The following is a 57671-nucleotide window of genomic DNA, read 5'->3' on the forward strand; positions in this document are numbered from 1 at the left end:
GACCACGCCGGTGCCGTCGCGCAGCAGCCGGGTCACCAGGTCGGTCGGGGTGTCACCGACCCGTCGGGGCATGCCGGCGGCGGCCGCCGCCTGCTCCAGCCGCACCCAGCAGGCGATCACCGCGCGACGCGGGTCGGTGTCGGAGTCGGAGAGGTCGACCAGTCCGGCGTCGAGGGCGGCGACCACCGCCTCAGCGGTCTGCTCGGCCGAGGCCTGGGCGGCGGCCGGCATGTTCGCGCGCCGCCGTCGGGCCAGGTCCCGGAGCAGTCGCCGCGCCAGCACGACGAGCAGCGCCACCAGTGCGATTGCGGCCAGGCCGATCGCACCGTTGATCAGCCAGGCGGGCACCGTGAACGGGGCGGCCGGGGCCAGCTCCAGCGGGGGTTGCGTCGTCGGGGGTCGTGTGTCCGGGGCGACCTCCAGCGGCGGCGGGGTCCGCTCGGTCTGCTCCAACCGGTCGATCCGCAGCGATGACTGGGCGGTCGACAGCGCGGCGAGGGCGAGCAGCAGCGCCACCGCCGCGAGCGGCCACCATCTGCGCAGAGCGGAACTGGCCATCCCGCTTACCGCCCCCGAACTGTCGCCGATGTCTCAGTCCAACCCGGCCAGACCCTTGGCCCGGGTGAATATCTCGTCCAGCATCGCTGGTGTCAACCGTCCGGTGAAGGTGTTTTGCTGGCTGACGTGGTAGCAGCCGAGCAAGTCCGGAGCGGTTCCGTCGGACCAGTGTGCCCCATGCCCGAAGCGGGGACGAGGACTGGGCGGGCGGACGCCGTACACCTGGCTGAGCACCGGCCACCACGCGGCCCAGGCGAAGGCGCCCAGGGCGACCACGACGCGCAGCGTGGGTCTGATCAACTGCACCTCGCGGTGCAGCCAGGGCGCGCAGGTGTCCCGTTCGACCGGGGTGGGTTTGTTGTCCGGGGGTGCGCACCGGACCGCGGCGAAGATCCGGGTGTGCCGCAGGGTCAGCCCGTCGTCGGCCGCGACGCTGGTCGGCTGGTTGGCCAGCCCGGCCCGGTGCATCGCGGCGAAGAGCACGTCCCCGGACCGGTCCCCGGTGAAGACCCGACCGGTGCGGTTGCCGCCGTGTGCGGCCGGGGCGAGGCCGAGGATGGCGATCCGGGCGTCGGCGGGACCGAAGCCGGGCACCGGTCGGCCCCAGTACTCCTGGTCCCGGAACGCCGCCCGGCGGACCAGGGCCACCTCCTCCCGCCAGGCGACCAGGCGGGAGCAGGCAAAACAGTCGGCGACCGCGCCGTCGAGGTCGGGCAGGTCGCCCGCCCGCTGTGCGCGGGCGAGGACCTGTTCGGCGGTACGGGTCTCAGCCAAGCCGGCTCCGGAAAAATTCGAGCGTACGGGCCCAGGCGCTGGCTGCCGCCTGCCGGTCGAAGACCTCGGGCCGGTCGTCGTTGAAGAACGCGTGCCGGGTGCCGGGGTAGTCGTGCAGGGAGCACTCGCCACCGGCCGCCTTGATCGCCCGCTGGGCGGCCTGTACGCCTTCGTCGGCCGACGTGCCGTCCTCTTCGGAGCAGTGGATGACGGCTGCCTTGCCGGTGTAGTCGGACCATTCCGGGCGCATCCGCTCCCAGGGCAGCGCGGGGTAGAACCCGACGGTCGCGACGATCCGCGGGGAGAGCGTCGCGGACCACAGGGCGAGGCTGCCGCCCGCGCAGAAGCCGACCGCGCCCACCTGGCCGGTCGCCTCCGGCCGGTCGGCGAGGTAGTCGGCGGCCCCGGCGATGTCCCGGCCGGCCTGGTCCATCGCCAGGCCCATCAGCAACCGCTGGGCCTGGTCCGGCTCGCTGGTCGAGGCGCCGTGGTAAAGGTCGGGCGCGAGCGCGACGAAGCCGGCCTCGGCGAACCGGTCGGCAACGGCGGTGATGTGTGGGACCAGTCCCCACCACTCCTGGATCACGATGACAGCCGGCCCGGCCGCACCGCTGGTGGGTAGGGCCAGGTATCCCTCGCTGGTGCCACCGTTACTCCGGTAGCTCACCTTTTCGCCCATCAGCCGGCCTCCTGTCGGTCAGTCATCATTGGCTGGTCGCACAGTTATCGCTCAGTTGTGTGCGGGTAGCCTGCCATGCCCGACCGTCACCGGGGAAGACGGCGTGGCGTACGCCTCCCGTATTGGTAGGCGTACACCCCGCCGTCCGTCCGCTCAGGCCTTCTTCGGCTTGAGGCAGAGCACGTACCCGGTGCCACCGGTGGGGATGGCGTAGTAGATGGAGTACTCCTCGCCTTCGGCGGCGTACTGGTCGCACTCGGTGGTGTTCGCCGCCTGCTCCTGGGTCTGGTTCTCGACCCGGCCGACGACGTTGTAGGCGGCCTCGGTCGAGGTGCACTCGACCACCTTGGCGTTCGGGGCCTCCTTCTCCTCACCCTCGGCCACCTCGGGCAGCGAGGCGAGGCAGTCGCCGACCTTCGCCTCGGCCGCCTTGTCCTCGCCGCCGAGCACGGCGCCGGCACCGAACTTCACCGCGACCGCGATCACGATGACCGCCAGCACGCTGACGATCTTCTTGATCGGGCTCTTCTTCTTGACCGGCTCCGCGGGAACCGGCACGGGCGCACCCGGGTCGCCGGCCGCGGCCGGGAACGGCGCGGGTGCGCCGGGGTCGACCGGTGGCGGCACCGACGCTCCCGGCGGGGGCGATGCCGGGGATGCGGGCGGCGGGGGTGCCTGGTCCGTCACTGACTTTCCTTCCGAGATGGGGGTAACTCGATCCGCACTCAATGATCAAGTGCGGGGGACACGGTATACAGCGCCCCCGACGTCCCGCTGCCCGGTTCCCTCCACCTTTCAGCCCGATGTTGCCGACCGCCCGACCGGAAAAGGGTCCGGGCCCTGCCGACGCACCGTCGACAGGGCCCGGACCGGCGGATCCAGGTGCGCTCTGATCAGCCCGTCGTGGCGCTCGGGCCGATGGGCGGGGCAGTTCCGGTGGGTGTCGGTGTCGGCGTGCCCGTCGCGGTGGGGGACGGAGCCTCGGACGGTGTCGGCGTACCCGTGGGGGTGGGTGCCGGGGTGGTGGCGGACGGGACCGGTCCGGTCGAGAAACGGAACGGGGCACCCTCCGGGCAGTACGGGTACGGCTGGCGCAGCGGGTCGGGTACGGCCTCCCCCGGCTCGACGTAGGACTGCGCCAAGTCGCCGCACCACGGGTGTCCCAGTCGGATCGGTCGACCGTCCTGGTCGAACAGTCGTACGCCCTCGACCAGCCGCCCCTGCCGGTCGTAGACGTAGACGTCCTGCACCCCGGAGTACGGGTCCTCGTTGTAGGACGGTGCGTAGTAGTTGGTCTGCTGTCCGCGCTGGTCGACGTCGGCGAGACCGATCACACCGAACAGCACCAGGGCCACCGTGCCGAGGCTCATCAGGTGCCGCCGCCAGCCCCGCAGCGGGGCGGCACGGCGGCCGAACCAGATAGACCCGACCACGCAGAGGCCGAGCAGCAGTACGGCGGCGAGGGTATTGCCGCCGAGCCGGGGCAGCAGCCCGAAATCCTGGCCGTTGAGCATGACCGTGACGAGCATCGCCACCAGGTAGCCGCGGAGCACCCACCAGGCTGGACGGAGCAGCCGGAGGAACTCGCTGGCTTTGGCGTACCCGATCACGGGTCCGACCCGGCCGTCGAGAACCCGCAGCCGGCCACGGAGCTGCTGGACGGCGGTGGCGACCCGTCTGTCCAGGTCCGGTGACGGCTCCGGCGCCCGCAGCCCGGCCGCAGCACGCAACTCGGCCGCGTACGCCTCGGGCGTGCCGAGCCGGTCGACGAGCGCCCCGGTGCCGTCGGCGGCCACCTCGGCGAGGTGCTCGGGCAGGTCTTCGAGCAACTCGTCCCGGTCCTCGGGGGACAGGTCGGACAGGGCCCGCCGGACCCGTTCCACGTAGTCCGCGATCTCCCGCTCGGTCATGCCTTCCTCGCTTCGCTGGGTGGCGCCCTCCCCGTTGCGCGCGGTCATGCCGTACGCCCCCGTTCGTCGAGGAGCTGGTCCATGGTGGATGCGAAGGCCCGCCACACCTTGCCGGACCGGTCGAGCTGGTCGCGGCCGGCCGCGTTGAGGGCGTAGTACTTGCGATGGGGTCCCGACTCGCTGGGCACCACGTAGGTGGTCAGCAGTCCGGCCTGGAACAGCCGGCGCAGGGTGCCGTAGACCGACGCGTCCCCGATCTCGTCCAGACCGGCGGTACGCAGACGACGCATGATGTCGTAGCCGTAGCCGTCCTCTTCCTTCAGGACGGCCAGGACCGCGAGATCCAGCACGCCTTTGAGCAGCTGGGTAGTGTCCACGCGATGGAGAGTAGTGTGCATTGCGAGATACCGTCAAGAGCGTTGTAGTCCCGGTCCTCGGACCGCGCGAACGCGACCGCAGCCCTTACCCTGGCCTGGATGACCCGTACCCGAAAGGCCAATGCCGCGTAGGCGTCCCTCGGCGGTGCGCGCCGGCAACGTGCGCCATCTCCGCCACCTGACCACTACCGCACCCGTTCCCGGCCTCTCGCCGGCCGCGTTGGCACAGTTGGCCCACATCGAGCGGACAAAACTCCGGGGCCATTCGGTGGCCGGCGCCCTCTGGCTGTGTCAACAGTTCGTCAAGCAACCCAGTCGGGTGCTCTACCTACCCATGGACGAAGACTCTTGCGTGTGCCACGGCCTTCCCGTCGCCCGCGCACTGTTGGACGAGGCACTCGCCGCGCTGCCCGAATGGGCCGGACGCAAACTCCGGCAGGCGGTGGAACGGTTCGACCAGGAATTCCTCGACCGGACCCTGCCCGAACCAAACGCCGCCAGTCATCGGCCGCACTGGACCGAGCGGCGCTACGAGGACTGGAGCGCCCAGGAGTGGTGGTCTCCACCCTCCCGGTCGACACACGCCTCCGGTCGGCGCCGCCACAAGCAGTATCGGCAAAACCGCGTACATCGTCTTTGATGTGCGCACAAAGACGATGTACGCGGAAACGGCGTTCAGGCCGCCCGCAGCCAGGTGGCGTCCGCCCGACTCAACAAACCCGACAACACGGGTACGAGAGCACGCGACTGCGCGAGGTCGATCGGCCAGGCTCCAGATGGGCAAGGTGTGGCGGAAGACCGACGTCGAGGCATGGATCCGTAAGCATCGGCCGGAGCTGGTCGAAGGCTGAGACCGCTGTCTGGTCGTCAACTCGGGTCGGCGAGCGACCAGGCGATGCCGTCGAGGATGTCGTGCTCGCTGGCCACGACCGAGGGCATGCCGGCCCGCTCCATGATCACCCGCAGGACCAGCGCACCCGCGCCGATCACGTCCGCCCGGCCGGGGTGCATCACCGGGTACTCCATCCGCTGGGCCGACGACCGGGACAACAGGTCCGCGGTCACCTTCGCCACCTCGTCGTACGAGACGCGTGCGTGATGGATCCGCTCCGGCTGGTACGAGTCGAGCCCGAGCGCGATCGCCACCACCGTGGTCACCGAACCGGCCAGGCCGATCAGGGTGGCAGCCTCCCGACCCGGCACCACGGACAACGCCCGGTCCACCGCGGCGGCGATGTCCGCCTCGGCCGCGGCGATCTGCTCGGGCGTCGGCGGGTCGTCGTGCAGGTGCCGCTCGGTCATCCGGACACAGCCGATGTCGACCGAGATCGCCGCCCGGACCCGCTCCCCCGCATCCCGATCGCCGACCACGAACTCGGTGGAGCCGCCGCCGATGTCCACCACCAGGAACGGGGAACGGGCGTCGGCGGGAAGTCCGCGTACGGCGCCGGTGAACGAGAGCCGGGCCTCCTCGTCGCCGGTGACCACCTCCGGCGCCACGCCGAGAGTGTCGCGCACCATCGCCCGGAACTCGTCGGCGTTGCTGGCGTCGCGGGAGGCGGAGGTGGCGCACATCCGTACCCGGTTCGCGCCCAGGTCAGCGATTTCGGCCGCGTAGCCGGCCAGCGCCACCCGGGTACGTTCGATCGCCTCCGGGGCGAGCCGACCGGTTCGGTCCACGCCCTGACCCAACCGGACGATCTCCATCCGGCGGCTCACGTCCACCAGCGGCGCGGTCGGGTCGGCCGCCGGATCCGGCAGGTCGGCCACGAGCAGCCGAATGGAGTTGGTGCCGCAGTCGATCCCCGCCACTCTGGTCGTCACGGCAGTCACCCTACGTCAGAGGCGGAGCAGCATCCGTACGTTGCCCAGGGTGTTCGGTTTGACCCGCTCCAGCCCGAGGAACTCCGCCACACCCTCGTCGTACGAGCGCAGCAACTGCTCGTACACGGTCTGCGGGACCGGCGCGCCGTCGATCTCGACAAAGCCGAAGGAGCCGAAGAACCCGGTCTCGAAGGTCAGGCAGAACACCCGGGTGACGCCCAGTTCCCGTGCCGCCCCCAGCAGCTCCGCGACGATCTGGTGGCCGATCTTCCGTCCCCGGCAGTCGGGGTGGACCGCCACCGTACGGATCTCGGCCAGGTCCTCCCACATGACGTGCAGCGCCCCGCACCCGAGGACCGCACCGTCGGCGGGTCGGACCGCCACCCAGAACTCCTGGACGTGCTCGTACAGGGTGACCGTGGCCTTGCTGAGCAACCGCCCACCGGGGCTGTACGTGTCGATCAGCTCGCGGATGCCGCGTACGTCCGCGGTCCGCGCCCGCCGGACGACAAGATCCGTGCTCAAGGCAGGTCCACGCACGAACCCCCGAGCCACCAGGGCTCGATCAGTTCGAGCGTCTCGTCACCGAACGGGTTGACGCCGGGGCCGGTGGCCAGGGCGTGACCGAGGTGCACGTGCAGGCACTTCACCCGACCCGGCATGCCACCGGCGGAGATGCCGGCGATCTCCGGCACCTCGCCGATCGCGTCCCGGCGGCTCAGGTAGTCCTCGTGCGCGGCCAGGTACTGCGCGGCCAACTCCGGATCCTCGGCCAGCCGGTCGGCCATCTCCTTCATCACCCCGGCCGACTCCAGCCGGCTGCACGCGCCGACCGCGCGCGGGCAGGTCAGGTAGAACAGGGTCGGGAACGGGGTGCCGTCGGCGAGCCGTGGGGTCGTCTCCACCACGTCGGGGCGACCGCACGGGCAGCGGTGTGCGACCGCACGGGTGCCGCGCGGCGTACGGCCGAGTTGTGCGCCGACCGCGGCCAGATCTTCTTCGGTGGCCGGTTCGCGCGCAGGTGGGGGAACCAGACCGGCCGCCGGCCGCTCGGGGGGTACGACGGTCAACGTGCGGGACCTTCCTCGTTGGCGGCCTGGACACTGGACCAGAGCATGTCGTACCAGGGTTCAGCCGGTTTCTGTGCCGGCTGGGCGGTGGTGCCGGCGTCCCGGGCGGCGCCCTCGGGGTCGGTGAGGATCACCAACAGCTGCTCGCCGGGCCGGACCATGTAGAAGCGCTCCTTGGCCTTCGTGGTGATGAAGGCCGGGTCCTGCCAGAGTTTCGCCTCTTCCGACAGCTCACCGATGTGCTCCCGCTGGGCCTGCTGCTCCGCTTCCATCCGGGCGATGTCCGCCTGCTGCCCGAGGTAGACCCGGACCGGGTAGGTGTACGCGAGCGCGAGGGCGACGAACACCGCGAACAGCGCGGTCGCCCGGCCGGTGAAACGGCGGGGCTGCGGGGCGGAGGTGCGCTTGGTCGCCCCCGCGGCGGCGGCGCGTCGCGCCGCCGCCGGACGGGTGGCCGACCGTGGGGAGTCCGTCCCCCGAGGGGTACGGGTGGAGATTCCGCGCGACTCCAGCCGGGCCGTTGACTCCCGGCCCGTGCCACGGGTACCGCCGCCACGACCGGGTTGCCCCGGCCGTCGGGCGGGCCGCTGGCCGCTGGGTATGCGACGAGTCGTCACCCTGACGCACCCCCTCCCCGAGGCCGATTCGGAAACTAGGCAGAACGGTAACGCGGGAAAGCACCGGCGCCGGCGTAGCGCGCCGCGTCGCCCAGCTCCTCCTCGATCCGGAGGAGCTGGTTGTACTTGGCCACCCGGTCCGACCGGGCCGGCGCGCCGGTCTTGATCTGACCGCAGCCGGTGGCCACCGCCAGGTCGGCGATGGTGGTGTCCTCGGTCTCGCCGGAACGGTGGCTCATCATGCAGCGGAACCCGGCCCGGTGCGCGAGGTCGACCGCGTCCAGGGTCTCGGTCAGCGACCCGATCTGGTTCACCTTCACCAGTACGGCGTTGGCCGAGCTCTCGGTGATGCCACGGGCGATCCGCTGCGGGTTGGTGACGAACAGGTCGTCCCCGACGATCTGGACCCGGTCCCCGATCGCGGCGGTCAGGCTGGCCCAGCCGGACCAGTCGTCCTCGGCGAGCGGGTCCTCGATCGACACGATCGGGTACTCGTCGGCGAGCTTGGTGTAGTAGGCCGACATCTCGTCGGCGGTCTTGCTGGTCTGCTCGAAGGTGTAGATGCCGTCGGAGAAGAACTCGGTCGCGGCCACGTCCAGCGCGAACACGATGTCCCGGCCGAGCCGGTAACCGGCCTTCTCGACCGCCTCGGCGATCAGGTCCAGGGCGGCGGCGTTGGTCGGCAGGTCGGGGGCGAAGCCGCCCTCGTCGCCGAGGCCGGTGGACAGGCCCCGCTTCTTCAGTACGGACTTGAGCGCGTGGTAGACCTCGGCGCCCGAGCGCAGCGCCTCGCGGAAGGTCGGGGCGCCGATCGGGGCGATCATGAATTCCTGCACGTCGACGTTGGAGTCGGCGTGCGCGCCCCCGTTGAGGATGTTCATCATCGGCACCGGCAGCAGGTGCGCGTTCGGGCCGCCCAGGTAGCGGAACAGGCTCAGCTCGGAGCTGCTCGCCGCGGCCTTCGCCACCGCCAGCGACACGCCGAGGATCGCGTTCGCGCCGAGGCTGGACTTGTCGGCGGTGCCGTCGATGTCGAGCATCTTCTGGTCGATCAGCCGCTGCTCGCTGGCCTCGTAGCCGACGAGCTGGTCGACGATCCGGTCCTCGATGTTCGCGACCGCGGTCTCGACGCCCTTGCCCTGGTAGCGGTCGGCGTCGCCGTCGCGCAGCTCGATCGCCTCGAACGCGCCGGTGGACGCGCCGGACGGCACTGCCGCGCGGGCGGTCGTACCGTCGTCCAGCCCGATCTCGACCTCGACGGTCGGGTTGCCGCGCGAGTCGAGAATCTCTCGGGCGACGATTCCCTCGATGGTGGCCACTGTGTCGCTCCTCGTGATGAGTGTCAACTGGTGCTCTCGGGCCGCGACGGTGCGGCGGAAGCGTTCCGAAGGCAGCGTAACGGGCCGTGGTCGCCGGACGGGGATGGCCTCCACCAACCGGGCGCCGATCTGCCGGACATCAGCCGATTCTCCACCCCGTCATCCGGGTCGGGAATTGCGGGGGTTGCCCTGATCGACAAGGCTGACGGACATGTTCGCCGCCGACCGCGCCACCGCCGGACCGCCCGCCGCCACCGCGCGTTCCACCACCCCCGTCCGGTCCGTCGTGGCCGGGCGGACCAACCCCCGGGCGTACGCACAGTGAACGGCGACCCACCGGTGGCCCGGCCGGAGTTCGTCCCCGGTGCGGCTGCCGACGTACCGGCCGACCCGGCCGACCTGTGCCTGGTGGTGGCCGACGGCAAGCTGCTGGTCGATGCCGAGGGCGGCTTCCCCCGGTGCGCCGACCTGCCCACCGACGCCGCCCCGATCCCGCTCGGCACCCTCGACGGCGTACGCGTCTGGGTGACCGCCCGGGACACGGCCGACGGGTCGCTCGGCACCTGGCTCGGCTGGCGGGACCTGGCGGGCGGCCTGGCCGAGCCGCTCGCCGCCCTCGCCGGCCGCGCCCTGCAGGTGGTCACCTGGCGGCGTACCCACCGTTACTGCGGCGCCTGCACGGCGGAGTTGGCCGACGTGCCCGGCGAGACCGCCCGGCGCTGCCCCGCCTGCAAGCTGTACGTCCCGATGCAGCTCTCCCCGGCCGTTCTGGTCGCCATCCGCCGCCCCGGTCCGCCCGGCACCCCGGAGCAGCTCCTGCTGGTCCGGCACTCGTACGGGCCGACCGACACGTGGGCGCTGGTCGCCGGCTTTGTCGAGGCGGGCGAGACCCTGGAGCAGGCGGTGCACCGGGAGGTCGCCGAGGAGGTGGGGCTCCGGGTCGACCGGCTGACCTACTTCGGCAGCCAGCCGTGGGCGATGTCCGGTCCCGGTGTGGTTCTCACCGGCTACACCGCGTACGCGGCGGATCCGGCGGCCGAGCCGGTGGTCGACGGTCGCGAGCTGACCGAGGCGCGCTGGTTCCCGCTGGACGCGCTACCGGAGCCGCTGCCGCCGACGTACTCGATCTCCCGGTGGTTGATCGAGCATGTCCGCGTCCGACCCGTCCCGGCCTAGTACGCCGGTTCCACCCCGAGCAGGGTCCGCAGGTGGCGGGGCGGCGGTGAGCCGTGCGAGAGCATCGCGTCGTGCCACTGCCGTACCGACGGCCCGACGGGGCGGGCGGCGGCGATCTCGGCAACCTCGCTGTACCCGACGAAGTACGTGGAGAGCTGGGTCGAGGTGAGCAGGGCCCGGCGCCACTTCCCGGCCGCCTCGCCCTCCTCCTGGAAACCACGGCCGGTCATCAGCGCCATGCCCTCGGACTCGGGCAGTTCGTCGCAGTGCACCAACTGGTCCAGCAGGGCGTTGATGGTCATCCGGAGCTGCATCTTGAGCTGCTGCAACCGGATCGGGAGGCCGCCGAAGCCGAGACCGGCCATCATCTCCTCGGCGTACACCGCCCAGCCCTCCACGAACGGGCCGGAGTAGCCGAGCGCCCGTACCCGGGTGCTGCCCTGGTAGCGGCGCGAGTGGGCGAGCTGGAGGAAGTGACCGGGCATCGCCTCGTGCACGGTCAGGTTGCGGATCATGTGGTCGTTGTACTCGCGGTAGAACGACTCGACCCGGTCCGCCGACCAGTCCGAGGGCGTCGGCGCGATGCAGTAGAACGTCGGCACCTCGGCGGTCTCCAGCGGGCCGGGCGGGTCGCAGTAGGCGACCGCCACCCCACGGGCGAACTCCGGCATCTCCTGGATCACGCACGGGTCGTCGACCAGCGTCACCAGGTCGTGCGTACGGACGAAGTCGGTCGTCTCGGTGAACGTCACCCGGGCCAGGTCCACGATGGAGGTGTTGTCCGGGTGCTCGGCGCCGAGCTGGTCCAGCGCCCGGCGTACGGTCTCGTCGGTGGCCGGGCCACCGACCAGCTCGGCCGCCACGGCCCGGATCTCGTCGGTGACCCGCTCCAGGTTCGCCTCGGCGCGGGCGAAGACCTGGGCGGCGGACAGCTCGGTGTCCAGGGTGTGCCAGAGCCGCGCCTCGAAGCGGCGCCGGCCGAGCCGGGGGTCGCGTCCCGGGCCGGTGTCGTCGTGCAGACCCGCCCGGAGCCAGTCGGCGAACCCGGCCAGGGCCTCGACCGCCTCCCGGGCCACCGGCTCGACCGCGTTGCGCATTCCGGGCGCCTCGGCGAGCAGGGCGGGTAGTTCGTCGCGGACCAGCGCGGCAGTGCCGTCGAACTGCCCGGCGGCGGTCTCGGCGTGGATCCTGGGCATGTCGCGCAGGGTGGCGCGGGCGGTGGCGAGCGCGTCCGGTACGTCGCCGAGCCGGCCGACGAGGCTCGCCAGCCGGACCTCCGCCGGGGCGTACGGGCGGGCGATCAGCGCGTGCAGCAGCGGGCCCGGATTGTGCCGCAGCGGGTTCCACTCGTGCGTACGCAGCTCGGACAGCTCGAACTGCTCCCGGTCGACGAGGGCGGCGAGCAGGCTGTGGTCGACCTGCTCCGCCTGGTCGAGCGCGAGGTCGTCCACCTGGGAGAGGGCCCCGGCGGCGTCGCGGAGCATCTCCGAGCGGGCCTTGACCCCGCCGTCGGACAGGTCCGGCAACCGGTCGTCGAAGCGGTGGTCACCGGCCGAGGACGCCAGACCGGGACTGCTCTCCAGCAACGCGTCGACGATGCGTTCGGCGATGGGGACGAAAGACGACATGGGAAGAATCTAGCGAGTCCGGCCCGGATCGGGCAGCGGGGGAAGAAGGCTGGCCAGGGTTCGTACCGCCCGGGTCAGCTCGGCGGGCGGGTTCGCGGCGTACCCGAGGACCAGTCCGGGCGGCCCGCCGGGCGCCAGCCGGAGCCGGGACAGCGGCACCGGCATCAGCCCGGCCCGCTGCGCGGCGTCGGCCAACCCCTCGTCGTCGACCCCGTCGGGCAGCTCGACCACCAGGTGCAGTCCGGCCGCGATACCGGAGATCCGGGCCGCCGGCAGGTACCGGCGCAGGGCGGCGGTGAGCGCGTCCCGGCGCTGCCGGTGTGCCTGCCGGGAACGGCGCAGGTGGCGGTCGTACCCGCCGTCGGCCAGGAGTTCGGCGAAGGCTAGCTGTTCGAGCACCGGTCCGCCGATGTCGGCCGCCGTCTTGGCCGCGACGACCGCCGCCCGCCACCCCGGCGGTACGGCGAGCCAGCCGAGCCGCATCGCCGGGGCGAGTGCCTTGCTGGCCGACCCGATGTGGGCGACCAGGTCCGGGGCGAGACCCTGGAGGCAGCCGACCGGGTCCCGGTCGTACCGGAACTCGGCGTCGTAGTCGTCCTCGACCACCAGACCCCCGGTCGTACGCGCCCAGGCGAGCAGGGCGGCCCGGCGGCGCGGTGCGAGCACCACGCCGGTCGGGTACTGGTGTGCCGGTGTGGTCAGCACCGCCGGCAGCCCGGTGCGGGCCAGCGCCTCGACGTCCAGTCCCTCGTGGTCGACCGGCACCGGCACCGGACGCAGCCCCTGCGCCTCGAAGTGCACCCGGATGGCGACGCTGCCCGGATCCTCGATCCCGATCGTGGTCGCGCCCCGACTCCGGAGCACGGCGGCGACCAGGGAGAACGCCTGGGCCGCACCGGTGGTGATCACCAGGTCGGCCGGGTCGACCCTGGCCGCCCGGACCCGGCCGAGATAGTTCGAGAGTTCGGTACGCAGCCGGGGCGCGCCGGCCGGGTCGCCGTAGTCGAAATCGGCGTCGCGGGCCCGGCTCAGCGCCCGCTCGTACGCCCGCCGCCACTGGGCGCGGGGGAACATCGCCAGGTCCGGCACCCCCGACCGGAGCCCGTTCCCGCTCGGATTCACCTGAACAGCGGGACCGGCTGCGCTCGACCGTGCGTCAGGCGGGCCGGACCGGCGCTGCGTCGCTCCGGTGTCCGGCGCGACCACGGTCCCCGCTCCGGGGCGGGCGAGCAGCCGTCCCTCGGCCACCAACTGCTCGTACGCCTCGACCACGACGCCCCGGGACAGCCGCAGGTCGGCGGCGAGTCCCCGGCTGGACGGAAGCCGGGTGCCCGGTACGAGCCGCCCCTGCACGATCGCCTCCCGGAGGGCGACGGTGAGCTGTCCGGCGAGGCCGGGTCGGGCCCGGTCGAGTTCGACGAGCGCCTCCGGGGTGGTCAATTGGTCCTCCCTAACCCGTCCGCATTGGCCCTCAACACAGGACCATCTGCACCCTAGCGTCGTACGGGTGAAGATCTCCAACACCGGCGCCGTACTGCTCTGCGTCCTCGGCATGACGATCGTCGGCAGTTCCGTCTCGATCAGCCAACTGGTCCTCGACTACCCCACCCTGACCGGACAGGCCGCCCGGTACGCGCTCGCCGCCGCCGCACTGTTCGCCATCGCCCGGCGCTGGCCCGGAATCGGTGTCGACGGCCGGCCCGCGACGGGTCGGCCGACCGGACGCGAGTGGGTTGTCCTCACCGCACTGGCCGCCAGCGGGCTGGCCGCGTTCAACGCCTTCGTCCTGATCGCCCTGCCGCACGCCGACCCGGCCCTGGTCGGCACCTTCATCGGGGCGGCACCCCTGGGTTTGGCCCTGCTCGGGCCGCTGCTGCGCGGACGGCGGCCGACCGTACGGCTGCTCGGGGCGGCGGGCATCGTCGTCGCCGGTACGGCGCTGGTGCAGGGCACCGGTCGGGCGGACACGATCGGGGTACTCGCCTCGCTCGGTGCGCTCGGCGGGGAGATCGCCTTCTCGCTGCTCGCCGCCGCCGTCCTGCCCCGCCTCGGCCCGGTACGGGTGGCCGCGTACAGCTGCGCGCTGGCCGTACCGCTGCTGCTGGTCGGCGCGCTGGTGGCGGGGGAACCGGCCGAGTGGCGGCTGCCGACCGGGGTGGAGGCGGCCACGTACGCCTACCTGGCCGCGCTGATGACGGTGGTCGCGTTCGTCGCCTGGTTCACCGGGCTGCGCAAGCTGGGCGTCGAGCGGGCCGGGATCCTGGTCGGCCTGATGCCGGTGGCCACCCTGGTCACCGCCGCCGTCCAGGCCGGACGACTTCCCGCGCTCGGCTCGACCGCCGGGGTACTGGTGGTCGCGCTCGGCCTCGCGGTGGGTCTCGCCGGCCAGCGGAACCAACCCGCCGACGGTCAGCCTGCCGTGCTGCCCGAACCGGTGGTGGCTTCCACGGCGCGGACCGCGTCTGCGTAGGCGAGGGCGGCCCGGCGCAGTGCCGCCTCGGCGTCCAGCCCGTCGGCGCGGGCCTGGACCACCACGTCCAGCAGCCGGGCACCGAGCCGGGCCTCGTCGTCCAGGGTGGCCGGGACCGGTGGTGGGATGTCCAGCCCGGCCCGGCCGGCCCGTTGCAGGATCTTCGCCGCGAGCGAGAGGGCCGGCTGGGCCAGCGCGATCCCGTCCAGGACCGAGTCGCGGGCCTTCTCCGCCTTCTTGATCTGCTCCCAGTTGGTGACGATCTCGTCGATCGACCCGACCGGGGTGTCGGCGAAGACGTGCGGGTTGCGCCGGATCATCTTGTCGACCAGGCCACCGGCCACGTCGTCGATGTTCCACCGCTCGTCGTCGGGCAACTCCTCGGCCAGCCGGGCGTGCAGCACCACCTGGAGCAGCACGTCACCCAGCTCCTCGCGGAGCGCGTCCAGGTCACCGGCCACGATCGCGTCGTACGCCTCGTAGCACTCCTCCAGCAGGAACTGGGCGAGGGTGGCGTGGGTCTGTGCCCGCTTCCACGGGTCACCGCCGGGCGAGGCGAGCCGGTCCATCACGGCGACCGCGTCGAGCAGCCGGGCGCCGGGCGGGTCCCAGGAGCCGTACATCAGCTCCAGCTCGGCCAGACCGGGTTCGCGGGCCAGGCGCAGCCCCAGCTCGCGGGCCATCCGGTCGTCGCCGACCGGACCGGCCAACCAGACCACGGTCCCGTCGGTTCCGGCGGTGGCGAGCAGGTCCGGCACCGGAGTGTCGGTCAGGGTCACGGTGCCGCCGGCCACCCGTACGGCGGTGGTCAGCTCGCTCTCCGCGCCGGCCAGCACCGGGTGCTGGCGTACCACGTCCCAGGCCGCCGCGGTGAGCAGGCCGGCGGGCAGCCGGGGCGAGGTGACCAGGAGTACGACTCGGGCGGTCATCGGATCTGCCCGCTCAGCGCGGGTCGACCACCGTGCCCGTGTCGCCCTCGCCCAGGGGAACGCTGACCGCAGCCGGCCCGCCCTGGAAGGAGAGGATCGGGAACTCCAGCGGCCGGTAGCGCGGGTTGACCGTGACGTCGAAGCGGGTGACCGCGTCGGCGAGCACCTTGCGGTTGCCGAGCGCCGCCTGCAACTGCTCACCGTCGAGCTGCTGCCCGGCGGCCTCGTCCGTCACCGTCGCCTCGATCGCACCGGCGGCCTTGGCCACCTTGCCCAGGGCGAGCAGTTCGGCCGGGGTCGGCTTCACCGGCTCACCCGGCGGTACGGCCGACAGGCAGGTGAACAGCGCCGCGGCCTCCTTGGCGAACGCGGTCTCCGGCGCCACCGCGAACTGCTGGGCCACCTGGTCGACCGGGGCCGGCTCCTTGGCCTGGAGGTTCTCTGCCTTGGTGAACCGCTGGCAGACGTCGTTGAGGACCAGCACGCTGACCACGAAGGTGCGCGTCGGCGGCTTCGCCTCGGGGGCGCCCGCGGCGGCCGGCGGTGCGGGCTTCGCCCGCAGCTCGTCGATGAGGTCGGTCACCTGGTTCTCGGTGATCTGCCGGTCGCCGACGTAGGCGGCGGCACCGGGCTGGGCACGGCAACCGGTGAGGGCGATGATGCCGACCGCGGCAACCACGGCGATCGGCGCCAGACGGCGAGCACGCTGCATGGCCGACACTCTCTCACGCGCCGCCCGGCCCGACCGGTACGGGGTCACCGGGCGGGCCGTACCACCACTGTCCGTCACCGGGCGGCCAGTACGGGCTCGCCGATGACGTCCTTCAACAACTGCCCGCACCATTCCAGCAGGACCTGGTCGCGCAGCGGCTCGCCGCCGATCCGGCGGGTGCTCGGCCGGGGCACGCTGACCTGGTCGGTGACCTGCTTGTAGACCGCGTCCGGGTGGTAGCGCTTGAGCCGCATCTGCTTCGAGTCGGGCAGCGGCAGCGGGCCGAACCGGACGTACTTGCCCTGGACCGACACGTCGGTCAGGCCGTACGCGCGGGCCAGGAGGCGGAACCGGGCCACCGCGACGAGGTTCTGCACCGGCTCCGGCGGTGCACCGTACCGGTCGGTCATCTCGACCACCACCTCGTCGAGGCGGGCGGCGTCGCGGGCCTCGGCGAGCTTGCGGTACATCTCCAGGCGGAGCCGTTCCACGCTCACGTAGTCGTGCGGCAGGTGGGCGTCGATCGGAAGGTCGATCTTGACGTCGACCTCCTCCTCCGGCCGCTCGCCCTTGAACGTCTGCACCGCCTCGCCGACCATCCGGACGTAGAGGTCGAACCCGACGCCCTCGATGTGCCCGGACTGCTCGCCGCCGAGCAGGTTCCCGGCGCCCCGGATCTCCAGGTCCTTCATCGCCACGTACATGCCGGCGCCCAACTCGGTGTGCTGGGCGATGGTGGCCAGCCGCTCGTGGGCGTGCTCGGTCAGCGGCTTCTCCGGCGGATAGAGGAAGTACGCGTACGCCCGCTCCCGGCCACGGCCGACCCGGCCCCGGATCTGGTGCAACTGGGCCAGGCCGAGCAGGTCGGCCCGTTCCACGATCAGCGTGTTGGCGTTCGGGATGTCGATGCCGGACTCCACGATCGTGGTGCAGACCAGGACGTCGTACTCCTTCTCCCAGAAGCCGACCATGACCTTCTCCAGTGCTTCCTCGCCCATCTGGCCGTGCGCGACCGCGACCCGCGCCTCGGGCACCAGCTCACGGATCCGGCGGGCTGCCCGGTCGATCGACTCGACCCGGTTGTGCAGGTAGAAGACCTGCCCGTCACGGAGCAGCTCGCGGTGGATCGAGGCGGCGACCTGCCGGTCGTCGTACGCGCCGACGAAGGTGAGCACCGGGTGGCGCTCCTCCGGTGGGGTGGCGATGGTGGACATCTCCCGGATCCCGGTGATCGCCATCTCCAGGGTCCGCGGGATCGGCGTCGCCGACATCGTCAGTACGTCGACCGCGGTCCGCAGCGTCTTCAGGTGCTCCTTGTGCTCGACCCCGAACCGCTGCTCCTCGTCGACGATGACCATGCCGAGCGCCTTGAACCGGGTGGCGGCGGCGAGTAGCCGGTGGGTCCCGATGACGATGTCGGCGCTGCCGTCGGCGGCGGCTTCCAGGGTCTGTTCGGCTTCCTTCGGGGTCTGGAACCGGGAGAGCTGCCTGATCTGGACCGGGAACTGCCCCATCCGCTCGGCGAACGTGTTGTAGTGCTGCTGGGCGAGGAGTGTGGTCGGGACCAGGACCGCCACCTGCTTGCCGTCCTGGACGGCCTTGAACGCCGCCCGGACCGCGATCTCGGTCTTGCCGTACCCGACGTCACCGCAGATCAGCCGGTCCATCGGGGCGGACTGCTCCATGTCCCGCTTGACCTCCTCGATCGCCGACAACTGGTCCGGCGTCTCGGTGTACGGGAAGGCGTCCTCAAGCTCCCGCTGCCACGGGGTGTCCGGGGCGAAGGCGTGCCCCTTGGACGCCTTACGGGCGGCGTAGAGCTGGATGAGCTGGGCGGCGATCTCGCGTACCGCCTTGCGGGCGCGGGCCTTGGCCTTCTGCCACTCGCTGCCGCCCATCTTGTGCAGCGTCGGGGTCTCCCCGCCCACGTAACGGGAGAGCTGGTCGAGCTGGTCGGTGGGGACGAAGAGGCGGTCACCCGGCTGGCCCCGCTTGGTGGAGGCGTACTCCAGGACCAGGTACTCGCGCTCGGCGCCGTTGACCGTACGTTGCACCAGCTCGACGTAGCGGCCGATGCCGTGCTGCTCGTGCACCACGTAGTCGCCGGTCTTCAGCTCCAGCGGGTCGATGGTGTTGCGCCGCCGGCTCGGCATCTTGCGCATGTCGCGGGTGGAGGTGCCCCGTCCCCCGGTGATGTCGTTCCCGGTGAGTACGGCGAGCTTGGTGGCGCTGGCGCCGTCGAGCAGGAAGCCGTGGTTGAGCGAGCCGCAGGTGACGAGCAGTTCACCGGGGGCGGGTGCGGCGAGGATCGTCTCGACCGCCGTCGCGCCGAGCCCGCCGTCGCGGAGCACCTCGACCGCCCGCTGGGCCGGTCCGTGCCCCTCGAAGACCAGCGCCACCGCCCAGCCGTCGGCGGTCCACCGCTTGAGGTCGTCGACCACCCGGTTGGTCTCACCGTGGTAGAGCGCGGTCGGCTGCGCGGCGAGCGTGATCGACACCCCCTCGTCGGGGGTGACGTCGGTGCGTACCGGGTCCAGCCACGGCTGGTCGTCGGCCGCCGGGGTGTCTTCGACCAGCCCGAACGGGGAGATCGACCACCAGGGCTGGCCGAGGGCGGCGGCTGTTGCCCGTACCTCTCCCAGGGTCTTGAATGCGGCGGCGCCGACGTCGATCGGGGCCTGGCCGCCGACGGCGGCCGCGGCCCAGCTCGCCTGGAGGAACTCCTCCGAGGTACGGACCAGGTCATGCGCCCGGGTACGGATCCGCTCCGGGTCGAACAGCAGAACGTGCGCTGCCGCCGGCAGGCAGTCGAGCAGCGTCTCCATGCTGCCCGTGCCGTCCAGGAGTGCCGGGGCGAGCGACTCCATGCCCTCGACCGGGATCCCCTCGGCCAGCTTCTCCAGGATCTCGGCCAGCTCCGGATGGGCTTCGGCCAGGGCGGCGGCCCGTTCCCGGATCTCCGGGGTGAGCAAGAGTTCGCGGCACGGCGGCGCCCAGAGTTGGTCGACCTGCTCGATGGTCCGCTGGTCGGCGACGGCGAAGGTACGGATCTCCTCCACCTCGTCGCCCCAGAACTCGACCCGGGACGGGTGCTCGTCGGTGGGCGGGAAAACGTCCAGGATCCCGCCCCGGACGGCGAACTCACCGCGCTTGGTGACCAGGTCGACCCGCGAGTACGCCAGGTCGGCCAGCCGGTGCGCGACCACCTCCAGGTCCGCTTCGGCGTGGCTGGTCAGGCGTACGGGTTCGAGGTCACCGAGCCCCTTGAGCTGCGGTTGCAGCACCGAGCGGACCGGAGCGACGACTACCCGCAGGGGCCCGGCGCCGTCGGCACCGTCCGGGTGCGCCAGCCGTCGCAGCACGGCGAGCCGCCGGCCGACGGTGTCCGACCGGGGGGAGAGCCGCTCGTGCGGCAGGGTCTCCCAGGCGGGGAAGACGGCCACCTGCTCGGCCGGCAGGAGGCTACCCAGCGCGGCGGCGAGGTCGTCGGCCTCGCGGGTGGTGGCGGTGACCGCGAGTACGGGGCGGCCGGCGCCGCCCTGGTCCGGTTCGGCGGCCACGGCGGCCACCACGAACGGCCGCAGTGCCGCCGGTGCGGTCAGATCGAGCCCGTCGGCCTGCGCTGCACCGCCCCGGGCCAGATCACGGGTACGGGTGAGAGCCGGGTCGCCGAGGGCGGCAGCCAGCAGACCGGCGAGCATCGTCACGATCACTACCTCTGCGTCAACACGCGAAACTGCCCCCATCCGGCTTCCGGACGGGGGTCCACCTCCCCAAGTTTATCCCCCTCCCCGACCCCCACCCCCCACCCCAAACCCACCCACCCCACCCCATCCCACCCCGCCGCCACCCCGTTGATCATGAAGTTAGCGCAGAATCTAGCGATCAACTTTGCGCTAACTTCATGATCAACACGATTGCGATCAGTACCGGACGGTGATGCGGCGGGCGGTCGAGTCGACCCGGGCGAGACCGCCGTACGGGATGATCAGTTGCGGGTCGGTGTGGCCGACGTCGAGGCCGAAGACGGCGATCGCGTCGGGGTTGTACTCGGCGAGGACCCTGAGTACGGCGGCGCGCTGGGCCTCGGTGTGCTCCCGCTTCTGCTCGGCGTTGTTCGGCTGCTCGAAGTCCCACGCCTTCGGTCGGCCGACCAGCACCGCGGAAAACTCGGCGAGCAGCCCGCGCTCCCCCATGTTGCGCAGGATCCGGAACACCTCGACGTCGGACGGGATCTCCTCGGAGGTCTCCAGCAGCAGCACGTGACCGGCGTACGCCTCGTTCGGTCCGACCCGACCGGCCTGGAGCAGCCAGCCGAGGATCTCCAGGTTGCCGCCCCAGACCGGCCCCTCGACCCTGGTCTGCGGCCCGTGCCAGTGCCAGCCGTCGGACGGGAACATCACCGGTTCGGCAGCCAGGGTGGACGGGTCGCGCCAGTCGCTCGGCTCGTCGCTGTACCGCTTGGCCGGCGCTAGTTCGTACCAGTCGGTGGTGAAGAGTGCGGCCCGCAGTGAGGCGGCGGTCGCCGGGTGCATGCTGCCCGGCCGGCCGAGGTGCACCAGGACCGAGCCGCCGTGGTAGCCGACCAGCCCGAGTTCGAAGAGGTACGCCAGCACGTTGGTGTTGTCCGAGTAGCCGAAGTACGGCTTGGGGTTGGCGGCGATCACCTCCCCGTCCAGGTGCGGCACCACGGTGATCAGGTCGTCCCCGCCGACGGTGGCGAGCACGGCGGTGATCGTCGGGTCGGCGAAGGCGGCGGTCAGGTCACGGGCGCGTTCGCGCGGGTGGGCACCGCTGGCGCGGGTGGTCGGGTACTCCACCGGGATCAGGCCGAACTCGTCGCGCAACCGGCGCAGGCCCAACTCGTACACGTGGGGGAAGACGGCCGGCAGGCCGGCGGAGGGCGAGAGTACGGCGACCCGGTCCCCCGGTTGTGGTTTCGCGGGATACCGCTTGGGCTCGATGGAGCGGTTCACTGCGGGCATCAGCCCACCCTAGCGATCGATCATGACCAGGGGGTTCCCATTTCCCAGGCGAGGGGTATGGTGGGGTCACAGGAGGGTTATACCCCCTACCTAACCCCAGAGGGGAGCCAAGGATGCCGAAGATCAACGTGTATCTACCCGACGAGCTGGCCGAGGCGGTCAAGGAGTCCGGCGTGCCGGTCTCCGCGATCTGCCAGCGCGCCCTGGAACAGGCCGTACGCCGGGTCACCGCGATCCGGGAGACGACCCTCGGCGACACCGACCGGGACGACCCGACCGCCGCGCTGACCCAGTTCACCGCCCGCGCCCGGACCGCCATCACGCTCGGCCTCACCGAGTCCCGGGAACAGGGCGCCACCAGCGTCGGCACCTCCCACCTGCTCTCCGGCATGCTGGCCGAGGGCCACAACCTGGCCCTCGAGGTGCTCCAGGCAATGGAGATCGACCCCGAGGCGGTACGGCGCGAGCTGGACCGGCAGGCGCCGAGGGAAGCCCCCGCCGCGGCAACCGATCGGACCGGCGTACGGCGTTTCGGCCAGACCGCGGCCAACGCGCTGGAGCTGACGGTGACCGAGGCGACCAGCCTCGGCCACAACTACGTCGGCTGCGAACACCTGCTGCTCGGGCTGATCGCCGAACCGGACGGCACCGCCGGTCACGTGCTGCGGTCGCTCGGCGCGGACTACCGGCTCACCCGCCGGGCCGTGATCGCCGCGCTGGCCGGTTACGTCCACCTCCGGGCGCAGACCCAGACGGCCGGGCTGGCGATCGGCGGCACCGACCAGATCGCCGCGCTCCAGGCCGCCCTGGCGAAGCAGTTGCAGCCGATCATCGACCGGCTGGACCGGCTGGAACAGCGGGTCGACGCGGGCACCGACACCGGAGCGGGACGTTGACCCGACTGCTCCTGCTCGCCACCGGGGACACGATGGCGTTCCACCCGCGCCCCGGTCGGGGAGCGTTCGCGTCCGGGGCCGAGCTGTTGGCGGCACTGCCCGCAGGCTCGGTCCCGGCCGAGGTCACGGTCGAGGACCTGCTCGCCGTACCGAGCTGGGACCTGGACCCGGAGACCATGCTGCGACTGGCCCGCCGGGCCCGTACGGCCGTCCTCGACGACGGGTACGACGGGGTCGTGATCACCCACGGCACCGACACCCTGGAGGAGACCGCGTACCTGACCGACCTGCTCGCGGGCGCGGCCGTCGAGCGGGCCGGAATCGTGTACACCGGTGCGATGCGCCCGCCCACCGAACTCTCCGCCGACGGCCCCCGCAACCTGCGTTCCGCCCTGGTGGCGGCCGGTGACCCGGCCCTGCGCGGGGTGGGTGTGGTGGCCTGCCTCAACGACGAGCTGCACGCGGCACGCTGGGTCACCAAGATCGACGCTACCGGGGTGGCGGCGTTCTCGTCGGCCCCGTACCCGGTCCTCGGGCGGGTGGTGGACGCCGGGGTGGAGATGCTGGCACCGCCGCCGCCCCGGCCTCCGGCGCCGACCGGGGAGCCGGAGTCCGCGGTCGCGTTGATCAAGACGTACCCGGGGATCGACGGGGTGCTGCTCCACGCGGTGGTGGACGCGGGGGCGCGGGGTGTGGTGCTGGAGGGCACCGGACTGGCGAACGTACCGATCGGTCTGCTCACCGCGATCGACGAGCTGACCGGGTGGGACATCCCGGTGGTGGTCAGCTCCCGCGCCCGGTTCCGCGAGGTGTCACCGGAGGGGTCGTACGGCGGTGGCACGCTCGCCGCCAGGGTCGGCGCGATCGGTGCGCGCGGGCTGGCACCGGTCAAGGCACGGGCCGCGCTGATGGTCGCGCTCGGTGACGGCGGGGTCCGGACCGCCCGGGACTGGTTCGGTCGACTGGACGGCGGAGTGTGATTAAAACTCAGATATGGTGAGCCCCTCCTAAGAACCGCCCCCGCGCGGATACGATCAGCCTTGTCGGACAGCGCTGTCCTTAGCACACCACGTAAGGAGCGCACGGTGACCGACCAGCATGATCACGATGGCCCGGATGCCGCCCTCCGGGCAGACATCCGCCGGCTCGGCACCCTGCTCGGGCAGACCCTGGCCCGCCAGGAAGGCCCCCCGCTGCTCGACCTGGTCGAGGAGATCCGCGCCCTGGTCCGCTCCGACCCCGAAGCCGCCGCCCTGCGGCTCGGCGCGATGGACGTCACCACCGGGACCAAGCTGGCCCGCGCCTTCTCCACCTACTTCCACCTGGCCAACATCACCGAGCAGGTGCACCGGTCCCGCGACCTGCGCCGGCAGCGGGCCACCCAGGGCGGTTGGCTGGACCAGGCGGCAAAACTGATCGCCGAGCGCGGGGTGCCGGCCGAGGAGATCGCCGCCGCGGCCCGGCGGCTGGCCGTACGCCCGGTGTTCACCGCCCACCCGACCGAGGCGGCCCGCCGGTCGATCCTGACCAAGCTGCGCGCGGTCGCCGACGAGTTGGACGCCGAGACCGCCGCCGCCGTGCTCTACGGCGCCAGCGACGAGGCGCCGACCAACCGCCGGCTGGCCGAACTGCTCGACCTGATGTGGCAGACCGACGAGTTGCGACTCGACCGGCCCGACCCGACCGACGAGGCCCGCAACGCGATCTACTACCTGCGCGACCTGTACGCCGCCGCAGCGCCCCAGGTCCTCGACGACCTCGCCGACACGCTGCGCTCGCTCGGGGTGGAGACCTCGCCGACGTCGCGCCCGCTGACCTTCGGCACCTGGATCGGTGGTGACCGGGACGGGAACCCGTTCGTCACCCCGCACGTCACCCGCGAGGTGCTGGTCATCCAGTACCACCACGGCATCCAGGCGACCGAGGCGGCGATGGAGTCGCTGATCAACGAGATCTCGGTCTCCCGCCGGCTGCGCGGGGTCTCCCTCGACCTCTCCGCCAGCCTGGCCACCGACCTCGACGCGCTGCCCGAGGTGGCGGCCCGGTTCCGCCGGGTCAACGCCGAGGAGCCGTACCGGCTCAAGGCGCGTTGCATCAAGGCGAAGCTGGCCAACACCCGGCTGCGGCTGACCCGGGGCACCGCCCACGTACCCGGCCGGGACTATCGCGGCTCGGCCGAACTCCTCTCCGACCTGGAGCTGATGCGCGCCTCGCTGGCCCGTAACTCCGGTCAGCTCACCGCCGTCGGCCGACTCGCGTCGGCGATCCGTACGGTCGCCTCGTTCGGGCTGCACCTGGCGACCCTGGACGTACGCGAGCACGCCGAGGCCCACCACGCGGTGCTGCGCCAGCTCTACGAGCAGGTCGGCGAGGTCACCGACTACGCGTCGCTGAGCCGGGTCGAGCGGACCAAGCTGCTCAGTGAGGAACTGACCGGCCGCCGACCTCTGTCCAACATGGACAGTCCGCTGACCGAGGCGACCCGCAAGACGTTCGACGTGTTCGGCACCATCCGGGAGGCCCAGGAGCGGTTCGGGACCGAGGTCATCGAGTCGTACATCATCTCGATGACGATGGGCGTCGACGACGTACTCGCCGCGGTGGTGCTGGCCCGGGAGGCCGGTCTGGTCGACGTGCACAGTGGACGGGCCCGGATCGGCTTCGTGCCGCTGCTGGAGACCCCGGACGAGCTGAACGCGGGCGGCGAACTCCTCGACGAACTGCTCTCCCTGCCGGCGTACCGGGCGATCGTCACCGCCCGTGGAGACGTGCAGGAGGTGATGCTCGGTTACTCCGACTCGAACAAGGAGGCGGGCATCACCACCTCCCAGTGGTCGATCCACCGGGCCCAGCGCTCCCTGCGCGACGTGGCCGCCCGGCACGGCGTACGCCTACGGTTGTTCCACGGTCGCGGCGGCACCGTCGGCCGGGGTGGCGGTCCGACGCACGAGGCGATCCTGGCCCAGCCGTACGGCACCCTCGACGGCGCGATCAAGGTGACCGAGCAGGGTGAGGTCATCTCCGACAAGTACACGCTGCCGTCGCTGGCCCGGGAGAACCTGGAACTGACCCTGGCCGCGGTGTTGCAGAGCGCACTGCTGCACACCTACCCCCGGCAGCCCGCCGAGATGCTGGAACGCTGGGACGACACGATGGAGCTGGTCTCCGACTCGGCGTTCCGGTCGTACCGGTCGCTGGTGGAGAACCCGGACCTGCCGGCGTACTTCTGGGCGTCGACGCCGACCGAGCTGCTCGGTGCGCTCAACATCGGTTCCCGGCCGGCGAAGCGCCCGAACACCGGTGCCGGGCTGAGCGGCCTGCGGGCGATCCCGTGGGTGTTCGGCTGGACCCAGACCCGGCAGATCGTGCCGGGCTGGTTCGGGGTCGGTTCCGGGCTGGCGGCGGCCCGGGAGAGCGGTCGGGCGGAGATCCTCGCCGAGATGTACCGCAACTGGCACTTCTTCCGGACGTTCCTGTCCAACGTGGAGATGATGCTCTCCAAGACGGATCTGAACATCGCCCGCCGGTACGTCGAGACCCTGGTCCCGGAGCCGTTGCAGCCGATCTTCGACGTGATCCGCGAGGAGTACGAGCTGACCAAGCGCGAGGTGTTGGCGATCACCAACTCCCCCGCCCTGCTGGAGAACTCGCCGGTGCTCCAGCGCACACTCGCGGTCCGGGACACCTACCTGGAGCCGCTGCACCACCTCCAGGTCGCCCTGCTGCGCCAGTACCGCGACTCCGGTGCGGCCGGTCGCGCGGTCGCCACCGCCCCCGGCGCCCGCCGCGCCCCAGGCGACGGCACCGCCCTCGAACGAGCCCTCCTCACCACGGTGAACGGCATCGCCGCCGGCATGCGCAACACCGGCTGACCGCCCTCCCCCACTCCAAGATCCGCGCACTTTCACTGTTTGAGTGCTTATCCGCACCGGAATAGCCACTCAAACAGTGAAAGTGCTTCAAGGGGAAACTCGCTTTCATAGGCTGGGTGGATGGGGGATGCGGGGGGCGCGGGGAGTGGGGTGGTGGGGCATCGGGCCGAGCCGGTGGGGCGGGAGTCGTGGCGGCGGTCGCTGATCCGTAGCGCGGTGCTGCTGTTCGGCACGCTGGTGCTCGCCACCGCCTTCATCGCCGCGTACGCGGGCGCCCTGCACGATCCGACTCCCAGGGACGTACCCGTCGGGGTGGTCCGCAGCGACCAGCCGGCGCGTACGCTCCTCGCCGCCGTACGGCAACAGGACAAGGCACTCAGAGCCGTCGAGTACGACAGCCGAGCCGCAGCCGACAAGGCGCTCAACGGACGCGACGTGTACGCCGTACTCGCCTCGACCACCGGCGGCGGCACTCCGGCGCTGACCCTGGTCACGGCGAGCGCCGCCGCGCCGATCGCCGCCCAGGTGATCACCCAGATCGTCCAGACGGCGGCGCAGCGCGGTCAGGTTCCGCTCGCGGTCAGCGACGCGGTGCCGATCGCCGCCAACGACCAGCGGGGCCTGGTGCCGTTCTACCTGGCCGTCGGGCTGGTCCTCGGCGGTTACCTGGGTGCCACCGTGCTCGGCATCACCCTGGGCACCACACCCCGTACGCTGTCCCGCGCCGGCGCCCGGATCGGCGGCCTGGCCGTCTACTCCGCCCTGCTCGGGCTGGCCGGGGCGCTGGTCACCGGCCCCGGCCTGGACGTGTGGCACACCCACTTCGCCGGCCTGGTCGGAGCCGGGGCGCTGGCGGCGTTCGCCGCCGCGATGGCCGCCGCGGCGGTGCAGGGCTGGCTCGGGCTGCTCGGCACCGGCCTGGTCATCCTGCTGCTGGTGGTGCTCGGGAACCCCGGCTCCGGCGGCATCTACGCGCCCGAGTTCCTGCCCGACTTCTTCCGGGACATGCACCTGTGGAACATTCCCGGGCTCGCCACCGACCTGGTCAGAGCGGTGGTCTACTTCAGCTCCGACGCCGCCGCCTGGCCCGCCGCCACCCTGGCGATCTGGGCCGTGGCCGGCCTCCTCCTCCTACTGGCCGCCACCGCCATCCGAGGCGAGGGCCTCCACTCCTGGACCCGCCGCCCGCGCCCGCACCCCCGTCCCCAAGATCCGCACTGATGTAGAGAAAGAGTGGCAATCCCCGAGGAAATTGCCACTCTTTCTCTACATCTGCGCACCGACGACGAGGGGTGCGGGGTGGGTCAGCTGGTTTCGCCGGCTACGGAGAAGGAGCGGAGGCGGTCGATGGCGAGGATGGTGAAGCCGATTGTGAGGATGGCGGCCATGATGATCGAGACGGGGAGGCTGACCTGGCTGGTGAGCAGTTCGGTGGGGGCGATCTTGTCGGCGATCGTGATCACGTACTGCTGGATCGACAGGTTGCGGGTCCCGCCGACGAAGTTGCCCAGCAGTCCCTCCCAGATCAGCACGTAGACCAGGCCGAGCAGCACCGGCCGCCGGGTGAGCAGGCTCAGGGCCAGGAAAACCGCGGAGTACGCCAGCGCACCGATCGCGCTCGCCACCACCAGGGCCAACCCCAGGCGTACGGAGTCCGCGAGCACCCCGACCACGTAGAGCGGGACGGCCACGGTCACCGCGCTCACCCCGGCCGACACGGCCAGCTTCGGCAGGATGATCTGCCAGCGGGGCAGCGGCTTGGTGAGGATGTGCACGATCGTGCCGTCGTCGATCTCGGCACCGAGCACCCCGGTACCGACGATCAGCGAGATGACCGGCAGGACGACGGCCAACCCGAGCCCGACCAGCACCACCGGCGCCCACTCGCGTACGTCGGCGCCCGCCGCGCGGGGCAGGGCGGCCAGCGTCACCAGCAGCAGCGGGAGCGGGACCAGCAGCAGGAACCTGCGGCGGCCGAAGAGCCCCCGCGTGGTGATCCAGGAGATAGTCGACATGTCAGGCCTCCACCAGGTAGGAGAAGACGCTCTCCAGGGATTCGTCCGAGGGCAGCAGGCGGCGTACCCGGATGCCCGACCCGAGCGCGATCTTGGGCAGTACGCGGGTGAAGCTGCCGTAGTCACCCGCGCGTACGGTCAGCCCCTCCTTGTCCAGCTCGACCCCGCTGACCGAGGGCTCCCCGATCAGCGCGACCGCGAGCCGCCGGTCGTCGCTGGACTGGACGGTGAAGACGTGCGGGCGGTGGGTCATCAGCCGCCGGATCGAACGGAAGTCACCGGAGGCGGCCAACCGGCCGGAGACGATCACCTGGACGGTGCCGGAGACCTCCTCGACCTCCTCCAGGATGTGCGAGCTGAACAGGATGGTGTGCCCGGCCTCGCCGAGGGAGTGCAGGAGCTGCATCATGTGCAGCCGCTGACGCGGGTCCATCCCGTTGAACGGCTCGTCGAGCAGCAGCACCTCCGGCGAGTGCACCAGCGCCGCCGCGACCCGCGTACGTTGCCGCATGCCCTTGGAGTAGGTGTCGATCCGCCGGTCCTGCGCGTCGGTCATCTCGACCAGTTCGATCGCCCGGCGGGCCGCCGACTCCGCGTCCGGCAGCCTGTGCAGGCGCGCACTGGCCAGCACGAACTCGTACGCGGTGAGGAAGCCGTGCACCGCCTCGCGCTCGCTGACCAGGCCCAGTCGCCGGTAGACACCGGGATTGCGCCAGGTCGGCTCGCCGCCGAGGGTGACCGCACCACGCGACGGGGCGAGGAAGCCGGCCATCATGTGCAGCAGGGTCGTCTTGCCGGCGCCGTTCGGGCCGAGCAGGCCGGTCACCCCGGCACCGAGGGTCATGGTCACGTCGTTGACGGCGACGACGTTGCCGTACCAGCGGGACACCCCGTTCAGTTCCACGTCGGTCATGAGCGGGCAACCTTCCGGTAGCGGGCGAAGAGCAGGAGGACGCAGGCCGCGACCAGGGCGACGGTGACCACGCCGTAGAGCGGGCCCCACCCGCCGATGCCCATGTCACCGGTCGTCTCGAACAGCCAGTCGCCGACGCCGCTGACCAGGCTGGCCGGGTTGACCAGGCCGGAGAGTTCCCTGCTGGTCTCGTACGGCAGGACCACCAGGACCCCGACGATCGGGGTGGTGACCAGGAAGGCCGCCACCACCGCGGCGGCGGCGACCGCCCGGCGCTTCACCAGCGCCGCGACCAGCACCGCGACCGAGGAGAAGACCACCGCGTGCAGCGCCGCGTAGGCGACACCGGGCAGGTAGTCGCCGAATTCGCGCCAGACCGCGCCGAGGTTGTCGGCGGAGAAGGCGGCCCCGGCGAACATCACCGTCAGGGGTACGGCCAGCAGCAGGAACGTCGCGGTGATCAGTGCGGCCAGCTTCGCGATCGCGTAGTCGGCGCGCTCCAGCGGCCGGGCGAAGTAGAGCGGCAGCACCCCGGTCTGGAGGTCACGGCTGACCAGTTCCGGCGCGACCGCCGCGCAGAAGAAGATGATCAGGATGCTGAGGACCTCGGGGAAGTCGTTGTAACCCAGTGCCGCCACGCCGGTCTGCACCTGGATCGCGGTGAGCACCACCGCGACCACCCCGACCACGCTCATGATCAGCCACGGGAAGATCTTCGCCTTGGCGCTGCGACCGAGCCCGAAGGCGGTACGCAGACTGTGCAGGTACAGCGCGCCGAGGATGTGCCGCCGGCCCAGCCTGGGCCCGTCGTACCGCTGGTAGCCGATGTCGTGGATGACCCCGCTGGGGGCAGTCCTCGGTTCAGGCGTGGGCATTGGTCGTCTCCCGGGTGGCGAAGAGCTCGGCGACGCGGTGCCGGCGCTGGTCGAGCCGGTGCAGCGGCAGGTCCAGTTCGGCGACGGCGGTCAGGATCAGGTCGTAGGTGCGGTCGTCGTCGAGCCGGACCAGCAGCATCCGGTCCTCGCGGTGGACCGGGAGGTCGAGCGCGGCGAGCCGGGCGGCGAGTTCCTCGGTGCCCTCGCTCACCTCGACCGCGAGTACGTCGATCGCGGTGGTCATCGCGGTGATGTTGTCCGAGCGGAGCAGCCGTCCGCCGTCGATCGCGACCAGGGTGTCGCAGATCCGCTCGACCTCGCCCAGCAGGTGCGAACAGACCAGCACCGAGATGCCGAACTCGGTGCCGATCCGGTGGATCAGGCCGAGCATGGCGTCCCGCCCGGCCGGGTCGAGACCGTTGGTGGGCTCGTCGAGCAGCAGCAGGTCGGGGTCGTGCACCAGTGCCTGGGCCAGCTTCACCCGCTGCTTCATGCCGGTGGAGTAGCCGCCGATCTGCCGGTAGCGCTCCTCGTAGAGGCCGACGTGCCGCAGCGCCTCCGAGGCCCGCTCGCGGGCGACCGTACGGGGCAGGCCACTGATCCGGCCCAGGTGGGTGACGAACTCGGCGGCGGACAGGTCCGGCGGCAGCGAGTCGTGTTCCGGCATGTAGCCGACCCGGGCCCGGACCGCCTGGCTCTCCGTGGTCGGATCGAGGCCCAGGACCCGTACCTGACCGGAGGTCGGGGCGAGCAGACCCAGCATGATCTTGATGAAGGTGGACTTTCCGGCGCCGTTGGCACCGACCAGCCCGATGACGCCCGGCTCGACCGCGACCGTGAGATCGGCGAGCGCGGTCACCCGGTTGCCGTACGTTTTGGTGAGCGACTGGGTCGCGATCAGTGTCACGCGGCCAGCGTAGGCCCGATCGGCCAGCTCGGGGTTCCCGCACCACCCTGGCCCTTCCCTGGAATGGGACCGGCCGGGCCACTAGGGGTTGACGATCATCTGCCCGGAGTGGAGTGGGGTGGCACTCTCGACCGATGGGCGGCTGGCTGAGAAACTGTGTGCCGGTCGGGTGGGTGGGGGGTTCGATGAGCAACGGGTGGGTGCTACCCGATGAGGTGCTGCGGGACGCGCCGGCGTACACGCCGCGTCCGCACGAGCTGGCCGATCTGGAGCTGCTGCTCAGTGGGGCGTACGCGCCGCTGGGCGGGTTCCTGGGGCGGGCCGACCTGGCCGCACTGGGCCGGCGCGGTCGGCTGGCCGACGGCACCCCGTGGCCGGTGCCGGTGACGCTTCAGGTGCCGTCGGGGGTGGCCGAGGGACTGGACCTCGCCAATCCGCTGCGGCGGGCCCTGGTGCTGACCGACCTGGAGGACGCCCCGGTGGCCCTGCTGGAGGTCACCGACCTCTGGCCGACCCGGGACGGCTCGTACGGCGTCGGTGGCGCGGTGCGTGCCCTCGGCGACGGCGGACACGGCCCGTTCCAGCGGCTGCGCCGATCCCCGAGCGAGGTACGCGACCTGCTGCCGCCCGGCCGGGTGCTCGGTGTGATCACCGACCGGCCGCTGCACCGCCCCCAGCTCGCGCAGATCGCACACGCCGCCAAAACGCTCGCCGCGCACCTGCTGGTGCTGATCCCGGTCACCGACACCAACCCGGACGGGCTGCCGCCGGAGGTGCTGGTCCGCAGCGTCTTCGCCGCCCGCGACCGGATGCCCCCGGCGACGCTGGTCGCCATCCCGATGGCGGGACGGGGCGACGAGATCCGCGACGCCCTGCTCCGGGCCCGGGTCGCCGCCGCGTACGGGGTGACCCACCTGCTCTCCACCGGCGAGATGCTCGCCGGCCCCGGCCTGCGGGTCCTGGTCCCCCGCGAGCTGGCCTACGACAACCGGGACGGGCAGTGGCGGTGGCGCGACGACATCCCGCCCCGCAACCGGCGGCTGGCCCTGCGCCCGGACGAGATCGACGACCTCCTGGACCGGGGCTTCCCGCTGCCGGAGTGGCACACTCCCCCGGCGGTGGCCCGTGAGCTGGCCCGGGCCCGGCCGCCGCGCCGGCACCGGGGGCTGGTCGTCTTCTTCACCGGGCTGTCCGGCTCGGGCAAGTCGACCGTCGCGCGCGGCCTCACCGACGCGCTGCGGGAGAGCGGCGACCGGACCGTCACCCTGCTCGACGGTGACGTGGTACGCCGGGAGCTGTCCGCCGGGCTCAGTTTCAGCAAGGCCGACCGGGATCTGAACGTACGCCGGATCGGTTGGGTGGCCGCGGAGGTTGCCCGGCACCGCGGCCTGGCGATCTGCTGCCCGATCGCGCCCTACGCCGCCGCACGGGCGACCGCCCGGCAGATGGCCCACGCGGCCGGGGCGGGTTTCCTGCTGGTCCACGTCGCCACCCCGCTGGAGGTGTGCGAGCAACGCGACCGCAAGGGCCTGTACGCCCGCGCCCGAGCAGGTCTGATCAAGGGGATGACCGGCATCGACGACCCGTACGAGGAGCCGACCGACGCCGCCCTGGTGCTGGACACCAGCCAGGGGACGATCGACGAGGCGGTCGCGGCGGTGCTGGTGCACCTGACCGAAACCGGCTGGGTCGAGCCCCGCCTCCAACCGGCCTGAGCCTGAGTCGGCAACGCCCCCGCGCCGTCAGTCGCGACGGTACGGGGGCGTGACGTGGGTGGGAGTCAGTGACGCTTTGCGAGCTGCACGAAGGCGTGCCAGGCGTCCGGACCGAAGCTGAGAGTGCCGCCGTCGCGGTCCTTGGTGTCCCGGACCAGCACCCGGCCGGGCAGGTTGTCGGCGACCTCCACGCAGTTGCCGCCGTTCGAGCTGCTGCGCGTGCTGGTGCGCCAGTGCGGGCTGATCATCACTTCATCCATGGCCTGGCCTTCATCAACTCGATCGATTGGTCGCGGGGCAGCGTGTGCCCGCGAACAGCATCCCAGACCCGTACCAGCACGGCCAGTTCGTTCGGTTCGGTCGCGAGCTGACCCGCCAACTGGTTGTCCAGGTACGAAACATCGCGGGAGCCTTCGACGCTGCCGATGACGAATGATCCGGCCTGCCCCGGATAGAGTCCGGCGCTGAACGGGATGACGTGCACAAACAGGTTCGGCCGGCTGGCCATCTCGACCAAGTGGTCGAGCTGCTCGTTCATCAAACCGGGATCACCTCGTCGCAGTGCCGCCTCGTCCACGACAAAAACAGCGAGTGGCGGCCGGGGCCGGTCGAACACCGCCTTCTGCCGCTCCATCCGTACCTTGACGAACCGCTCGACGTCCTCGGCGGCGATCGGGCCGCTGGCCAGCACCGCGCGGGCGTACGCCTCGGTTTGCAGCAGTCCCGGAATGACGCTCGCCTCGAAGCTCCGGAGTGCGAGTGACTGCGCTTCCGCCTCGCGCCACGGCCGGAACCACGGGACGTCCCGCCGCCGCCGACCCTCATCGGGCCAGAGGTCGAGGATCTCCCGCCGGAGGACCTTGGCCGCCACGATCCGGTGCCGGCCGTGCGGGATCCGCCCCGGCGACAGCCAGCGTCCCACCGTCTTCGGATCGACACCGACCTTCTCGGCCAGCACCTCGCAGCTCAGCCCCTGCTCCGCCATCGCCACCCGCAGCGCTTCGTTCACGACCAGACCTCCGTTCGAGACGTGCTGACGCCTACCGACCATAGGGAGCAGGACCGTCTATGTCTGCCCCTTACCGACCAGGCCTTTCAGCGGCTTTTTCCGGTGTCCAGTCGCCATCCCCCAGGACGTCTTGAATGGTCGGGACGTCCCGAGGAACGCCCGGGAAGTCCACAAGATTCACTCCACCGGGAGCCCGCCGAGGCACCCACCTCCACGCGCGGTAATGTTCGTATCTGTTGGATTACGTGTGACTGCGGGAGGGACCGGCTGATGCTCGCCCAACAGCGGCAGGCGGCGATCGTGGACCGGGTACGGGTGGCCGGCGGGGTACGGGTCAGCGACCTGGCCGGCGAGTTCGGGGTGTCGGACATGACCATCCGCCGCGACCTGGACCTGCTCGCCGAGCGGGGCCTGCTGGCGAAGGTGCACGGCGGCGCTACCTCCGCCGACTCCGGCTCGACCGACGAACCCGGCTTCGTGGCCAAGTCGGCCCGCCAGCTCTCCGAGAAGGCGGCGATCGCCGCACAGGCCGCGCACCTGGTGCAGCCCGGAATGGCGGTGGCGCTGTCGGCCGGCACCACCACCGCCGCCCTGGCCCACCGGCTGGTCGACACCGCAGGGCTGACCGTGGTGACGAACTCGATCCCGGTCGCGGAGATCTTCCACCGGGCCGGTCGACCGGACCAGACGGTGGTGCTCACCGGTGGCGTACGCACCCCGTCGGACGCGCTGGTCGGGCCGGTGGCGGTGGGCGCGATCCGTACTTTGCACCTGGATTTGGTCTTCCTCGGCGTGCACGGGATGAGCGTCCGGGCCGGTTACACCACCCCGAACCTGATGGAGGCGGAAACCAACCGGGCCCTGGTCGCCGCGTCGGAGCGGCTGGTGGTCCTCGCGGACCACACGAAGTGGGGCACGGTCGGCATCTCCTCGATGGCGGACCTGGCCGCCGCGCACACCGTCGTCACCGACGACGGCCTGCCCGAACCGGCCCGGCTCACGCTCCTGGAACACGTCATGGAACTGGTGGTAGTGGAATGAGACGGACCGAGATCAAACTGGCCGACGGGCGTGAGCTGATCTACTTCGACGAGCACGAGGGTGCGGATCGGAGCGAGCCGGACCGGCGGGATCTGCCCCCGCCGCCGCCCGCCTCGCAGCTACGTTATGACCCGCTGGTGGACGAGTGGGTGGCGGTGGCGGCACACCGGCAGACCCGGATCTTCCTGCCGAGCACCGCCGAGTGCCCGCTCTGCCCGTCCACCCCGACCCACTCCACCGAGATCCCCGCGTACGACTACGACGTGGCCGTGTTCGAGAACCGGTTCCCGTCGCTGAGCGACCGGGAGGGCGAGCCGGCGGGCGAGTTGACCCCGTTCACGCCCACCCGACCGGGGCTCGGGCGGTGCGAGGTGGTCTGCTTCACCTCCGACCACAACGCCTCCTTCGCCACCCTGTCGCCGGAGCGGGTCCGTACGGTGCTCGACGCGCTCGCCGACCGGACCACCGCACTGTCCCGGATCCCCGGTGTCGAGCAGGTCTTCCCGTTCGAGAACCGGGGGGTGGAGATCGGGGTGACGCTCCAGCACCCGCACGGCCAGATCTACGCGTACCCGTTCCTGCCGCCCCGGACCAGGGCGCTGCTCGGCGCCGCCCGCCGGCACGCCGAGCGGACCGGTGGGCGCAACCTGTACGCCGACGTCCTGACCGCCGAGCGGGCCGCCGGGGACCGGGTGGTGGTCTCGAACGAGCACTGGACCGCGTACGTCCCGGCCGCCGCACGCTGGCCGTTCGAGGTGCACGTGGCCCCGCACCGGGCGGTACCGGACATCCCGGCACTGGACGAGGCGGAACGGGCCGCCTTCGGTCCCCTCTACCTGGACGTGCTGAACCGCTTCGACCGCCTCTTCGACCTGCCGATGCCGTACATCTCGGCCTGGCAGCAGGCGCCGGTGCACGAGGGCCGGGACGTGAGTCACCTGCACCTTCAGGTGTTCAGCATCCGGCGGGCGGTGGACAAGCTGAAGTACCTGGCCGGCTCGGAGTCGGCCATGGGCGCGTTCATCAACGACATCCGGCCGGAGCAGGCGGCGGAGCGGTTGCGCCAGGCCGGGCGCTAGCGTCGCGGTGGGGCGGGAGGAGGAGGACCCGCCCTACCGTCCGCTCTCCCGTCGAAGGTGCGTACCAGGCTCCAGTAGCCGACGCTCGGGGTCATGCCGAGTGCCCGGTTCGCCCGCAGGATCGGCTCGTTCGTGTCGTCGTTGTGCGTGGTCACGGCGACGGCACCGGCCTCGTACGCGTGCCGCAGGGCAGCGGTCTTCAGGGCACTGGCCACACCCCTGCCCCGGTGGGCGACATCCACACCGGTGTAGACGGTGTACCAGTCAGCGGCCTGGGTGCTGACGATGGTGAGCCCCAGTGCCGGTGAGCCCTCCGGCTCGCACGGTTCGGCCAGCAGCACGATCGCCCCGTCCGGGATCACGCTCCGGGCGTACGCCAGGTCGACGGCCTGGTCCTCGCCGCCGGGCACCGGCAGCCCGGCCAGGGTGCGGCCGACGCATTCCAGGATGACCGCCTCGTCCGCGTCGATGTCGACCACCCGGACCCGGACCACGGCCCGGTCGGCGGTCGACGCCGCGAGCGCGGCCAGTTCATCGCCCCGGCCGGCCAGGTCGAACCGCCAGCCGACGCTGTGGTTGGTCAGCACCAGGCCGTGGCGTTCCGCGAACCGCCGACCCCGGTCGAGGTCGTCGCGCAGGGCGGTGGTCACCACCGTCCCCGGCGCGAGGGTCTTCGCCGCCAGGTCGGCGAGTTCTGCCGCGAGGGCGCTGCCCACACCCTGTCCTCGGTGTGACTCGGCGACCGCGACGAGGGCGGAGACCGTACCGGGATAGGCGGGTTCGGTGGTCAGCTTGGCGGCGCCCACCACCACACCGGCGCGCTCGGCGACGAGGGCGTGGTGGATCTGACCCGGCTCGGCGGCGGTCAACCGGTCGGTCAGCCGGTACCGCTTGTCATCACCGGCGGCGAGCACCAGCAGGTCGACGGCCGCGTCCAGGTCCGCCGGGCGGAAGGGACGGATCTTGACGTCGGTCGAGGTCAGGGGCGTACTCACGTGATCAACCCTAGGGGCGGTGAGGCCAGATGACCGATATGAGCTGGGCCACGCCGTGACCCGTCCGCGTCCGCCCGACGCTCATCCGTACAGAAGGGTGCGGGGGGCCCGGGACAGGGCCCCCCGCAGGGAAGGGACGGCTGGCTGTGCGCAACAGCCGGGAGGACTGCCCGACCGGCGCCGTTTCCGGCGACATCGAGTGGCTGGTCCTCCTGGACGCGACTGGCATCACGTCCACCCTGGTCAACGAGCGCGGGCCGATGCCGGTAACGGGCCACAAAATCGATCATGACGTACGTCGATGAAGCGCCGCCGCCGTCCCACGACCGCCACCCCCGGGGTACGCGGAAGCCCGCCGGCGACTGCCGGCGGGCTTCCGGTGAACGTGCTCGAAAATCAGGCGCCGAGCTTCTTCGCCAGGTTCTCGTCGAGCGCGGCCATGAACTCGTCAGTGCTCAGCCACGGGGCGTCCCGCGAGATGAGCAGGGCGAGGTCCTTGGTCATCTGACCGCCCTCGACGGTCTCGATGCAGACCTGCTCCAGCTTCTCGGCGAACTCGGAGACCGCCGGGGTGCCGTCGAGCTTGCCCCGGTGGGCGAGGCCACGGGTCCAGGCGAAGATCGACGCGATCGGGTTGGTCGACGTCTTCTCGCCCTTCTGCCACTGCCGGTAGTGCCGGGTGACCGTGCCGTGCGCCGCCTCGGCCTCGACCGTACGGCCGTCCGGGGTCATCAGCACGGAGGTCATCAGGCCCAGCGAGCCGAAGCCCTGCGCGACGGTGTCCGACTGCACGTCACCGTCGTAGTTCTTGGCGGCCCAGACGAAGCCGCCCTCCCACTTGAGCGCGGCGGCGACCATGTCGTCGATCAGCCGGTGCTCGTAGGTGATCCCGGCGGCATCGAAGTCGGCCTTGAACTCCGCCTCGAAGACCTCGGCGAAGATGTCCTTGAACCGGCCGTCGTACGCCTTCAGGATCGTGTTCTTGGTCGACAGGTAGACCGGGTAGTTGCGGTCCAGGCCGTAGCGCAGGGAGGCGCGGGCGAAGTCGCGGATCGACTCGTCGAAGTTGTACATGCCCATCGCGATGCCGCCGCCGGGGAACTTGGCGACCTCCATCTCGACCGGCGCGCTGCCGTCGGCCGGGGTGTAGGTGATGGTCACCGTGCCCGGTCCGGGGACCACGAAGTCGGTCGCCTTGTACTGGTCGCCGTGCGCGTGCCGGCCGATGATGATCGGCTTGGTCCAGCCGGGCACCAGGCGCGGCACGTTGGACATGATGATCGGCTCACGGAAGACAACGCCGCCGAGGATGTTCCGGATGGTGCCGTTCGGCGAGCGCCACATCTTCTTGAGGCCGAACTCCTCGACCCGGGCCTCGTCCGGGGTGATGGTCGCGCACTTCACGCCGACGCCGTGGGTCTTGATGGCGTTGGCCGCGTCAACGGTGACCTGGTCGTCGGTCTCGTCGCGGTACTGGATCGACAGGTCGTAGTAGTGCAGGTCGACGTCGAGGTAGGGCAGGATCAGCTGCTCCCGGATCTGCTTCCAGATGATCCGGGTCATCTCGTCGCCGTCGAGCTCTACGACCGGGTTGGTTACCTTGATCTTCGCCATCGGCCGGGCGCTCCTCTCGGGGGACACATGCTCAAGCAGTACGAGCGTACTGGCTCTGCCTGATGGCGCACGCCCGGCCTGCCCTGCCCGCCGGCATTTCCCCTGATACCCGGAAAGAGTGGCTGTCCGGGGTCGGACGGCCACTCTTTCCGGTGCTGCCTGTCGCCCCTGACGGGGCGGATTCGATCAGAGGTTCGCGATGTCGCCCTGCTTGGCCCGGACCGCCTCGGCGGCGGCCTTGAGGCTGGCCAGCTCGTCGGCGTCCAGGTCGGTGGTGACGATCCGACGGACACCCTCACGGCCCAGCTCGGCCTCGACACCGAGGTAGACCCCGGAGATGCCGTAGTCGCCGTCGACCCAGGCGCAGACCGGCATGACCTCGCCGGAGTCGGTCGCCACGGCCTTCGCCATCTTGGCCGCGGCGGCGGACGGGGCGTAGTACGCCGAACCGGTCTTGAGCAGCGCGACCACCTCGGCGCCACCGTTACGGGTACGGACCACCAGCTCCTCGATCTTGGCGTCCGGGAGCACCTCGCGCAGCGGCTTGCCGTTCACCGTGCTGCGCGACGGGACCGGCACCATGGTGTCGCCGTGCGAGCCGAGCGTGAGGGTCTTCACCGAGGCCACCGGTACGCCCAGTTCCTCGGCGACGAAGGTGGTGAACCGGGCGGTGTCCAGCATGCCGGCCTGGCCGAGCACCCGCTGCTTGGGGAACTGGGTGGCGAGCTGGGCCATCGCGGTCATCTCGTCCAGCGGGTTCGAGACGACGATGACCACCGCGTTCGGGGCGAACTTGGCCACGCTCTCGGACACCACACGTACGATCTTGGCGTTGGTGGCGAGCAGGTCCATCCGGCTCATTCCCGGCTTGCGGGGCAGGCCCGCGGTGATGACCACCACGTCCGAGCCCTCGATGACCTCGTAACCCTCGCCGTTCGGTCCGGTGGTCTGGCCGACCACCTTGGTCTCGAAGCCCTCGATCGGCCGCGACTGGTTGATGTCCAGCGCCAGCCCCTCGGGCTTACCTTCGATGATGTCGGTGATCACGACCGTGTCGAAGACGTCGTATTCCGCCAGTCGCTGCGCGGTCGTCGAGCCGTAGAAACCGGCGCCGACGACGGTGACCTTTTTGCCCATGGTCGTCCCACTCTCTGTTACCGACGGGTTCTTTTCCGGACCGTATCAGCCAACGGACCACCGGTCCGGCCAGGGGCTGATTTGCCTGATCGTCCCCGGCTGACCGATCCGGCCGGGCCGACCCGACCGCTCCGGCCGCGTCCACGGCGGCCCGTTCACCGGGTACCCCGACCAGCCGGCTTCAGCCCGTGACCGCTCGGCTCGGTCAGCCGCGTTCGGCCCGCTCAGCCGCTGTTCGGCCCGGTCAGCCGCGTTCGGCCCGCTCGACCACGTTGGTCAGCAGCATGGCCCGGGTCATCGGGCCGACTCCGCCCGGCATCGGCACCATCGCCCCGGCGACCTCGGCCACCTCGGCCGCGATGTCGCCGGTGTAGCGACCCTTGCCGTCCGGGCCGATCACGCGGGTGATCCCGACGTCGACCACGGTGGCGCCGGGCCGGACCATGTCGGCGGTGAGCAGCCCGGGTACGCCGGCCGCGACGATCACGATGTCCGCGTTGCGGGTGTGCTTGGCGAGGTCGAGGGTGCCGGTGTGGCAGAGCGTCACGGTGGCGTTCTCGCTGCGCCGGGTCAGCAGCAGGCCGAGCGGACGGCCGACGGTGTTGCCGCGTCCGACCACCGCCACCTCGGCACCCCGCAGCGGTACGTCGTGCCGGCGGAGCAGCTCCACGATGCCGCGCGGGGTGCAGGGCAGCGGGCCGTCGTAGCCCAGCACCAGCCGGCCCAGGTTCACCGGGTGCAGACCGTCGGCGTCCTTCTCCGGGTCGATCAGCTCCAGCACCCGCTGGGTGTCGAGGTGACGCGGCAGCGGGAGCTGGACGATGTAGCCGTGGCAGGCGGGGTCCGCGTTGAGTTCGGCGATGACCTCGTCGACCTGCTCCTGGGTGGCGTCGGCGGGCAGTTCGCGGCGGATCGAGGCGATGCCCACCTCGGCACAGTCGCGGTGTTTGCCGTTGACGTACGCCTGCGAGCCGGGGTCCGCACCGACGAGTACGGTGCCGAGCCCGGGGACCAGGCCCCGCTCGGCGAGGGCCTTCACCCGCACCCGTAGCTCGTCCTTGATCTCCGCCGCGGTCGCTTTGCCGTCCAGAAGGGTCGCCGTCACGCCCCTGATCGTCTCACGGCGGGCCGTCCGGCTTCGGGGACACCCGGTTGTCCGGTTCACGGGCCGGTTGGCGGTCGGCACGACGGAATCAATGATGATGTAACTTTCCGTAACCGTGTTGTTCGTCACTCGGGGTAGCCGGCTGTGGAGTTGTCCACAGTATGAGCGTGCAGCCAGGCACAAGCCGGACAAACCCCAGGTGGCGTAGGCCACGCGGAGATCACCGCCGATTGCGGGGTTTGGCCCAGCAAATGCCGAAATAAGGCTATAGATTGCGCGGTTCGTACCGAACCTTCTTTACCAGAGCTCAACCCGCACCGCAAGCAGACTCTCAGGCGACCGTTATTCAGTCGTAATCCGCTGGTTTGGACTAGGGTCCCGCGACGACCTACCTTTGCCGAGCGTTGCGCAGAGTGACCCGTACCCGGGACCTGGCTGCCCAGCGTGAGGAGATGAGGAGGCTCAATGCAGGTCCGTAGGCTCGCAGCCTGGGCCGCCGTACCGCTCGTCGCAACCCTGGGCCTCGCGGCCTGTGGCAGCGGCGACGACGGCGGTTCCGGGGAAAGCAACCCCAACGCTACGGTGTCGATCCAGATCGGTGAACCGCAGCACCTGATCCCGACCAACACCACCGAGACGAGCGGGAACCAGGTCCTCAGCGCCCTGTTCACCCCGCTGGTGGACTACGACGCACAGAACAAGCCTTACGAGGTTCAGGCGGAGTCGATCCAGAGCACCGACAACACCACCTGGACGATCAAGCTCAAGGACGGCTACACCTTCCACAACGGCGAGAAGGTCACCTCCGACAGCTACATCAACGCCTGGAACTACGGCGCTTATGCCCCGAACGGCCAGGGCGCCAGCTACTTCTTCGAGAAGATCGCCGGGTACGACGACCTCCAGTCGACCGACCCGGACGGCGAAGAGGGCCCGCAGAAGGCCCCCGAGCCGAAGGCGAAGACGATGAGCGGGCTGAAGAAGGTCGACGACTCGACCTTCACCGTCACCCTCTCCGCGCCGTACTCCGAGTTCAAGACGATGCTCGGGTACAACGCCTTCTACCCGCTGCCGAACGCCGCCTTCTCCGCCCCCGGCGTGATCAAGGACGGCTTCGAGGACGCCATCATCGGCGATGGCCCCTTCAAGATGAAGGGCACCTGGCAGCACGACGCCAAGGTCGAGGTCGAGAAGTACGACGCCTTCCCCGGCGAGAAGCCGAAGGTGGCCGGCGTCGAGTTCCGGATCTACCAGCAGCTCACCGCCGCGTACGCGGACGTGATCTCGGACAACCTGGACGTCGTCCCGACGATCCCGACCGAGAACCTGACCAGCGCGGCGAGCGACCTCGGCGACCGGTACCAGCAGAGCCCGGCGTCGTCGTTCCAGTTCCTGGCGTTCCCGACGTTCGACCCGAGCTTCAGCAAGCCCGAGGTTCGTAAGGCGATCTCCGAGGCGATCGACCGCGACGAGATCATCAAGTCGGTCTTCAAGGACTCGCAGCAGTCGGCCCGCTCGTTCGTCTCGCCGGTTGTCGCCGGATACCGGGACAACACCTGCGGCACCGCGTGTGTGTTCGACCCGGCCAAGGCCAAGTCGGAGTACACCGCCGCGGGCGGCCCGGCGAAGATCCAGATCTCGTACAACGGCGATGGTGGCCACAAGGACTGGGTCGACGCGACCTGCAACCAGCTCAAGACCAACCTGGGCGTGGACTGCGTCGGCACTGCCGAGCCGAAGTTCGCCGACCTGCTGGACAAGGTCGAGGCGAAGAAGCCGGTCGGCATGTTCCGGCTCGGCTGGATCATGGACTACCCGTCCATGGAGAACTACCTCGGCCCGCTCTACACCACGAACGGTTCGTCGAACTACTACGGGTACAGCAACCCGCAGTTCGACGCGCTGGTGAAGGAAGGCGTCTCGGCCGCCACCCCGGACGAGGCGATCAAGAAGTACCAGGCCGCTGAGGACATCCTGGCGAACGACCTGCCGGTGATTCCGCTGCGCTTCGGTCAGAACAACTTCGGCTACTCGAGCAAGGTCAAGAACGTTGAGATCGACCTGTTCCAGCGGGTCAATCTGACCAAGATCGAGGCCGTCAGCTGAGCTGACCCCCCGAATCTGGTTCGGTCCATCCGGTAATCCCCGGTGGCTCGGGCCATGGATGGAGCAGTCCGGCGTCGCCCAAGAACGCCGACGCCGGACTGTTCCGCCGGGCACATCGCGAGGTGTTTCCCCGCCGAAAATCCGGGCCTTGAGTGCCCGGATACTTTCGTACGCCGAAACGATCGTTCGTACGACTTTCATCCATATTCGGAGAGAAAGCTAAGGTATGTTCCGCTACATTGTGCGGCGCCTGCTGCAGATGGTCCTCGCATTCTTCGGGACCACTCTGATCGTCTACGCGCTGATGTTCGCCGGCCAGGGCGACCCCATCCAGGCACTCGCCGGCGAGCGGCCGGTTACCCCCGCCCAGCGGGCATACCTGACCGAGACGTTCCATCTCGACAAGACCGGGGTCGGCGGCTTCTTCTACCGCTACTTCGACTACATCGGCAACCTGCTCAAGGGTGACCTGGGCATGTCGCTGACCCAGCGCAAGATCAGCGACATGATCTCCACCGCCTGGCCGGTCACCCTGAAGCTCGCCCTGATCGGCATCGCCGTCGCGATCATCTTCGGCGTCAGCGCCGGGGTCATCGCCGGTATCCGCCGGGGCGGTTTCTTCGACAACGCGACGCTGCTGCTGACCCTGCTGGTGCTCGGCATCCCGACCATCGTGCTGGCCCCGCTCGCGCAGTACTTCCTCGGCGTCAAGCTCGGCTGGTTCCCGCCCACCGCGGGCGCGCAGCCCAGCTTCTACGCCCTCCTGTTGCCCGGCATCGTGCTCGGCTCGCTCTCCCTGGCCACAGCGCTGCGACTGACCCGTACGTCGGTCGCCGAGAACATGCGGTCCGACTACGTACGGACGGCGAAGTCCAAGGGTCTGCCCCAACGCCGCATCGTCGGTGTGCACGTCCTGCGGAACTCGCTGATCCCGGTGGTCACGTTCCTCGGCGTCGAGCTGGGCAACCTGATGAGCGGCGCGATCATCACCGAGGGCGTGTTCAACATCCCCGGCATCGGGTTCAACCTCTTCCGCGGTATCCGTACCGAGGACGGCCCGCTGGTGGTCGGAATCGTCAGCATCCTGGTCGTGGTCTACCTGATCTGCAACCTGGTGGTCGACGTCCTCTACGCCGTACTCGACCCGAGGATCCGCTATGTCTGAGCGGCCACGGACAACCGAGTACCGGTTCGAGCAGCGCGGTGAGCGCGATCAGTACGAGCGCAGCGAGGTGCAGGCATGAGTGACTACGGAACGGTCGCCGCGAGCGAGAACCCGAGCGCGCGGCGCGGGCCCACCGGGGAACCGGGCGCGCCCGGCAAGGTGGAGGTGCTGCACAAGCCGCGCAGCCTCGCCGGTGACGCATGGCGCGACCTGCGCCGCAATCCGATCTTCTGGGTCTCGCTCAGCCTGGTCGTGATCGTCACCCTGATGGCGGCGTTCCCCAGCCTGCTCACCTCGAACGACCCGACCGACTGCACGCTCTCCCGGCAGCACCAGGGTCCGACCGGCGGCGCCATCTTCGGCTACAACTTCCAGGGCTGCGACATCTACGCCCGCTCGGTGTACGGCGCCCGCGCGTCGCTCCTGGTCGGCGCCCTCTCCGCACTGCTCACCGGCATCATCGCCGTGGTGGTCGGGATGCTGGCCGGCTACTTCGGCGGCTGGGTCGACGCGGTGCTGTCCCGGGTCATCGACATCGTCCTGGGCCTCCCGCTGCTGCTCGCCGCGATCGTGCTGCTCAAGCGGATCAGCAGCGACAACCAGTGGGCCCGGATCGCCGCTCTGATCTTCGTACTCGCGATCCTCGGCTGGACCACCGCGGCCCGGGTCATCCGGTCCTCGGTGATCAGCGCGAAGCAGCAGGACTACGTGGCGGCGGCCCGGATGCTCGGCGCCGGCAACGGCCGGATCATGTGGCGTCACATCCTGCCGAACTCGCTCGCCCCGGTGGTCGTGGTGCTCACCATCGCCCTCGGCGCGTTCATCGCCGCCGAGGCCACCCTGTCGTTCCTCGGGATCGGCCTCAAGGAACCGACGATCTCGTGGGGTATGGACATCGACGCCGGCCGGGTGCACATGCGGGAGTCGGCCACCCCGCTGATCGTCCCGTCCACGTTCCTCGCCCTGACGGTGCTCGCGTTCATCATGCTCGGCGACGCCATCCGCGACGCCTTCGACCCGAAGCTGCGGTGATCAAATCATGAGCTACCTTTCGGCCCAGCCCATCGCGGCGCCGTCCGCCCGCGGTGGTGACCACCCGCACCTGCTCGAGGTACGGGACCTGCACGTCCAGTTCAACACCCGCGACGGCGTGGCAAAGGTGATCAACGGCGTCTCGTACCACCTGGACGCCGGGGAGACCCTGGCCGTGCTCGGCGAGTCCGGCTCCGGCAAGTCGGTCACCGCGCAGGCGATCATGGGCATCCTGGACATGCCGCCGGCCGTCATCCCGTCCGGCCAGATCCTGTACGACGGCAGCGACCTGCTCAAGATGCCCGAGGAGCAGCGCCGGCAGGTCCGGGGCAAAGAGATCGCGATGATCTTCCAGGACGCGCTCTCCGCGCTGAACCCGGTCTTCCCGGTCGGCTGGCAGATCGGCGAGACCCTGCGCCAGCGCGAGGGCCTGTCCCGCGCCGACGCCCGCAAGCGCGCCATCGAGCTGATGGAACTGGTCAAGATCCCGGCCGCGAAGCAGCGGGTGGGTGACTACCCGCACCAGTTCTCCGGCGGCATGCGCCAGCGCGTCATGATCGCGATGGCGCTGGCGCTGAACCCTCGGGTGCTGATCGCCGACGAGCCCACCACGGCGCTCGACGTCACCGTGCAGGCCCAGATCATGGACCTCCTCGGTGACCTGCGCCGGGAACTGAACATGGCGATGATCCTGATCACCCACGACCTCGGTGTGGTCGCCGACGTCGCGGACCGGATCGCCGTCATGTACGCCGGCCGGATCGTCGAACACGCCGACGTACATTCGCTGTACTCGCGGCCCGGCCACCCGTACACGAAGGGTCTGCTGGAGTCGATCCCCCGGCTGGACCAGCGGGGCCAGGAGCTCTCCACCATCAAGGGCCTGCCACCGAACCTGATGCGCATCCCCTCGGGCTGCCCCTTCCACCCGCGCTGCCCGTACGCCCAGCAGGTCTGCGTCGATGTCGTGCCCGAGAACCGGAACCTCGGCAACGGCCGGACCAGCGCATGTCACTTTGCCCAGGAGGTCCTCGATGGCCGGCTCTAGCGCAACCAAGGTGCGTGGCGAAACGATCCTGCAGGTCGACAACGTCGTCAAGCACTTCCCGATCACCCAGGGAATCGTCTTCAAGAAGCAGATCGGCGCCGTCAAGGCGGTCGACGGGGTGAGCTTCGAACTGCGCCGTGGTGAGACCCTCGGCGTGGTCGGCGAGTCCGGCTGCGGGAAGTCGACCCTCGCCCGGCTGCTCATGCGGCTGGAGACGCCGACCGGTGGCAGGGCGATCCTGGAGGGGCAGGACATCTTCAAGATGTCCGGCTCCGGCCTTCGGCGGCTGCGTCGCAACGTGCAGATGGTCATGCAGGACCCGTACACGTCGCTGAACCCCCGGATGACGGTCGGCGACATCATCGGCGAGCCGTACGAGATCCACCCCGAGGTGGCCCCGCGCGGTGACCGGAGCCGGCGGGTACGGGAGCTGCTCGACATCGTCGGGCTCAACCCCGAGCACATCAACCGGTACCCGCACCAGTTCTCCGGTGGGCAGCGGCAGCGGATCGGGATCGCCCGGGCGCTGGCCCTGAACCCCGAGGTGATCGTCTGTGACGAGCCGGTGTCGGCGCTGGACGTGTCGATCCAGGCTCAGGTGATCAACCTGCTGGAGAAGCTCCAGGACGAGCTGGGCCTGTCGTACGTGTTCATCGCGCACGACCTGTCCGTGGTCCGGCACATCGCCGACCGGGTCGCCGTGATGTACCTCGGCAAGATCGTGGAGATCGGTACGAACGAGGAGATCTACGAGCGGCCGACCCACCCGTACACCCAGGCACTGCTCTCCGCCGTGCCGGTGCCGGACCCGTCGGCCCGCGCCCACCGGGAGATCATCCGGCTGACCGGGGACGTGCCGTCGCCGGCCGACCCGCCGTCGGGTTGCCGGTTCCGTACCCGGTGCTGGAAGGCCCAGGACATCTGCGCCACCCAGGACCCGCAACTGGTGCTGCGTGCGGTCGACCCGCACCCGTCCGCCTGCCACTTCGCGGAGCTCAAGCAGGTCGTCGCCTGACGTACGGCGGGGCGTGGACGGGGCCTGGGAAGGCCCGTCCACGCCCCGTTTGCACGATCAGTGGAAGAAGTGCCGGGTACCGGTGAAGTACATGGTCAGACCGGCCTGCTGGGCGGCGGCGATGACCTCTTCGTCGCGTACGGAGCCGCCGGGCTGGACCACACCGCGCACCCCGGCGTCGAGCAGGACCTGCAAGCCGTCCGCGAACGGGAAGAAGGCGTCCGAGGCGGCAGCGGCGCCACGGGCCCGGTCGGCACCCGCACGGGAGACCGCCAGCCTGGCCGAGTCCACCCGGTTGACCTGCCCCATGCCCACCCCGACGGTGGCGCCGTCGGCGGCGAGCAGGATCGCGTTGCTCTTCACCGACCGGATCGCCCGCCAGGCGAAGACCAGGTCCCGCAGGAGTTCCGGCGCCGCATTGTCACCGGCGACCAGGCGCCAGTTGGCCGAGTCGTCACCGGGGGCGTCGATCCGGTCCGGCGACTGGGCCAGCACCCCGCCGGTGACCGGCCGCCACTCGACCGACGCCGGCTGCCAGGCCGGCACCCGGAGCAGCCGGATGTTCTTCTTGCCGGCCAGCACCTCGACCGCGCCCTCGGCGAAGTCCGGGGCGACCACCACCTCGGTGAAGATGTCGGCGATCTGCTTGGCCAGCTCGACCGAGACCGGCTGGTTGACCGCGATCACCCCGCCGAACGCCGACACCGGGTCGCACGCGTGCGCCTTGCGGTGCGCGTCGGCCACGTCGACCCCGGTGGCGATGCCGCACGGGTTGGCGTGCTTGATGATCGCGACGACCGGGAGGTCCGGGCCGAAGTCGTTCGCCGCCCGCCAGGCCGCGTCCGCGTCGACGTAGTTGTTGTAGGACATCTCCTTGCCGTGCAACTGCCGTGCCTGCGCCAGCCCGGCCGGGGCCGCCGGGTCCAGGTAGACCGCGGCCCGCTGGTGCGGGTTCTCGCCGTACCGCAGGGTGGCACCGCGGCGCAGGGCGAGCCCGGAGAAGTCCGGCCACTCCCGCTCCGAGGCCAGGTCCCGGGCGAACCACTGCGCCACGGCCACGTCGTACTCGGCGATGTCGGCGAAGGCCCGCGCCGCGAGCGCGCGTCGCTCGCCGAGGGTGAAACCGCCGCCGGCCAGGGCGTCCAGCACCGACGGGTACGCCTGCACCGACGTCACCACCGCCACCGACGCGTGGTTCTTGGCCGCGGCCCGGACCATCGCCGGACCGCCGATGTCGATCTGCTCCACGCAGGCGTCGAAGTCCGCGCCGGAGGCGACCGTCTCGGTGAACGGGTAGAGGTTCGACACCAGTAGGTCGAACGGGGCGATGCCCAGCTCGTCGAGCTGGGCGGTGTGGGTGTCCAGCCGCAGGTCGGCGAGGAGACCGGCGTGCACCTTCGGGTGCAGGGTCTTGACCCGCCCGTCCAGGGTCTCGGGGAAGCCGGTCAGCTCCTCCACCTGGGTAACCGGGATGCCGGCACCGGCGATGGTGGCGGCGGTGCTGCCCGTCGACACGATCTCAACCCCGGCGGCGTGCAGCGCCTGGGCCAACTCGGTCAGCCCGGTCTTGTCGTACACGCTGACCAGCGCGCGGCGTAGCGCCCGCCGGCCATCGGAGGTGGTGCTCATGGGATCGTGACCTTTCTTCCGGTGATGGTCCAGCCCTCGCGGACCAGCCGGCCGACCTGCTCGACGAGCTGGGCGCGCTCGGCAACCTTGATGCGTTCGGTGAGGGTTTCCTCGTTGTCGTCGTCGAGCACCGGCACCGTCACCTGGGCGACGATCGGTCCGGTGTCGACACCGGCGTCGACGAAGAAGAGCGTGGCGCCGGCGACCTTCACCCCGTAGGCGAGCGCGTCGCGCGGGCCGTGGATGCCGGGGAAGGCGGGCAGCAGCGCGTTGTGCGTGTTCAGGTAGCGGTCGCCGAAGGCGGCGAGGAAGTGCGGGCCGACGAGCTTGAGGAAGCCGGCCGAGACCACCAGGTCGGGTTTGTGTTCGGCGACGTGCGCGGCGAGCGCCCGGTCCCACTCGTCCCGGTCGGCGTACGCCTTGAGCGGGTCGACGAAGACCGGCACCCCTGCGGCGGTGGCCCGGTCGAGTCCGGCGATGCCGTCCCGGTCCGCGCCGACGGCGACCACCTGGGCGCCGTACGCCGGATCGGTGGCCGCGTCGAGCAACGCCTGCAGGTTGCTACCGGACCCGGAAATGAGGACGACGACACGGGCGGCCGACACGGGCTCAGTCACCCGAGCACCCTATCGGGCAGCTCAGCCCGGCTCTGCGGCGGCTCACGGTAATCCCCCGCCCGTGGCGCGGGCCGGTGTCGAAGGCGGGTGACGCGGGCGCGGGGCGCGCTCAGGGGCGGGCGAAGGCGCGGGTGACGGCGGCACCGACCACCGCACCGACCGCCAACACCACGGTGGCGATCACCGACACCTGCCAGCTCACCGGACCGACCTCGGCCATCCGGCCGCCGCCGAGCGACCCGCCGGAGGCCCATGCGGCCAGGCCGAGCAACGCGCCGGCCACCGGGCCCCCGATCGCCGCGGCGGCGAGCAGCGGCGCCCACCGCACCGCGGGCCGTCCCCGACCGGACATCCGGGGCATCGGCGCGGGCGACGGCGGTAGCCCGGCCCGGCGCAGCGACCGCCGGGTGAGCAGCCAGCCTGCGGCCATGCCGGCGATCGCCGGCACCGCGAGCAGTGCCGCGCGCAGGCCGCCGATCGGCCCGGACGGCAGTCCGGCGAGCAACGGTACGGCGGGCAGCGCGCCCACCGTGACCTCGGTGGTACTGACGCTGGTGTCGGTGCCGATGGCGAACCCCGGTCCGAGCAGGTACGACGCGGCCCAGACCGAGGCGTTCGGGGCGTAGGCGACGCTGACCACGGTGATCCCGGCCTGCCCCACCACACCGGTCCGGTACGCGGCGAGCATGTCGCTGGCCGCACCGCCGCCGGTGGCCACCGCCAGACCGGCCGCGCCGGCACCGGCACCGAGCAGCAGCAGCGCGGCCACGAATCCGGTCCGCAGCCCGTCGCGCAACACCGAGGGGGTACGCCGGGCGAGTGCACCGAGGGTGCCGGTGATCGGCAGTGCACCGGCGAGCGCGGCGAGCGCGCCGAAGCAGGTGAGGGTGAGCCCTGCCCGTACCGGTGACACCTGCTGCCCCCCGGCGTTGACGATCAGGGCGGCGACGACTCCGAGCAGCCCGTACGCGACGCCGACCGCGCCCGCGACGGAGAACGCCTGGCGCGGGGTGCCGTGCTGTCGTGCCCCGATCGCCCTGCTGGTGTGTACGCCCGCCCGCGCGACCCGCCAGGCGGCCAGTACGGCGAGCCCCAGCGGGGGCAGGTGCAGGGTTCCGGCGTCGGTTTCGAGCGGGACACCGTGGCCGAGCAGCCAGCCGGCCATCCCGACCCGGGCCGCCCCGCCCACCGCACCGGCGTCCTCGGTGAACCGGGCGAAGCCCAGGATGATCGCGACCGGCAGGTAGGACAGGGAGGCCGCCCAGCCGGTCGCCACGGCGGCGGCCACCGGCAGCGGCGCCCGTCCGGACCGGCGCGCGGGTACGGGCGACGGCCCGTCCGGTCGGGCCGTCCTGCTCCCCGCCGTGGATGCCGTACGACCCGCGAGCATCCGCTCCCGGTCGGGGTCACGGTTCGCGGGCGCGCGGTCGAGGCCGGCCTCACGGCCGGAGCGGGTGCGATCGAGGTCCGGCTCGCGGCTTGCCAGCACCCGGTCGGGGTCCGGCTCAGGACCTGCGGGTGCCCGGTCCCGGTCTGGTTCGCCCCGGCGGGCAGCCGGGACCGCCGCGACCGGTGGCGGGTGGCCGGTGGTCGGGGTGGGGTCCGCCGGCTCGGGCCGAACCGGACGCCCGGGCTGTTCGGGGGTGACGGGTGGCATCGTGACCTACTCTGGCACGCCGGCGTGCGGGCTGGGGGGCGACACCACCGGTGCGGCGACACGGATTCCCCGATTTCGAGGTAATCCCCCGAATACGGGGTTAGCGTCGGCCCTGCGTCGGCGATCCGGTCGGAATCCCCGCGTCGCCCACGGTGGAGGTGAGCATGGCGGGTCAGTATCCGTATCCGCCCCCGCGGCCGGTGCCCTCCGGACGGAACCGGACCACCCTGTGGGGCGTACTCGGGATCGTCATCGGGCTGATCTGCTGCGGCGTACTCGGTGTGATCTTCGGTTACCTGTCCATCCGGGACGCGCGTCGGTACGGCAGTTCGCCCGTACTCGGCTGGGTCGCGATCGTCCTGAGCGTGCTCAACATCCTCGGTACGGGAATCCTGCGCGGCACCGGAAACTACCCCGGCTGGCGCTAGACGAGCCACCCCGCCTCTGGCTGGTAGCCCACGACGATCTTGCACTTGTGGTGGTGAACAAATCCGGATGAGTGCCGTGATTCCAGGCGCCACAACTGCAAGATCGTCGCGGGAATCGGTGGGGTGGGGTGGGGTGGGGCGGGGCGTGGGTGGGGGTTGGGGTTGGGGGCGCTTGGCTGGGCCCGTGTACGTGAGAGGGGCTGGCCGCTTGGCGGCCAGCCCCTCTCGCGATCTGTGCCGGTGGTGCCGGCATCGGCAGCTCAGCTACCGGACATGATCTCCCGCATGAGCTGGGCGGTCTCGGTCGGAGTCTTGCCGACCTTGACCCCGACCGCCTCCAGCGCCGCCTTCTTGGCGTCGGCGGTGCCGGCCGAACCGGAGATGATCGCCCCGGCGTGCCCCATCGTCTTGCCGACCGGTGCGGTGAAGCCGGCGATGTAGCCGACCACCGGCTTGGTCACGTTGGCCTTGATGAACTCGGCGGCCCGCTCCTCGGCGTCGCCGCCGATCTCCCCGATCATCACGATCGCGTCGGTGTCCGGGTCGGCCTGGAACGCCGCCAGGGCGTCGATGTGGGTGGTGCCGATGATCGGGTCACCGCCGATGCCGACGCAGGTGGAGAAGCCGATGTCCCGCAGCTCGTACATCATCTGGTAGGTCAGCGTGCCGCTCTTGCTGACCAGGCCGATCCGGCCGGGGCCGGTGATGTCGGCCGGGATGATGCCGGCGTTGGAGGCGCCCGGCGAGGCGATGCCCGGGCAGTTCGGCCCGATGATCCGGGTCTGCTCGCCCTTGCTGACGTTGTACGCCCAGAACGCCGCGGTGTCGTGCACCGGTACGCCCTCGGTGATCACCACGGCGAGTTCGATGCCCGCGTCGATCGCCTCGACCACCGCGCCCTTGGTGAACTGCGGCGGTACGAAGATGACCGTGGCGTTGGCGCCGGTGCCGGCGATCGCGTCCGCGACGCTGGCGAAGACGGGCAGCTCGGTGCCGTCGAAGTCGACGGTCTGACCGGCCTTGCGCGGGTTCACCCCGCCGACCACGTTGGTGCCGGCGGCGAGCATCCGTCGGGTGTGCTTGGAACCCTCGGAGCCGGTCATCCCCTGGACGATGACCTTCGAGTCCTTGGTCAGCCAGATTGCCATGATCAGACCCCCGCAGCCGCGAGCTCGGCGGCCCGCTCGGCCGCTCCATCCATCGTGTCGACCCGCTGCACCAGCGGGTTCGCCGCGGCGTCGAGGATTGCCCGACCCGCCTCGGCGTTGTTGCCGTCGAGCCGTACGACCAGCGGCTTGTCGACCTGCTCGCCGCGCTCGGCGAGCAGGGCCAGCGCCTGGACGATACCGTTGGCGACCTCGTCGCAGGCGGTGATGCCGCCGAAGACGTTGACGAACACGCTCTTGACCGCCGGGTCGGAGAGCACGATCTCCAGGCCGTTCGCCATCACCGCGGCACTCGCGCCGCCGCCGATGTCGAGGAAGTTGGCCGGCTTGACGCCGCCGTGCCGCTCCCCGGCGTACGCGACCACGTCGAGCGTGGACATGACCAGGCCGGCGCCGTTGCCGATGATGCCCACGGCACCGTCGAGCTTGACGTAGTTGAGGTCCTTCTCCTTGGCCCGCTGCTCCAGCGGATCCACCGCGGCCTGGTCGACCAGTGCCTCGTGGTCCGGGTGCCGGAACCCGGCGTTCTCGTCCAGGGTGATCTTGGCGTCGAGCAGCAGGACGTCGCCCTTTGCCGTACGGGCCAACGGGTTGACCTCGACCAGGGTGGCGTCCTCGGCGACGAACGCCCGCCACAGGCCGACCGCGATCTCGGCGATCTGGTCGGCCACCACGGCCGGGAACTGGGCCGCGGCGACGATCTCGTTCGCCTTGGCCAGGTCGACGCCGACGTTGGCGTCGATCGCGATCTTGGCAACCTGCTCCGGGGTCTCGACGGCGACCTGCTCGATGTCCATACCGCCGGCCACGCTGGCGATGCAGAGGAAGGTGCGGTTCGCCCGGTCGAGCAGGTAGGAGAGGTAGTACTCCTCGGCGATCTCCGCGGTCACGGTGATCATGACCTTGTGGACCGTGTGACCCTTGATGTCCATGCCCAGGATGTCGGTGGCACGGGCCACCGCATCCTCGGGGTTGTCGGCGAGCTTGACCCCGCCGGCCTTGCCCCGGCCGCCGACCTTCACCTGGGCCTTGACGACCACTCGGCCACCGAGGCGATCGGCGATCGCGCGGGCCTCCTCCGGGGTGGTGGCGACGCCGCCGGCGAGCACGGGCAAACCGTGCCGCTCGAACAGCTCGCGCCCCTGGTATTCGTACAGGTCCACGATTGCGCGTCCCGTCCAGTCTCCGCGGCGCGCCGTCGCGCCGCCGCCAGCGTGAAATGAGTTGACGCCTGCCGTACCAAAAGAAACAGGCCTCCGGCCGCAGCCTAGCGAGATGGGCACCGGGGGCAACCGAGCGGGTGCGCGGTGTGCGGTACTGCACAACTCGCCCACACCCGGATACCGCGCCGCCCCGCGTCGCCGGGACCCGACGGAAAGCTTTCTGCGCGATCTCGCGACAACCGCGTAACCCCCACGGGAAGCCGTCGTTGAGTCAGATGTCGGAGCGCTGAGCCGCGCGATGACGGGTAAGCGGCCGATGCCCTGTCGGTCGAGGGGTGGCGGCGGGGCATCGCGCATAGAGAGGCCGGACGTGTGAGGGGTGCGTCCGGCCTCTCCCCCCGTCAGTACGCCTGACGGGGGTGCCGTCGCCTGCCCGCATCGAAGGCAGTTGCGTCAGTTCATCGACCCCGACCGACGGTTCCGTGCCCAGCATCACACCGGCAGCCGCCCACGGTCACGCAGCGCTATCGCAGCACCGGCCACCGCTCAGGCAACCGGCTGGGCCACGTTCTCCCGTACCCACTCCACGATCGCCTGGGTGGTCGCGCCGGGAGTGAAGATCTTGGCAACCCCGATCCGCTCCAGTTCGGGGATGTCGGCCTCCGGGATGATCCCGCCGCCGAAGACGACCATGTCCTGGGCATCCCGCTCGGCCAGCAGTTCGACCACCCGGCGGAACAGGGTCATGTGCGCGCCCGAGAGGACCGACAGGCCGACCGCGTCCGCGTCCTCCTGGATGGCGGTCTCGACGATCTGCTCCGGGGTCTGGTGCAGGCCGGTGTAGATGACCTCCATGCCGGCGTCCCGCAACGCGCGGGCGACCACCTTCACGCCACGGTCGTGCCCGTCCAAGCCGGGCTTGGCGACGACGACCCGCGTTCGAGAGCTCATCAGCACACCTTTCGAGGGCACCTCGGCAACCACCTTAACGAACGGTAACCCGAGGTCCGTACGACATGGAATCTGGGCGGTACGCCGGACCGGCGAGCCGTCCCCGCCGAGCGTCCCGGCGCCACCCGGGCGACCGGGTGGGCAGTGCCGCCGGGCCGTCACTGCGTGTCGCCACGGACCGATTCGACTGACCCGCCGTACCACTCACGATGACTGACAGTTACTAACGATAAGACCCACTAATGGTTACGAAATTGGGCGTTTCCTGACGGACAGGCGCACCGGACGACGACAAAGCCGTGGGGTGACTTGTGGGCCGACTAGGCGGCGGTTACCGTGACGACGGTTGTCATCAGGTCCACGATCGGGTGACAACACGGTCCGCCGGTGTGGTTCTCGCTTCATCCACACGGGCACGACCGGTTCAAATACCCGACAACGGAGGGTGTGCGTGCGCCAGCGCCTGTCGTCTGAGCCCGATCGCTATCGCGGGCGACGCCGCGTACCCACCCCCCCGCGCAGTCGCTATGCCGCAGTTGTCACCACCGCCTTCGTCGGTGCCGGGATCGTCGCCCTGGGCGCGGCAGCAATGCCCGACGCCAAGGCGGTCAGCCCCACCACCCTGGCCGATCTCGAGAACGCCGCGGCCACCAGTGACGACCTCGCCTCGCGTGCGGACACCGCGGAGCGGGCGTCACGTGAAGAAGACCGCTCGGGCATCGCCAGCACGATGGCGGAGGCGCCGGACGTCTGGCTGCTGCCGCTGCACGGCTACAACTTCACCTCCCCCTACGGCATGCGCTGGGGCGACCTGCACACCGGTGTCGACCTGGCCGCCGCCGAGGGCACCCCGTACCGCGCGATCCACGGCGGCACGGTCACCCGCGCCGGCTGGTACGGCGGGTACGGCCTCTGCGTAATCGTGCAGCACCCGGACGGCACCGAGGCGGTCTACGGCCAGTCCTCCAAGCTCTCGGTGAAGGTGGGCCAGGAGGTCAAGGCCGGCGACGAACTCGGCCTGGTCGGCATGACCGGCCACTCGTACGGCTCCCACCTGCACCTCGAGGTGCACGTCGACGGGGTTCCGCGCGACCCGATCCCGTACCTGCGGGACAAGGGAGTGGACCTGCAGACCGAGGTCGAGGCAATCTACGGCGGCGTGGGCGCTTCGTAGCCCGACGTAATACATCGATCACCGCCCGGACACGTGTCCGGGCGGTTTTTCGTGTGCCCGATCGGCAAAGTTCCCTACGCCACAGGAGTCGGTGTGACCGGGGACACGTTGATCTTCGGCCGATATCCGGTATCCCAGCCGCAATTCCGACAAAATCCAGCGCCGTACGGCCGCCCCGAACCGCCCGCACTCGACCCGATGCCGCAGGTCAGAGGCACAACCGACCACCATTTCCGGGTCAGTTCCAGTACCCCCGGAGGTTCCACCCGTGCCCGAAACCCAGCCGCTCGACGACCGCGACCGCGAAGAGGGCGGAGACGACCGCCAGCCGGGCACCGGGGTGGCCCGACACCGGGCCGTCCGGAGCCGGGTCAGCCGCAGCGCGTACGTCGCGACCGGGCTGGCCGTACTCATCGGGTTCGGCGTCGCCGCGGTCACCGTCGGCGGTGACGGCGACCAGTCGGACAACACCGCCCTGGTGGCCGAGGACGCCGCCGCCCGCGCCAACGCCGCCAACCGGGCCGACCGGTCCCAGCGGGATCCGATCCTCGAATCACCGAGTGCCGTCCCCACCAGCGCACTGGCTCCGACCGGATCGCCGTCCCCGACGCCGACCGCCGTCCCGTCCAGCCCGGTCGCACCGACCAGCGCGGCACCAACGGTCAAGAAGAAGGCCACCGCCAAGCCCAAGCCGACACCCGCCCGGACCACGGCGAAGCCGACGAAGGCCAGCACCGCGGCCTGGGTGAGCCCGATGCCCGGCGCGCCGGTCAGCTCCTGCTACGGGATGCGCGGCGGCGTACTGCACGCCGGGATCGACCTGGCCGACCCGGAGAACACCCCGATCCACGCGGTCGCCGCCGGCACCGTGATCACCGCCGGCGCGGCCTACGACGGGTACGGCATCTCGGTGGTCATCGACCACGGCAACGGGATCCTGACCCACTACGCCCACCAGAACCGGACCGCGGTCAAGGTCGGCGACAGGGTCACCCCCGGTCAGGTCATCGGGTACGAGGGCGCCACCGGCGACGCCACCGGCCCCCACCTGCACTTCGAGGTGCACCAGGGCGGGCTCTGGAACCAGATCGACCCGGCGGTGTTCATGCGCTCGCACGGCGTCGACCTCGGGTGCTGATCGCCCGAACCGAGACTCACCCGTGGTGACGGAAATGCCGTCGGGCCCGCATCCGGTCCTCCCGGATACGGGCCCGACGGCATTTCCGTCACCGCTGTAGCGCCCCGGTCAGCGCCGGAGCGACACGTCAGAGCTTCTCGACCGGGGCGTGCCGCAGCACCAGCCACATCGTCTGGTCGCCGAAGTCGATCTGAGCCCGCGCCCCGGGCCCGTGTCCCTCCACCGCGAGCACCCGGCCGAGGCCGTACCGCTGGTGGTTGACCCGGTCCCCGGCCGCGACCTTCGGGGTCTGCGGGAGTTCACTGGCGGTGGTGAGTCGACTGGCGTCGACACCTAGCCGGCTGGCGAGCTGCGCCGCCTTCGGCGTACCCCCGGTGAAGCCGCCGCCGCGACCGGCCGAGCCGGCCCCCGCGCCGCCGGACCGCCCACCCACGCCGCCGCCGGTGCCGGACCACGAGGTGTACGACCCCTCGGTGCGCTCCCAGCGCACCAGATCGGTCGGCAGCTCGGCCATGAAACGCGACGCCGGGTTGTACGACGGCTGCCCCCACGCCGAGCGGGTGACCGCGCGGGACAGGTAGAGCCGTTGCCGGGCACGGGTGATGCCGACGTACGCCAGCCGGCGCTCCTCCTCCAGCTCGCGGGTGTCGCCGAGGGCACGCAGATGCGGGAAGACGCCGTCCTCCAACCCGGTGAGGAAGACGACCGGGAACTCCAGCCCCTTGGCCGTGTGCAGGGTCATCAGGGTGACCACACCCTGGTGCACCTCGGGCTCCTCGCCGTCGGCCGCCGGACCCGCCTGGTCGGGGATCTGGTCGGCGTCGGCGACCAGGGCGACCTGCTCCAGGAAACCGGCGAGGGTGGCCCCGGTCCCGTCCTCGGACTGCGCCTCGACCCGCTCGGTGTACTCCCGCGCGACGCTCACCAGCTCCTGGAGGTTCTCCACCCGCCCGGCGTCCTGCGGGTCGAGGCTCTCCTCCAACTCGCTCAGGTAGCCGGAGCGGGTCAGCAACGACTCCAGGACCTCCTCCGGCGAGGCCGTCTCGGCCAGCTCGCGGGCGGCGTCGAGCAGGGCGACGAAGTCGGCGATCGAGTTCGCGGCCCGGGTGGAGATCCCCGGTGCGTTGCCGGCCCGGCGCAGCGCGGCCCCGAAGGAGATCCGGTCCCGGGTGGCGAGCGCC

General features: G+C 71.0%; 53 protein-coding genes (2 of these 53 only partly in view). 19 read left to right on the forward strand and 34 right to left on the reverse strand.

Features of this window, described 5'->3' with window-relative positions; translation table 11 throughout:
• The 6 genes from OIE47_RS08430 to OIE47_RS08455 form a co-directional block, all read right to left on the reverse strand.
• Window positions 1-558, reverse strand: the 5' portion of a protein-coding gene (locus OIE47_RS08430) for a DUF4129 domain-containing protein (protein ID WP_326560945.1). 144 nt of this gene lie to the left of the window's left edge; 558 of the gene's 702 nt are visible here — the first part of the coding sequence; the start codon lies at window positions 556-558; its stop codon lies beyond the left edge, outside the window.
• A 33-nt stretch (window positions 559-591) separates the two neighbouring features.
• Window positions 592-1332 carry a uracil-DNA glycosylase gene (locus OIE47_RS08435; protein WP_326560946.1) on the reverse strand — a complete coding sequence of 247 codons (741 nt, stop codon included), beginning with the start codon at window positions 1330-1332 and terminating at the stop codon, window positions 592-594.
• Window positions 1325-2011: a dienelactone hydrolase family protein gene (locus tag OIE47_RS08440; protein WP_326560947.1), complete on the reverse strand. Its 687-nt coding sequence runs from the start codon at window positions 2009-2011 to the stop codon at window positions 1325-1327. Before OIE47_RS08440 ends, OIE47_RS08435 begins: the two co-directional genes overlap by 8 nt.
• A 153-nt stretch (window positions 2012-2164) precedes the next feature.
• Window positions 2165-2569, reverse strand: coding sequence for an LppU/SCO3897 family protein (locus OIE47_RS08445; protein ID WP_326560948.1), 405 nt, complete (start codon window positions 2567-2569; stop codon window positions 2165-2167).
• Window positions 2570-2904: 335 nt separating this feature from the next.
• Window positions 2905-3969, reverse strand: coding sequence for an HAAS signaling domain-containing protein (locus OIE47_RS08450; RefSeq protein ID WP_326560949.1), 1065 nt, complete (start codon window positions 3967-3969; stop codon window positions 2905-2907).
• Window positions 3966-4298 (reverse strand): PadR family transcriptional regulator, encoded by a 333-nt coding sequence (locus OIE47_RS08455; protein WP_326560950.1) that lies wholly within the window; start codon window positions 4296-4298, stop codon window positions 3966-3968. Before OIE47_RS08455 ends, OIE47_RS08450 begins: the two co-directional genes overlap by 4 nt.
• A gap of 145 nt (window positions 4299-4443) precedes the next feature.
• Here OIE47_RS08455 and OIE47_RS08460 point away from each other — a divergent pair, with 145 nt between their 5' ends.
• The gene (locus OIE47_RS08460) at window positions 4444-4938 is read left to right on the forward strand and encodes a hypothetical protein (RefSeq protein ID WP_326560951.1); all 495 of its coding nucleotides are present in this window, start codon (window positions 4444-4446) and stop codon (window positions 4936-4938) included.
• Window positions 4939-5165: 227 nt separating this feature from the next.
• Here OIE47_RS08460 and OIE47_RS08465 read toward each other — a convergent pair whose 3' ends face one another.
• From OIE47_RS08465 to eno, 5 genes are read right to left on the reverse strand one after another with little or no spacing between them, the layout of a single operon-like run.
• Window positions 5166-6110, reverse strand: a complete 945-nt coding sequence (locus OIE47_RS08465) for a Ppx/GppA phosphatase family protein (RefSeq protein WP_326563025.1) — start codon at window positions 6108-6110, stop codon at window positions 5166-5168.
• Window positions 6111-6137: 27 nt separating this feature from the next.
• Complete coding sequence (locus OIE47_RS08470; protein WP_326560952.1) at window positions 6138-6647, reverse strand: amino-acid N-acetyltransferase; 510 nt, start codon at window positions 6645-6647, stop codon at window positions 6138-6140.
• Window positions 6644-7192, reverse strand: coding sequence for a DUF501 domain-containing protein (locus OIE47_RS08475; protein WP_326560953.1), 549 nt, complete (start codon window positions 7190-7192; stop codon window positions 6644-6646). Before OIE47_RS08475 ends, OIE47_RS08470 begins: the two co-directional genes overlap by 4 nt.
• On the reverse strand, window positions 7189-7809 hold the full coding sequence (locus OIE47_RS08480; protein ID WP_326560954.1) for an FtsB family cell division protein: 621 nt from the start codon (window positions 7807-7809) through the stop codon (window positions 7189-7191). The genes OIE47_RS08475 and OIE47_RS08480 overlap by 4 nt, the downstream gene beginning before the upstream one ends.
• A gap of 35 nt (window positions 7810-7844) precedes the next feature.
• Window positions 7845-9128 carry a phosphopyruvate hydratase gene (eno, locus tag OIE47_RS08485; RefSeq protein ID WP_326560955.1) on the reverse strand — a complete coding sequence of 428 codons (1284 nt, stop codon included), beginning with the start codon at window positions 9126-9128 and terminating at the stop codon, window positions 7845-7847.
• 321 nt (window positions 9129-9449) lie between these two features.
• Between eno and nudC the strand changes: the two genes are divergently transcribed.
• Window positions 9450-10304 carry an NAD(+) diphosphatase gene (gene nudC / locus OIE47_RS08490; protein ID WP_326560956.1) on the forward strand — a complete coding sequence of 285 codons (855 nt, stop codon included), beginning with the start codon at window positions 9450-9452 and terminating at the stop codon, window positions 10302-10304.
• Here nudC and OIE47_RS08495 read toward each other — a convergent pair.
• On the reverse strand, window positions 10301-11932 hold the full coding sequence (locus OIE47_RS08495; RefSeq protein ID WP_326560957.1) for a DUF885 domain-containing protein: 1632 nt from the start codon (window positions 11930-11932) through the stop codon (window positions 10301-10303). The two genes, nudC and OIE47_RS08495, sit on opposite strands and share 4 nt — an antisense overlap.
• A gap of 9 nt (window positions 11933-11941) precedes the next feature.
• Window positions 11942-13372 carry a MocR-like pyridoxine biosynthesis transcription factor PdxR gene (gene pdxR, locus OIE47_RS08500; protein ID WP_326560958.1) on the reverse strand — a complete coding sequence of 477 codons (1431 nt, stop codon included), beginning with the start codon at window positions 13370-13372 and terminating at the stop codon, window positions 11942-11944.
• Window positions 13373-13439: 67 nt separating this feature from the next.
• On the opposite strand from pdxR, the gene OIE47_RS08505 reads away from it, so the two are divergent.
• Window positions 13440-14402, forward strand: a complete 963-nt coding sequence (locus OIE47_RS08505) for a DMT family transporter (RefSeq protein WP_326560959.1) — start codon at window positions 13440-13442, stop codon at window positions 14400-14402.
• On the opposite strand, the gene OIE47_RS08510 is transcribed toward OIE47_RS08505, so the two are convergent.
• The 4 genes from OIE47_RS08510 to OIE47_RS08525 form a co-directional block, all read right to left on the reverse strand.
• Window positions 14342-15331: a nucleoside triphosphate pyrophosphohydrolase gene (locus OIE47_RS08510; RefSeq protein WP_326560960.1), complete on the reverse strand. Its 990-nt coding sequence runs from the start codon at window positions 15329-15331 to the stop codon at window positions 14342-14344. The genes OIE47_RS08505 and OIE47_RS08510 overlap by 61 nt on opposite strands.
• 13 nt (window positions 15332-15344) lie before the next feature.
• Window positions 15345-16043, reverse strand: coding sequence for a hypothetical protein (locus OIE47_RS08515; RefSeq protein ID WP_326560961.1), 699 nt, complete (start codon window positions 16041-16043; stop codon window positions 15345-15347).
• Window positions 16044-16117: 74 nt separating this feature from the next.
• Window positions 16118-19744, reverse strand: a complete 3627-nt coding sequence (gene mfd / locus OIE47_RS08520) for a transcription-repair coupling factor (RefSeq protein WP_326563026.1) — start codon at window positions 19742-19744, stop codon at window positions 16118-16120.
• A gap of 222 nt (window positions 19745-19966) precedes the next feature.
• The gene (locus OIE47_RS08525; RefSeq protein WP_326560962.1) at window positions 19967-21028 is read right to left on the reverse strand and encodes a S66 family peptidase; all 1062 of its coding nucleotides are present in this window, start codon (window positions 21026-21028) and stop codon (window positions 19967-19969) included.
• Between the two features lie 113 nt (window positions 21029-21141).
• Between OIE47_RS08525 and OIE47_RS08530 the strand changes: the two genes are divergently transcribed.
• From OIE47_RS08530 to OIE47_RS08545, 4 genes are all read left to right on the forward strand, one after another.
• A complete protein-coding gene (locus OIE47_RS08530; protein WP_326560963.1) occupies window positions 21142-21924 on the forward strand; it encodes a Clp protease N-terminal domain-containing protein in 783 nt (260 codons plus the stop codon).
• Complete coding sequence (locus tag OIE47_RS08535) at window positions 21921-22904, forward strand: asparaginase (RefSeq protein ID WP_326560964.1); 984 nt, start codon at window positions 21921-21923, stop codon at window positions 22902-22904. The genes OIE47_RS08530 and OIE47_RS08535 overlap by 4 nt, the downstream gene beginning before the upstream one ends.
• A 105-nt stretch (window positions 22905-23009) precedes the next feature.
• Window positions 23010-25796 (forward strand): phosphoenolpyruvate carboxylase, encoded by a 2787-nt coding sequence (gene ppc / locus OIE47_RS08540; protein ID WP_326560965.1) that lies wholly within the window; start codon window positions 23010-23012, stop codon window positions 25794-25796.
• Window positions 25797-25916: 120 nt separating this feature from the next.
• Complete coding sequence (locus tag OIE47_RS08545) at window positions 25917-27017, forward strand: hypothetical protein (protein ID WP_326560966.1); 1101 nt, start codon at window positions 25917-25919, stop codon at window positions 27015-27017.
• An 83-nt stretch (window positions 27018-27100) separates the two neighbouring features.
• On the opposite strand, the gene OIE47_RS08550 is transcribed toward OIE47_RS08545, so the two are convergent.
• From OIE47_RS08550 to OIE47_RS08565, 4 genes are read right to left on the reverse strand one after another with little or no spacing between them, the layout of a single operon-like run.
• The gene (locus OIE47_RS08550; RefSeq protein ID WP_326560967.1) at window positions 27101-27811 is read right to left on the reverse strand and encodes an ABC transporter permease subunit; all 711 of its coding nucleotides are present in this window, start codon (window positions 27809-27811) and stop codon (window positions 27101-27103) included.
• Window position 27812: 1 nt separating this feature from the next.
• The gene (locus OIE47_RS08555; protein WP_326560968.1) at window positions 27813-28724 is read right to left on the reverse strand and encodes an ABC transporter ATP-binding protein; all 912 of its coding nucleotides are present in this window, start codon (window positions 28722-28724) and stop codon (window positions 27813-27815) included.
• Window positions 28721-29599: an ABC transporter permease gene (locus OIE47_RS08560; RefSeq protein WP_326560969.1), complete on the reverse strand. Its 879-nt coding sequence runs from the start codon at window positions 29597-29599 to the stop codon at window positions 28721-28723. The genes OIE47_RS08555 and OIE47_RS08560 overlap by 4 nt, the downstream gene beginning before the upstream one ends.
• Entirely contained in the window at window positions 29586-30506 is a 921-nt protein-coding gene (locus OIE47_RS08565) for an ABC transporter ATP-binding protein (protein WP_326560970.1), read from the reverse strand. The genes OIE47_RS08560 and OIE47_RS08565 overlap by 14 nt, the downstream gene beginning before the upstream one ends.
• Window positions 30507-30691: 185 nt before the next feature.
• Here OIE47_RS08565 and cysC point away from each other — a divergent pair, with 185 nt between their 5' ends.
• Complete coding sequence (gene cysC / locus OIE47_RS08570) at window positions 30692-32221, forward strand: adenylyl-sulfate kinase (protein ID WP_326560971.1); 1530 nt, start codon at window positions 30692-30694, stop codon at window positions 32219-32221.
• A gap of 65 nt (window positions 32222-32286) precedes the next feature.
• On the opposite strand, the gene OIE47_RS08575 is transcribed toward cysC, so the two are convergent.
• Window positions 32287-32481 carry a DUF397 domain-containing protein gene (locus tag OIE47_RS08575; protein WP_442792064.1) on the reverse strand — a complete coding sequence of 65 codons (195 nt, stop codon included), beginning with the start codon at window positions 32479-32481 and terminating at the stop codon, window positions 32287-32289.
• Window positions 32469-33230: a helix-turn-helix transcriptional regulator gene (locus tag OIE47_RS08580; protein WP_326560972.1), complete on the reverse strand. Its 762-nt coding sequence runs from the start codon at window positions 33228-33230 to the stop codon at window positions 32469-32471. The genes OIE47_RS08575 and OIE47_RS08580 overlap by 13 nt, the downstream gene beginning before the upstream one ends.
• 270 nt (window positions 33231-33500) lie before the next feature.
• Here OIE47_RS08580 and OIE47_RS08585 point away from each other — a divergent pair, with 270 nt between their 5' ends.
• On the forward strand, window positions 33501-34271 hold the full coding sequence (locus OIE47_RS08585; RefSeq protein ID WP_326560973.1) for a DeoR/GlpR family DNA-binding transcription regulator: 771 nt from the start codon (window positions 33501-33503) through the stop codon (window positions 34269-34271).
• Entirely contained in the window at window positions 34268-35350 is a 1083-nt protein-coding gene (galT, locus tag OIE47_RS08590) for a galactose-1-phosphate uridylyltransferase (RefSeq protein ID WP_326560974.1), read from the forward strand. The genes OIE47_RS08585 and galT overlap by 4 nt, the downstream gene beginning before the upstream one ends.
• Here galT and OIE47_RS08595 read toward each other — a convergent pair.
• Window positions 35347-36345 (reverse strand): GNAT family N-acetyltransferase, encoded by a 999-nt coding sequence (locus OIE47_RS08595; RefSeq protein ID WP_326560975.1) that lies wholly within the window; start codon window positions 36343-36345, stop codon window positions 35347-35349. The two genes, galT and OIE47_RS08595, sit on opposite strands and share 4 nt — an antisense overlap.
• A 146-nt stretch (window positions 36346-36491) precedes the next feature.
• Here OIE47_RS08595 and OIE47_RS08600 point away from each other — a divergent pair, with 146 nt between their 5' ends.
• Complete coding sequence (locus OIE47_RS08600) at window positions 36492-36650, forward strand: hypothetical protein (protein ID WP_326560976.1); 159 nt, start codon at window positions 36492-36494, stop codon at window positions 36648-36650.
• 91 nt (window positions 36651-36741) lie between these two features.
• Here OIE47_RS08600 and OIE47_RS08605 read toward each other — a convergent pair whose 3' ends face one another.
• From OIE47_RS08605 to OIE47_RS08615, 3 genes are all read right to left on the reverse strand, one after another.
• Entirely contained in the window at window positions 36742-37959 is a 1218-nt protein-coding gene (locus OIE47_RS08605) for an NADP-dependent isocitrate dehydrogenase (RefSeq protein WP_326560977.1), read from the reverse strand.
• Between the two features lie 186 nt (window positions 37960-38145).
• Complete coding sequence (mdh, locus tag OIE47_RS08610; protein ID WP_326560978.1) at window positions 38146-39096, reverse strand: malate dehydrogenase; 951 nt, start codon at window positions 39094-39096, stop codon at window positions 38146-38148.
• A 244-nt stretch (window positions 39097-39340) separates the two neighbouring features.
• Window positions 39341-40201, reverse strand: a complete 861-nt coding sequence (locus OIE47_RS08615) for a bifunctional methylenetetrahydrofolate dehydrogenase/methenyltetrahydrofolate cyclohydrolase (RefSeq protein ID WP_326560979.1) — start codon at window positions 40199-40201, stop codon at window positions 39341-39343.
• 465 nt (window positions 40202-40666) lie between these two features.
• Between OIE47_RS08615 and OIE47_RS08620 the strand changes: the two genes are divergently transcribed.
• The 5 genes from OIE47_RS08620 (at window position 40667) to OIE47_RS08640 (ending at window position 46567) form a co-directional block, all read left to right on the forward strand.
• The gene (locus OIE47_RS08620) at window positions 40667-42307 is read left to right on the forward strand and encodes a peptide ABC transporter substrate-binding protein (protein WP_326560980.1); all 1641 of its coding nucleotides are present in this window, start codon (window positions 40667-40669) and stop codon (window positions 42305-42307) included.
• A 226-nt stretch (window positions 42308-42533) separates the two neighbouring features.
• Window positions 42534-43472 (forward strand): ABC transporter permease, encoded by a 939-nt coding sequence (locus tag OIE47_RS08625; RefSeq protein WP_326560981.1) that lies wholly within the window; start codon window positions 42534-42536, stop codon window positions 43470-43472.
• Between the two features lie 75 nt (window positions 43473-43547).
• Window positions 43548-44504, forward strand: a complete 957-nt coding sequence (locus OIE47_RS08630) for an ABC transporter permease (protein ID WP_326560982.1) — start codon at window positions 43548-43550, stop codon at window positions 44502-44504.
• Window positions 44505-44511: 7 nt separating this feature from the next.
• Window positions 44512-45552: an ABC transporter ATP-binding protein gene (locus OIE47_RS08635; protein ID WP_326560983.1), complete on the forward strand. Its 1041-nt coding sequence runs from the start codon at window positions 44512-44514 to the stop codon at window positions 45550-45552.
• Window positions 45539-46567, forward strand: a complete 1029-nt coding sequence (locus OIE47_RS08640; RefSeq protein WP_326560984.1) for an ABC transporter ATP-binding protein — start codon at window positions 45539-45541, stop codon at window positions 46565-46567. Before OIE47_RS08635 ends, OIE47_RS08640 begins: the two co-directional genes overlap by 14 nt.
• A gap of 57 nt (window positions 46568-46624) precedes the next feature.
• Here the strand turns inward: OIE47_RS08640 and purH are convergent, their stop codons facing one another.
• The 3 genes from purH to OIE47_RS08655 form a co-directional block, all read right to left on the reverse strand.
• Window positions 46625-48196, reverse strand: a complete 1572-nt coding sequence (gene purH / locus OIE47_RS08645) for a bifunctional phosphoribosylaminoimidazolecarboxamide formyltransferase/IMP cyclohydrolase (protein WP_326560985.1) — start codon at window positions 48194-48196, stop codon at window positions 46625-46627.
• On the reverse strand, window positions 48193-48813 hold the full coding sequence (purN, locus tag OIE47_RS08650) for a phosphoribosylglycinamide formyltransferase (RefSeq protein WP_326560986.1): 621 nt from the start codon (window positions 48811-48813) through the stop codon (window positions 48193-48195). The genes purH and purN overlap by 4 nt, the downstream gene beginning before the upstream one ends.
• 109 nt (window positions 48814-48922) lie before the next feature.
• Window positions 48923-50203: a cell division protein PerM gene (locus OIE47_RS08655; protein ID WP_326563028.1), complete on the reverse strand. Its 1281-nt coding sequence runs from the start codon at window positions 50201-50203 to the stop codon at window positions 48923-48925.
• Between the two features lie 431 nt (window positions 50204-50634).
• Here OIE47_RS08655 and OIE47_RS08660 point away from each other — a divergent pair, with 431 nt between their 5' ends.
• Window positions 50635-50898 carry a DUF4190 domain-containing protein gene (locus OIE47_RS08660; RefSeq protein ID WP_326560987.1) on the forward strand — a complete coding sequence of 88 codons (264 nt, stop codon included), beginning with the start codon at window positions 50635-50637 and terminating at the stop codon, window positions 50896-50898.
• Between the two features lie 260 nt (window positions 50899-51158).
• On the opposite strand, the gene sucD is transcribed toward OIE47_RS08660, so the two are convergent.
• The 3 genes from sucD to OIE47_RS08675 all read right to left on the reverse strand — a co-directional run bounded on the left by sucD (window position 51159) and on the right by OIE47_RS08675 (window position 54178).
• Entirely contained in the window at window positions 51159-52046 is an 888-nt protein-coding gene (gene sucD / locus OIE47_RS08665) for a succinate--CoA ligase subunit alpha (RefSeq protein ID WP_326560988.1), read from the reverse strand.
• Window positions 52047-52048: 2 nt separating this feature from the next.
• Window positions 52049-53227 (reverse strand): ADP-forming succinate--CoA ligase subunit beta, encoded by a 1179-nt coding sequence (sucC, locus tag OIE47_RS08670; protein WP_326560989.1) that lies wholly within the window; start codon window positions 53225-53227, stop codon window positions 52049-52051.
• Window positions 53228-53773: 546 nt separating this feature from the next.
• Entirely contained in the window at window positions 53774-54178 is a 405-nt protein-coding gene (locus OIE47_RS08675; protein ID WP_326560990.1) for a cobalamin B12-binding domain-containing protein, read from the reverse strand.
• A gap of 451 nt (window positions 54179-54629) precedes the next feature.
• Between OIE47_RS08675 and OIE47_RS08680 the strand changes: the two genes are divergently transcribed.
• Both OIE47_RS08680 and OIE47_RS08685 read left to right on the forward strand, forming a co-directional pair.
• Window positions 54630-55352 carry a M23 family metallopeptidase gene (locus OIE47_RS08680; protein ID WP_326560991.1) on the forward strand — a complete coding sequence of 241 codons (723 nt, stop codon included), beginning with the start codon at window positions 54630-54632 and terminating at the stop codon, window positions 55350-55352.
• Between the two features lie 340 nt (window positions 55353-55692).
• Window positions 55693-56490, forward strand: coding sequence for a M23 family metallopeptidase (locus OIE47_RS08685; RefSeq protein WP_326563029.1), 798 nt, complete (start codon window positions 55693-55695; stop codon window positions 56488-56490).
• A 127-nt stretch (window positions 56491-56617) separates the two neighbouring features.
• On the opposite strand, the gene pcrA is transcribed toward OIE47_RS08685, so the two are convergent.
• Window positions 56618-57671, reverse strand: partial view of a DNA helicase PcrA gene (pcrA, locus tag OIE47_RS08690; protein WP_326560992.1) — the 3' portion only. Its footprint extends 1379 nt past the window's final position; the window shows 1054 of its 2433 coding nt (coding positions 1380-2433); the start codon falls outside the window, past its right edge — the gene reads right to left on this strand; it ends in the stop codon at window positions 56618-56620.

Origin of the sequence: Micromonospora sp. NBC_01796 (assembly GCF_035917455.1) — a bacterium.
In the GTDB taxonomy this organism is placed as follows: domain Bacteria; phylum Actinomycetota; class Actinomycetes; order Mycobacteriales; family Micromonosporaceae; genus Micromonospora_G.

Coding starts and splice junctions, on each gene's coding strand:
- OIE47_RS08440 (WP_326560947.1), bottom strand. CDS start 2,011: ATGGGCGAAAAGGTGAGCTACCGGAGTAACGGTGGCACCAGCGAGGGA.
- OIE47_RS08450 (WP_326560949.1), bottom strand. CDS start 3,969: ATGACCGCGCGCAACGGGGAGGGCGCCACCCAGCGAAGCGAGGAAGGC.
- OIE47_RS08495 (WP_326560957.1), bottom strand. CDS start 11,932: ATGTCGTCTTTCGTCCCCATCGCCGAACGCATCGTCGACGCGTTGCTG.
- OIE47_RS08510 (WP_326560960.1), bottom strand. CDS start 15,331: ATGACCGCCCGAGTCGTACTCCTGGTCACCTCGCCCCGGCTGCCCGCC.
- OIE47_RS08515 (WP_326560961.1), bottom strand. CDS start 16,043: ATGCAGCGTGCTCGCCGTCTGGCGCCGATCGCCGTGGTTGCCGCGGTC.
- mfd (WP_326563026.1), bottom strand. CDS start 19,744: ATGCTCGCCGGTCTGCTGGCTGCCGCCCTCGGCGACCCGGCTCTCACC.
- OIE47_RS08525 (WP_326560962.1), bottom strand. CDS start 21,028: ATGCCCGCAGTGAACCGCTCCATCGAGCCCAAGCGGTATCCCGCGAAA.
- OIE47_RS08530 (WP_326560963.1), top strand. CDS start 21,142: ATGCCGAAGATCAACGTGTATCTACCCGACGAGCTGGCCGAGGCGGTC.
- OIE47_RS08545 (WP_326560966.1), top strand. CDS start 25,917: ATGGGGGATGCGGGGGGCGCGGGGAGTGGGGTGGTGGGGCATCGGGCC.
- OIE47_RS08550 (WP_326560967.1), bottom strand. CDS start 27,811: ATGTCGACTATCTCCTGGATCACCACGCGGGGGCTCTTCGGCCGCCGC.
- OIE47_RS08555 (WP_326560968.1), bottom strand. CDS start 28,724: ATGACCGACGTGGAACTGAACGGGGTGTCCCGCTGGTACGGCAACGTC.
- OIE47_RS08560 (WP_326560969.1), bottom strand. CDS start 29,599: ATGCCCACGCCTGAACCGAGGACTGCCCCCAGCGGGGTCATCCACGAC.
- cysC (WP_326560971.1), top strand. CDS start 30,692: ATGAGCAACGGGTGGGTGCTACCCGATGAGGTGCTGCGGGACGCGCCG.
- OIE47_RS08575 (WP_442792064.1), bottom strand. CDS start 32,481: ATGGATGAAGTGATGATCAGCCCGCACTGGCGCACCAGCACGCGCAGC.
- OIE47_RS08585 (WP_326560973.1), top strand. CDS start 33,501: ATGCTCGCCCAACAGCGGCAGGCGGCGATCGTGGACCGGGTACGGGTG.
- galT (WP_326560974.1), top strand. CDS start 34,268: ATGAGACGGACCGAGATCAAACTGGCCGACGGGCGTGAGCTGATCTAC.
- OIE47_RS08605 (WP_326560977.1), bottom strand. CDS start 37,959: ATGGCGAAGATCAAGGTAACCAACCCGGTCGTAGAGCTCGACGGCGAC.
- mdh (WP_326560978.1), bottom strand. CDS start 39,096: ATGGGCAAAAAGGTCACCGTCGTCGGCGCCGGTTTCTACGGCTCGACG.
- OIE47_RS08620 (WP_326560980.1), top strand. CDS start 40,667: ATGCAGGTCCGTAGGCTCGCAGCCTGGGCCGCCGTACCGCTCGTCGCA.
- OIE47_RS08625 (WP_326560981.1), top strand. CDS start 42,534: ATGTTCCGCTACATTGTGCGGCGCCTGCTGCAGATGGTCCTCGCATTC.
- OIE47_RS08630 (WP_326560982.1), top strand. CDS start 43,548: ATGAGTGACTACGGAACGGTCGCCGCGAGCGAGAACCCGAGCGCGCGG.
- OIE47_RS08635 (WP_326560983.1), top strand. CDS start 44,512: ATGAGCTACCTTTCGGCCCAGCCCATCGCGGCGCCGTCCGCCCGCGGT.
- OIE47_RS08640 (WP_326560984.1), top strand. CDS start 45,539: ATGGCCGGCTCTAGCGCAACCAAGGTGCGTGGCGAAACGATCCTGCAG.
- purH (WP_326560985.1), bottom strand. CDS start 48,196: ATGAGCACCACCTCCGATGGCCGGCGGGCGCTACGCCGCGCGCTGGTC.
- OIE47_RS08655 (WP_326563028.1), bottom strand. CDS start 50,203: ATGCTCGCGGGTCGTACGGCATCCACGGCGGGGAGCAGGACGGCCCGA.
- OIE47_RS08660 (WP_326560987.1), top strand. CDS start 50,635: ATGGCGGGTCAGTATCCGTATCCGCCCCCGCGGCCGGTGCCCTCCGGA.
- sucD (WP_326560988.1), bottom strand. CDS start 52,046: ATGGCAATCTGGCTGACCAAGGACTCGAAGGTCATCGTCCAGGGGATG.
- OIE47_RS08675 (WP_326560990.1), bottom strand. CDS start 54,178: ATGAGCTCTCGAACGCGGGTCGTCGTCGCCAAGCCCGGCTTGGACGGG.